The 46,805-nt window shown below is 44.4% G+C and carries 34 protein-coding genes, 1 tRNA gene and 2 pseudogenes; 18 read left to right on the top strand and 19 right to left on the bottom strand.

What is annotated here, in order from left to right:
* Positions 1-153: 153 nt before the first annotated feature.
* Together F6K38_RS01215 and F6K38_RS01210 are read left to right on the top strand one after the other, a co-directional pair.
* Positions 154-495, top strand: a pseudogene (locus F6K38_RS01215) (dynamin family protein); the annotation flags it as partial.
* 118 nt (positions 496-613) lie between these two features.
* Positions 614-1,618 (top strand): hypothetical protein, encoded by a 1,005-nt coding sequence (locus F6K38_RS01210; protein WP_052308409.1) that lies wholly within the window; start codon positions 614-616, stop codon positions 1,616-1,618.
* Positions 1,619-1,634: 16 nt separating this feature from the next.
* On the opposite strand, the gene F6K38_RS01205 is transcribed toward F6K38_RS01210, so the two are convergent.
* Together F6K38_RS01205 and F6K38_RS01200 are read right to left on the bottom strand one after the other, a co-directional pair.
* The gene (locus F6K38_RS01205; RefSeq protein WP_008180259.1) at positions 1,635-2,468 is read right to left on the bottom strand and encodes a class I SAM-dependent methyltransferase; all 834 of its coding nucleotides are present in this window, start codon (positions 2,466-2,468) and stop codon (positions 1,635-1,637) included.
* 187 nt (positions 2,469-2,655) lie between these two features.
* Positions 2,656-5,337: an ABC transporter substrate-binding protein gene (locus tag F6K38_RS01200; RefSeq protein WP_008180263.1), complete on the bottom strand. Its 2,682-nt coding sequence runs from the start codon at positions 5,335-5,337 to the stop codon at positions 2,656-2,658.
* A 461-nt stretch (positions 5,338-5,798) separates the two neighbouring features.
* Between F6K38_RS01200 and F6K38_RS01195 the strand changes: the two genes are divergently transcribed.
* Complete coding sequence (locus F6K38_RS01195; protein WP_202799158.1) at positions 5,799-7,316, top strand: TIGR04222 domain-containing membrane protein; 1,518 nt, start codon at positions 5,799-5,801, stop codon at positions 7,314-7,316.
* A 450-nt stretch (positions 7,317-7,766) separates the two neighbouring features.
* A complete protein-coding gene (locus F6K38_RS43175) occupies positions 7,767-8,003 on the top strand; it encodes an SAM-dependent methyltransferase (protein WP_202799160.1) in 237 nt (78 codons plus the stop codon).
* Between the two features lie 372 nt (positions 8,004-8,375).
* Here the strand turns inward: F6K38_RS43175 and F6K38_RS01190 are convergent, their stop codons facing one another.
* Positions 8,376-8,948, bottom strand: a complete 573-nt coding sequence (locus F6K38_RS01190) for a transposase (RefSeq protein ID WP_287294976.1) — start codon at positions 8,946-8,948, stop codon at positions 8,376-8,378.
* A gap of 240 nt (positions 8,949-9,188) precedes the next feature.
* Positions 9,189-9,752: pseudogene (locus F6K38_RS43970) on the bottom strand (hypothetical protein).
* Here F6K38_RS43970 and F6K38_RS01175 point away from each other — a divergent pair.
* From F6K38_RS01175 to F6K38_RS01160, 4 genes are all read left to right on the top strand, one after another.
* A complete protein-coding gene (locus tag F6K38_RS01175; RefSeq protein ID WP_081431899.1) occupies positions 9,734-10,045 on the top strand; it encodes a transposase in 312 nt (103 codons plus the stop codon). The pseudogene F6K38_RS43970 and the gene F6K38_RS01175 sit on opposite strands and share 19 nt — an antisense overlap.
* Before the next feature lie 352 nt (positions 10,046-10,397).
* Entirely contained in the window at positions 10,398-10,547 is a 150-nt protein-coding gene (locus F6K38_RS01170; RefSeq protein WP_008180278.1) for a hypothetical protein, read from the top strand.
* Positions 10,548-10,644: 97 nt separating this feature from the next.
* A complete protein-coding gene (locus F6K38_RS01165) occupies positions 10,645-11,502 on the top strand; it encodes a hypothetical protein (protein ID WP_008180280.1) in 858 nt (285 codons plus the stop codon).
* Positions 11,503-11,997: 495 nt separating this feature from the next.
* On the top strand, positions 11,998-12,162 hold the full coding sequence (locus F6K38_RS01160) for a hypothetical protein (protein ID WP_154659687.1): 165 nt from the start codon (positions 11,998-12,000) through the stop codon (positions 12,160-12,162).
* Here the strand turns inward: F6K38_RS01160 and F6K38_RS01155 are convergent.
* The gene (locus F6K38_RS01155; RefSeq protein WP_008180285.1) at positions 12,136-12,690 is read right to left on the bottom strand and encodes a metal-independent carbonic anhydrase family protein; all 555 of its coding nucleotides are present in this window, start codon (positions 12,688-12,690) and stop codon (positions 12,136-12,138) included. The two genes, F6K38_RS01160 and F6K38_RS01155, sit on opposite strands and share 27 nt — an antisense overlap.
* Before the next feature lie 146 nt (positions 12,691-12,836).
* A complete protein-coding gene (locus F6K38_RS01150; protein ID WP_287355914.1) occupies positions 12,837-13,124 on the bottom strand; it encodes a hypothetical protein in 288 nt (95 codons plus the stop codon).
* Positions 13,125-13,545: 421 nt separating this feature from the next.
* Here F6K38_RS01150 and F6K38_RS01145 point away from each other — a divergent pair, with 421 nt between their 5' ends.
* Positions 13,546-14,385 carry an SDR family oxidoreductase gene (locus F6K38_RS01145; protein WP_287355913.1) on the top strand — a complete coding sequence of 280 codons (840 nt, stop codon included), beginning with the start codon at positions 13,546-13,548 and terminating at the stop codon, positions 14,383-14,385.
* A gap of 346 nt (positions 14,386-14,731) precedes the next feature.
* On the opposite strand, the gene F6K38_RS01140 is transcribed toward F6K38_RS01145, so the two are convergent.
* The 7 genes from F6K38_RS01140 to F6K38_RS01110 all read right to left on the bottom strand — a co-directional run bounded on the left by F6K38_RS01140 (position 14,732) and on the right by F6K38_RS01110 (position 27,917).
* A complete protein-coding gene (locus F6K38_RS01140; protein ID WP_287355912.1) occupies positions 14,732-14,926 on the bottom strand; it encodes a hypothetical protein in 195 nt (64 codons plus the stop codon).
* A gap of 87 nt (positions 14,927-15,013) precedes the next feature.
* A complete protein-coding gene (locus F6K38_RS01135; protein WP_287355911.1) occupies positions 15,014-15,403 on the bottom strand; it encodes a DUF262 domain-containing protein in 390 nt (129 codons plus the stop codon).
* Between the two features lie 256 nt (positions 15,404-15,659).
* Positions 15,660-16,811 carry a DNA replication/repair protein RecF gene (gene recF, locus F6K38_RS01130; protein ID WP_008180294.1) on the bottom strand — a complete coding sequence of 384 codons (1,152 nt, stop codon included), beginning with the start codon at positions 16,809-16,811 and terminating at the stop codon, positions 15,660-15,662.
* Positions 16,812-17,339: 528 nt separating this feature from the next.
* The gene (locus tag F6K38_RS01125; protein WP_287355910.1) at positions 17,340-20,258 is read right to left on the bottom strand and encodes a cation-translocating P-type ATPase; all 2,919 of its coding nucleotides are present in this window, start codon (positions 20,256-20,258) and stop codon (positions 17,340-17,342) included.
* A 687-nt stretch (positions 20,259-20,945) separates the two neighbouring features.
* On the bottom strand, positions 20,946-22,718 hold the full coding sequence (locus F6K38_RS01120) for a ShlB/FhaC/HecB family hemolysin secretion/activation protein (protein ID WP_008180301.1): 1,773 nt from the start codon (positions 22,716-22,718) through the stop codon (positions 20,946-20,948).
* Positions 22,719-23,591: 873 nt separating this feature from the next.
* Complete coding sequence (locus F6K38_RS01115; protein WP_008180305.1) at positions 23,592-24,773, bottom strand: DUF4912 domain-containing protein; 1,182 nt, start codon at positions 24,771-24,773, stop codon at positions 23,592-23,594.
* Positions 24,774-25,529: 756 nt separating this feature from the next.
* Entirely contained in the window at positions 25,530-27,917 is a 2,388-nt protein-coding gene (locus F6K38_RS01110; RefSeq protein WP_287310636.1) for an IMS domain-containing protein, read from the bottom strand.
* 942 nt (positions 27,918-28,859) lie between these two features.
* Between F6K38_RS01110 and pdhA the strand changes: the two genes are divergently transcribed.
* A complete protein-coding gene (pdhA, locus tag F6K38_RS01105) occupies positions 28,860-29,888 on the top strand; it encodes a pyruvate dehydrogenase (acetyl-transferring) E1 component subunit alpha (protein WP_008180311.1) in 1,029 nt (342 codons plus the stop codon).
* A gap of 35 nt (positions 29,889-29,923) precedes the next feature.
* On the opposite strand, the gene F6K38_RS01100 is transcribed toward pdhA, so the two are convergent.
* The 4 genes from F6K38_RS01100 to groES all read right to left on the bottom strand — a co-directional run bounded on the left by F6K38_RS01100 (position 29,924) and on the right by groES (position 34,344).
* A complete protein-coding gene (locus tag F6K38_RS01100) occupies positions 29,924-31,168 on the bottom strand; it encodes an ATP phosphoribosyltransferase regulatory subunit (protein WP_008180314.1) in 1,245 nt (414 codons plus the stop codon).
* Positions 31,168-32,136 carry a J domain-containing protein gene (locus F6K38_RS01095; protein ID WP_044492359.1) on the bottom strand — a complete coding sequence of 323 codons (969 nt, stop codon included), beginning with the start codon at positions 32,134-32,136 and terminating at the stop codon, positions 31,168-31,170. The genes F6K38_RS01100 and F6K38_RS01095 overlap by 1 nt, the downstream gene beginning before the upstream one ends.
* A gap of 161 nt (positions 32,137-32,297) precedes the next feature.
* Positions 32,298-33,929 (bottom strand): chaperonin GroEL, encoded by a 1,632-nt coding sequence (gene groL, locus F6K38_RS01090; RefSeq protein WP_008180317.1) that lies wholly within the window; start codon positions 33,927-33,929, stop codon positions 32,298-32,300.
* 103 nt (positions 33,930-34,032) lie between these two features.
* The gene (gene groES / locus F6K38_RS01085; protein WP_008180318.1) at positions 34,033-34,344 is read right to left on the bottom strand and encodes a co-chaperone GroES; all 312 of its coding nucleotides are present in this window, start codon (positions 34,342-34,344) and stop codon (positions 34,033-34,035) included.
* Positions 34,345-34,976: 632 nt separating this feature from the next.
* Here groES and F6K38_RS01080 point away from each other — a divergent pair.
* The 3 genes from F6K38_RS01080 (at position 34,977) to F6K38_RS01070 (ending at position 37,784) form a co-directional block, all read left to right on the top strand.
* Entirely contained in the window at positions 34,977-35,519 is a 543-nt protein-coding gene (locus F6K38_RS01080) for a (2Fe-2S) ferredoxin domain-containing protein (RefSeq protein ID WP_287265674.1), read from the top strand.
* A gap of 263 nt (positions 35,520-35,782) precedes the next feature.
* Complete coding sequence (locus tag F6K38_RS01075) at positions 35,783-36,430, top strand: response regulator transcription factor (protein ID WP_008180320.1); 648 nt, start codon at positions 35,783-35,785, stop codon at positions 36,428-36,430.
* A 73-nt stretch (positions 36,431-36,503) separates the two neighbouring features.
* On the top strand, positions 36,504-37,784 hold the full coding sequence (locus F6K38_RS01070) for an aspartate aminotransferase family protein (RefSeq protein ID WP_287248905.1): 1,281 nt from the start codon (positions 36,504-36,506) through the stop codon (positions 37,782-37,784).
* A 17-nt stretch (positions 37,785-37,801) separates the two neighbouring features.
* Here F6K38_RS01070 and xseA read toward each other — a convergent pair whose 3' ends face one another.
* Complete coding sequence (gene xseA / locus F6K38_RS01065; protein ID WP_008180322.1) at positions 37,802-39,037, bottom strand: exodeoxyribonuclease VII large subunit; 1,236 nt, start codon at positions 39,035-39,037, stop codon at positions 37,802-37,804.
* A gap of 764 nt (positions 39,038-39,801) precedes the next feature.
* Here xseA and recA point away from each other — a divergent pair.
* Positions 39,802-40,887: a recombinase RecA gene (gene recA, locus F6K38_RS01060; protein WP_008180323.1), complete on the top strand. Its 1,086-nt coding sequence runs from the start codon at positions 39,802-39,804 to the stop codon at positions 40,885-40,887.
* A gap of 296 nt (positions 40,888-41,183) precedes the next feature.
* On the opposite strand, the gene F6K38_RS01055 is transcribed toward recA, so the two are convergent.
* Positions 41,184-41,483, bottom strand: coding sequence for a DUF3493 domain-containing protein (locus F6K38_RS01055; RefSeq protein WP_008180324.1), 300 nt, complete (start codon positions 41,481-41,483; stop codon positions 41,184-41,186).
* A gap of 66 nt (positions 41,484-41,549) precedes the next feature.
* On the opposite strand from F6K38_RS01055, the gene F6K38_RS01050 reads away from it, so the two are divergent.
* The 4 genes from F6K38_RS01050 to F6K38_RS01035 all read left to right on the top strand — a co-directional run.
* Positions 41,550-41,621: transfer RNA gene (locus tag F6K38_RS01050), tRNA-Thr, on the top strand.
* 394 nt (positions 41,622-42,015) lie between these two features.
* Positions 42,016-42,132, top strand: a complete 117-nt coding sequence (locus F6K38_RS01045; RefSeq protein ID WP_071986807.1) for a photosystem II reaction center protein I — start codon at positions 42,016-42,018, stop codon at positions 42,130-42,132.
* Between the two features lie 262 nt (positions 42,133-42,394).
* Complete coding sequence (locus tag F6K38_RS01040; protein ID WP_287265670.1) at positions 42,395-45,496, top strand: DUF3769 domain-containing protein; 3,102 nt, start codon at positions 42,395-42,397, stop codon at positions 45,494-45,496.
* Between the two features lie 417 nt (positions 45,497-45,913).
* Positions 45,914-46,805, top strand: an 892-nt coding sequence (locus F6K38_RS01035) for a serine/threonine protein kinase (protein WP_287355909.1), incomplete at its 3' end; no start/stop codon positions are given.

The raw sequence follows: 46,805 nt of genomic DNA, 5'->3' as shown, positions 1-46,805 counted from the left end.
CGTTCTCTAATATTTCCATTTTCTTCTATTTTTAAGGCTTTTTGAAGTATTGTTTTTTGCTCTTGTGTCAGATAATTTTTTGCTGGCATATTTCCTATTATTGGGTTATTTATTAATTTTTATTATACCAATTTAAATGCCGAACAGCTTAGCACAGAGGTCCTCAAGCGCTATGCTATCCTAGATGAGCAACGGTGTATGCGCTCTGATGTCGCTTCGATAGAGGTTTACTGTCCCCATCCCTTCCTAAAAACTGGTGTAGAATTTCTGGATTTGCCAGGAACAAATGACCGGGAAGCTCAGGATAATTTAGTGCGCGACCAACTGCTAACAGCAGATTTAGTCGTTCAAGTGCTGGATGGTCGCCAGCTGATGACCTTGGGTGAGCGGGAAAACCTGAGAGATTGGTTAATAGATAGAGGAATCAAGACTGTTGTTTTTGTGGTCAATTTCCTGAATTTATTGGAACCTGATCAGCAAAAAGAAGTCCAGACTAGGGCGTGTCTTCAAACTCGGAGATCCCCCTAAATCCCCCTTAAAAAAGGGGGACTTTGAGTATGGCTCCCCCCTTTTTTAAGGGGGGCTGGGGGGGATCATAATCTTGCGGAAAACTTTGAAAACACGCCCTAGGCTACGGTTTGTAGCGGAAAGTTTTCGGTCGGAATTACCGAATACCCTTAGTAACTTGTATCGAGTTGATGCCCTACCTGCTTTGAGAGCTAGACTAAAAGGATTATCTGATCAAGCACACACCACGGGATTGGCGATGTTTGAATCAGCACTGCAAAGCATGGTAGCTGCTCAACGGGAAAAGACAACGGTTCGGCTGGATCGTGTGGATGCGATCGCAACTCAGGTTAAAGCAGCACTACAGTCTAAAATCCAAGTCATCAACTCAGAATTAGAAAGTGCCAAAGAGAAGCATCAGGCTAAACTTGAGCTGCAACAAAAAGCTCAGAAATTGATTAAACAAGGATTCCAAGCCGCTGTTTCTGATTTCGAGAGTTGGCTGTATTTGCCCAAACTTTTAGAACGCTATCAATCGAAACTTGCGACAGCACTTCAGCAAGGGGAATTTAGCAGTTGGCAAGCACAATTCCAACAAGACATTGATGGATATCAACAGGCAATCCAAGAATGGGTTGATAAAGCGTGTGAGTTTTTTGAGCATCAGTCTCCTGGTAAGCTAATCATTTCCGTTCCCGATACTCCTCAAGTTATTATACCTGAGCCTCCCGAATTTTCTCAGGAGTCAAAGAAAGTTATCCCAATTGGTCTTTCTACTGGAATCCGTTTGGTTTTAAAAGGTAAAGTGGGCGCAGCTATGGCTGGAGGCGCTAGCTATATCCTCAGTAAAGGGGCAAAGAAAGATAAGTCAAATTCATCCGCTGACTCTTATGACCATCAAGTAGCCCAAGCCTTAAGTGATGCAGCTCAGGATTATCTGAGTTGTTTCAGTACTGACGCTTTCTCGATGGTGCGTAAGTATCAAGCCAAGGCAGAGAAAGTGATTAGTTTGCCAACAAATCAACAACCACAGGATACCAGCAGCCAGGTTTATCAGCTACAGTTATTAAATAGTGTTTTGGAAAGATTGAATGCAGAATTAATAATTTAGAATTTAGAATTAAGAATTAAGAATTTTCCATATTTTTACGTCCGCTTACAAAAAATGTAGTAATATCGTTCCAAATACCTTTGTCGGTGACTAAGGCATTAATTTCGGCAACGTAGTCAGCCTTGGCTTGTTCTAATTGTTTTGGCTCTAGTTGCTGCAGTGGCCAACACAGGGGATGTTTTAAGCTACCATCCCAGGTGCCTTCTACGTCACTTATCGTAATGTAGCTGCCCAATTGCTCCCGCTTAATTTTAATATCTTCAAATCCTGCTGCTGTGAGCAAGGAGTAGCATTTTTCTTCATCTCCGGTGACATCGCTAAATATCAATGAAATTCCGTATCTTTGGGCAACGTTCTGGAGAATAAAGCCAGTAGTAAAAGCGGTTTTAGCAAAAACACACAAGCCCATTAAGCCTCCTGGTACCAGAAAACGTTTCCATAAGCGTAGATCAGCAGGAACGTTTGTCATTAAAGGCAGGGCTGAACAACATAACACTCTGTCGAAACTGTTGTCAGGAAAGTTTAGGGTCTCAGCATCAGCTTCGATTAGCTCAATATTAGTCAACCCTGCTGCGGAGATCTTGCGTTGAGCTTGATTGAGTAAACCCGTAGAAATATCTACTCCCACCACTCGACCATCCTGACCAACCCGTTTTGCTGCTTCAATAGCAACTAAGCCAGTTCCCGTAGCAATGTCCAAGATTTTTTGTCCAGGTCTGATATCAACATGTTCGATTAGACAATTTGCAAGCCGAGGATGGAAATCCCCCTTATCGTAAGAATTGCTCCTGTTATCATAGATAGTAGCAATTTCTTGTTTAAACTCACTTAGCTCAAGATTATTGGTCATGGTATTTTGCCTCTTTATAGTTGATGTTAGCCTAAGCATTCAGCTGTCAGCTGTCAGCCGTCAGCCTTGGCCGTTGGCCACGCTACGCGAATGGCTGATAACTGATAACTGATAACTGATAGCTGATAACTGATAACTGATAGCTGATAGCTGATAGCTGATAGCTAATAGCTGAATGCTTTTGAGCTTAATGCTTTTGATCACAAGAAGAATACTCAAGGGGCACAAACTCTAACCCAGACTCCTGGTTGGGACAAGGCACCACATGGACTAAGATTTGTGAGGGATTCTTACGATTACCGTTAGCCGGTTCAAACTCAATTTTTCCCGTTACCCCATCAGCACTAAAATCAGGACTTTTCAAGGTTTTCTGCATACCAAGACGTGTGGGATTCTTCTGTTTTTCGATAGCTGTAATCAACACACGAGTTGCATCATAGGCTAAAGCAGACCAGGCAGTTAAGGAATTAAAAGATTTTCCCCATAAGGTTTGAGCATCTTGATTAACTTGTGGGTTAGCACTGTTTAGGTGATGCCAGGAAACAGACACCACAAGGTTCTCGAATAGATCGGGTTGTTTAAGTGCTAGTGTTTTTGACCTGGCGATTCCCGAGGAACCCACCATCACATTACGACCATTGTTTTCCTTGATCATATCGATAGCATTAGTGACAGCATTGGTGACTTGACCATCAGGATTTAAAACAATAGCTGTGTCCTGGGTTTTCCCAATTTCCTCTATTGCTTGCTTAGGGTTAAAGTTGGGCTTAGATATATCGTAGTGTTTGATATCGACAAGTTCTCCTCCTTGGTTAGTAAACTGCTGTTTAAATTCTTGCCAGAACGAGTGAGTGAATGGACTGCGAGGATTATAAAAAACTGCCGCTTTTTGGTGACCATTTTCAACCAAATAATCAACCAAATATTGGGCTGCAATTTTAGCGGTAGGTACCGTCCGGAAGAAAAAATTTCTAGGGTGCTCTGTCAGTTCTTCCGTTGTGGAGCCAGAGGAGATTAACACTAGCTTATTACTATTATAAATATCCACAGTTTCCATGGTCATATCACTAGCATAGTGACCAACTACCCCTAGGATATCCCGTTCCTTGACTAGTGCCTTTGCCCTTTGGATCGCTTCTGAGGTGATATTAGCATCATCAGCAATAAGAACTTTTAGACCCTTACCCTTGATAGATTTACCGTTTATAACATCCTTTCCTAGTAACTTTTCAGTAAAGTTGTTAGGGAGTTTGTCATTATCCTGAAAAAGCTCTAAGTTAACTTCTGTTTGAGCGTGACCGATTCCTCGAAGAATTTTTTGAGCTAGCTCCCGATGTTTGACAGAGCCATTTTTGTTTCTAACGATGGGCACCGCCACAGCAATGGTGTAGTAATCGGATTTAGTAGCCTCTAAAAGGGCATTATTCAGATAAATTAACGTTTCTGGGTCTTTGTCTTCCTCTTGCCAGGATTTTAAGAATAAATTACCAGCTTTTTTATAGTTAGATTTTGTCCACCAACACCTCTCCCATCGTTGCCAAGTTTTTTGACTAAAAATGGCTAAGTTATCTCTCCAGGGAGTCTGACATTTTGCCATAAATTTAACACCCCGGTGCTTGAAACGTCGAGCAGAGGTTGTATCCAGTATCTCTTCTCCAGAACTAATCTTGTCTCCTAGCTTGTTAGGCTCTGTGGCAATTTTGTAAATTCCGTAAATGCTAAGGAGCGCAACAGTCCCTAACGCTAATTTAATCAAAAGTGTAACTAATGATCCTGACACTGGCCAACGCCATGGTTGTGCTTTAGGATGGTGATAAATCACCGGTAACCAAGTAGCGTAGGGTAATTTTTTATCTAATCGATTCTCTAGATAATGGAGTCTTTTTCGTGCTACTTTAACTGCCTTATGGAGAGACTTTCCTTGAGAAAATTCTTCGAGAAAGAACCTGAGGAAGGTCTGGGCAACTTCATCGGGGACTGGCTCTTTCATAATAATCGCTTGTGGCATTTGTAATCTAGCTAGAGCATTGGCTAAGCCTAAGCCATCACAGCTATTAAATATCGCTAGCTTCAAGCCGTTTTTAATGGCTTCCTTTAGAGCAGGAATTAAATCATCAATGATGAGACTGTCTTCCTGATTGATATAAATTCGACCACTTTCATCATTACATTCGCTAGAACTATGACCAGCAAAAAACAGAATATCCCAGCCCTCTTTTTCCCAAAGTTTATGGTCTAATTCCTCTCGTGTCGGTTCTACTAGAAAGCAGGAGGATGAATCTAAGCTAGAGACTTGCTGCCAATTGTTGTGGTCGGTTTCGATATCAATTCCGTCACTGTTACCAAGAATGGCTAATAGTCTGACTCGATTTCTCAGTTTAGTTTCTGGAGTTGGCTGGTATTCCAAGGGAATTAAACTAAATTCAACGGAGTCATGATTATTTTCCCATACATCCCAGAGGTGCCATGGTAATCGTTGAAGCTGAGGATTATCGGTCTGAATCAATACCCGAATATCACGATGACGGCTTAACTCAGTTGTTAATTGATTTCTGATCTGGTCAAAGCCATCGGATCTAGAATTCAGCCATTGGTTAATATTGTTGCTTAACTCGTCAACCAATTGCTCACAGGATTTCATCGAAGAGATGTACAGTCCTTTGGGAGTTAAGCGGGGGTTTCGGTAAAAATACTCTAAATTACGATATCCTTTCTGCCAATCGGTGTATAGTTGATAAATTTCGGGGTTTGGTGCCAACCGACTCATAATTTTTCCTTCAGCTGACTTGTCTGTTGTTCCCCATGCCAAAGTGACTCGAATTCCCCTGTCTAGGTCACCATCTAGTGTTAGAATAACTACTCTATTCATTTCTATTTATTGCCGTATTTTTGTAGATTGCCAGATCCAATCACCGACAGGAGTCTCCTTGACTCTGATTGACTGACGAAAATTTGCATGTTGATGATTAGCGCTGTTACTCCCTCAGGATTTACTAGGAATTTTAATCCTAAGAATTGTGAGTCAAGCAGCGCTTTGAGTTATGGGGGTATGGGATTTAGGCAACTAGCATACTTGATAGTATATGGACTATACCATATTTTTGAAATTATCCAGAAATATTTAAACTATCTTCACACTAATTTGAAGCCAGACTGCCGCTCTAATGGTATGCGTAGTGCTATATCAGGCTGCTGAGAAAAGCGATTGGCCGTAGGCCACGCTACCCGAACGCAAAATCAAAACACCTTTTCATAAAACCTTGTTTTTGGGCTGAATATAAATATATGGGTAGATTCAGGTAACTAGCATTGTACAGGAAAACACAAACAATGATGAACCTTCAACAAACCCAACTCTATCAACGCCTTCAGGCATTTTCCTTAGATGATCCTGATGCCAAATTTCCCTTTAGCAAGCGACTGGCTCGGGAAAATCACTGGAGTCTTAAATACACTAAGCGAGTGATTGATGAATACAAGAAATTTGCGTTTCTAGCAGTAGTAGCTGACCATCCCGTTTCCCCTTCTGATCCAGTGGATCAAGTGTGGCATCTACACTTGACCTATACCCATTCTTACTGGAATGAATTTTGCCCAAACATTCTACAAATCCCCTTTCATCATCTGCCTAGTGGTGGTGGTGCCAGTGAAAAGTCTAAATTCGACGATTGGTACACTAAAACCCTAGCCAGCTATCACTATTTCTTTGGGGAAGCACCACCATTAGATATTTGGGCACCTGCTGATCTTCATGTTAGTCAGCATGTCAATTTTGTGCGGTTAAACCCTCAGCAGTACTGGATTTTACCTAAAGTTAATTTGCCTAAAGTTAGTTTGCGTAAGGTTAGTTTAGACTCACTACCCAACTTCGGCCTCAACCAATACAGGATGGTTTTCCTATTGTTCGTCTTGGCAGTAACCATCACAGGTTGTGAGTCATTAGTCTTAGTCAATAGCGCAAACCCAATTAATTTCACAGGACTATTATTTCTCGGGTTTTATCTAGTTCTAGTAAGTGCTGCGGTGGTCTTGGCCTACGGTTTACGTTGGTATCTACAACAACCAGCTTCCGATCCTGAGGGGAAATCCATCTCTCTCGATGCCTATGAGACAGGCTATTTAGTTGGAGGTAAAGAGCGAGCTGTCGATACAGCCATCGTTAACCTTGTGCAGGGTGGACATTTAAAACCTGTGCCTGAATACCGAGGGCTAGAATTAGTAAATCCTTTGGTTTACAAAAATGATCCCCTTGAGTTGAAAATTGACATTGGTGCTAGAACTGGTCAGACTATAACTCAAATTAGAGCATCCGCTGCATCCGCTACAGACCAAATACGCGATCGCTTAACCGATCTCAATCTCTTACTTACAGAAGACCAAACCAAATCAGCCCAGCAATATCCCGCACTCCCTCTGTTTGCTGTCTTGCTCCTAGGAATCAGCAAAATTATAGTAGGCATTTCGCGACATAAGCCAGTCGGTTTCCTGATGATACTGTGCCTCATCACAGCAATCATGGGTTTGTTCTTTCTGGTTGAACCAGTAAACCGTAGTGGTTACGGCGATACTGTATTAGACAACCTAAAAGTTAAGCATCAGATGCTGGAAAATGCTCAGAATAATTCTCAAGTAGCCCTGGCATTTGCTCTATTTGGTAGTACAGTTTTGAGCCAAAATGGTCTACAAAACTTGCGAAAGGTATTTAATCCTCCCAGCAATTCTGGTAATAGCAGTAGCAGTGGCTGCAGTAGCAGTAGCTGCGGTGGCAGTAGCTGCGGTGGCGGTAGCAGCTGCGGTGGCGGCTGCGGTGGCGGCTGCGGTGGCGGCTGCGGTGGCTGCGGCGACTAAAGAGTTATAGCGGTTCCCGCGACTGTGAGGTACATCTCGATCAGCCCTACTAGGGGAAAGAAATTTGGTATGTACCTCATCTAACTACAGAATCGCTATAGTTGATCGTTATCCTTCTGTTCCCTGATGGTGCCAAAGCATGGTTTAAGAGTAGCTTTGATGATTGCTTTTGGCTGACCTTTGTTAATCACAGGAGGTGGGATGGAGTAAAGTTATTATCTTACACCATTCTCCCCTCTTTTCTTTATGAGTTTATTCTGAATTTCAAGATTAGCCGAAATTGAGATTAAAAATTGACATTATTGAATTTTTTATTTAGTATAATCAAGGATTTAAAGGCAATCAATTTTGTTCATAGGGAGATTTAGTTTGTAACAAGATTACATTCATTGCTATTCAACCCAAGAGCAAAAACGCCTAATTGAACAAGCTCAATATTGGCGATAAAAACTGATACTGCGTGATTTAAACCTGTCTGGTGGTGAGCATGTCCTAGAACTCGGTTGCGGTGTCGGAGCTGTCTTCGGAATAATTTTGGAAACTTTTCCAGATTTAAGAGTAGCTGGAATTGACCTACAGTCTACCCAAATTGAGTACGCTCATCACTATTTAAATACTCTTGGTTTCGACAATATTGATCTGTGTGTAGGTGACCTGGGGGCGCTTGTCGCCCCCCCAGGTTTTTAGAGTATGTTTACTCTTGTCTAGAGCCAACTCTCAGGCAAATGACGGAAAAACTGGGAAAGGATTATCAACGATTAAAAGCCGGTCTAGAATTTTTTCGAGGTCTTTCAAAGCAGCCAGAAAGTGCAGCAACAATTACAGTATATCGGGCTTCAGGCACACGGTAGTCAAATCACAGACTAAGAGTATCTGATCCAGGACTTACGCAGACACAGTATGTATGTTATATGTTGATCGTTATCCTTCTGTTCTCCTTTCCCTGTTCCCTGCTCCCTATTTCCTATTCCCTGCACGCAGCGCTATAATTGGCTTAAGCTTCATCTTCATTTGCCGCAATAGAAGTGAGCAGTTTGATCCTAATGAAGCCTCCCCCACCTAGCTTTGCTTGAGGTGGGGGTGTCCTATGCTATCGTTTGAGGTTACCCATAGATCACATAAGACTGCCCGACTTCTAGGCAACCGAGTAGAACTTTTGCTACTACGGTTCTCACTGTCATTTCTGCGAGTGAGTTCTTGAATAGCTCTAGCTGCAATGTTGTAACTAGCGCTTAAATCAGCGTTGTATCGTTTACCGTTACTGAACGTAGCTAGAGCGTAATTTTTCCGATCACGCCAAACTGTTCCACTACCGTCATAAGCGTTGCTAGATGTTCCTCGGGCAACTACATCACAAATCTTCCCGCCAGATTCGATCCATTTCATTTCCGTTAATTCTCGAATTATAGACTTTAACCAACCGTGGAAACGCTGTTTAAGATTAGATTTATTCTTACCACCTTTGGGCTTCCAGTTTTTTAGATATTCAAAAGCGATAACCGAAACATTATACTCAATGCTGATCTCAACAATCCCCTTAGAGACTATCTGGGCTATTTGACGGTTAATGTGGCGACATTTCCGATAAGTATTCCGGCAAAAACCTTTGTGTAACCTTCCGCCTTTACCCATCGTTTTAGACGCTTTTTTTGAGACTGATTTCAGCTTTTTATCACGACGGTCTATGTCTCTGACTGGGTGAATAAATTCACGATAAATTACAGTGCCATCGGACTCAACGACTGAAATAACAGCAGTTTTATTAATTCCTCTATCTACTCCTACTACACGATTAACTTCTTTTTTATGATTAGGTTTGCAATCAAACGGAACGGATAACCACGCTTTACCATTTCGTTGAATCAGCGACGGTTACAGCTGTTTGTTAGCTGGGATAGTATGTCGATTCCTAGTTGAAACGATCCCAACCGTTGTCCATACCCAATTTTTCCCGTTTAATACTTTGATTTGAATTTGTTCGAGGGAATCTAACCGATAACATTGACCTTGACCAAGTGCTGGATAACAGTTAGCTCCAATCGTCATTAATGGTGGCTTAGCATCCCGTCTCTTCCGTGACTGTCCACATTGCCAGTCTCTATATCTCGTTACAAAGCTGCTAACTTGCCCCAAGGAAAAAGCGATAGCAGCACGACGATAATAAGACGGCAATTTCTAAAATACTCGATTAAATATTTTATACTTAGGGTTAGGGTTTTTATTGGTTTGGTGCATTAGCCGTTCTACGGCTGTAACGGCTTCTTTTGTATCTTTGGAACCGATTGTCTCCCAATGGGTAAATAGTATTGAAGTCAAAAACTTACAGGCACGTTGATAAACAGAGATTGTCTCAGCAAACATTAATTGCTGAGGGGCACTTGGGTTAAGACTCCACTTATCGGTGCGAAGAATTTTCTGTGACTTCTTTGCTATCATGGCTACATGATAGAACATGTGTTCTTGTGGTTTCAAGCCGTCTAAGGTCTTTTTCCCATAGCGTTGGCTCGATTGAGATACATATAGTGTTTGTCACGAAGTCTCGTTATCCGGTGAGATCTGGTGATGTAGAGTTAGACATAATCGATCTCATCCATGGAATATGTCAGAAACACCGCTGCCTACTTAAAGAAGCGAAAGGTGACTTAGTTAAAAATGACCAGATCCACTTACTGATAGATTTGGCACCTGATGTATTAATAAGCAGGAAAATTAGGGAGATAACCATTTAACCATTAATAATAAGTTGTTCCTTGACCCCCACTTGAACGAAGTGGGGGAATGCGTCACAAATTTTGTTCAAAATCTCAGGAGCATGGTTAATGGCGAATCACAATCAACCATGCTCTGTAATTCTTCGAAATATCATACATTAGGCAAACCCGATTGTAAACATTGCTTTGCCACCATGTCTATATAAGTTCTCAAATTACGACATCAGAAACTGGCCAAGGAAAGAAGGATTTTGATGTCGTAATTTTATGTCAGTCTTGTTTTAGACTATCAAAGCATCGGCCTGAATCCTTTGTAATCTATCGGTTCCCGCCACCGTCAGCTAAATCTGGAGCAGGCTCATAGGTGAGAGTGGCAACAGAAGAAGGAAGGGGAAGAAATTTGGGTGTAGTTCATCCCAATGTTAACCCCTATAATAACATTTTCGAAGGAAAAAAGCAAAAGATAAAAGGCATATATAAAACTAAAAAAAAGCCATTAAAACTAAAACAAAATAATTAATGTTTTTCCACTTTTTATTGTTATTTTTTGTGGATTTTGACTATTTGATATTGCTAACAATCTACATCGTCAACCCTATACTCAAGCTATTAATTCTATGTTTACCTCAACTCTCGCCAAAGTTGGAGCAGTTTTTGCCACTGCTTCTGCTGTCATGCTAGGTTACACTTCCAACGCACAGGCTGAAATGTTGTTTGACCGGGGACTACCTACAGAAAATCTCAATAATATTTCTGGAGCAAACCGCAGTAATGTCCGTTGGGCTACAGATGCCCAGAACCAGGGCTTCTTTGGTGATGATTTCACTATCGGCAATGTAGGAGACACTTTTGTTATCGATACCATCCGCACTTGGATGGTACCTGGTATGAATATTGGTGACCCAGACAACTTGGGGGATTGGTTTGAGAGCTTGACTCTGTTGACAGGTTTTGCCGCTGAGGAGGATATTTCTCCCTTCGCCACTGCAACCTTAGACCCTAACAGTAACGTGACCAGCAACCCAGATATTACCATTACCCAAGTCCCGTACCTAGATGCTGCTGGCTCGATATACGATAACTTTGGTGATTTCGTCAATATTTGGCAAGTGGATTTCAACAATCTCAACTGGACTATCGAAGGCGGTACAACCTATAAATTCGGGGTGCGGGGTGTTGGTCGTCAGATCCCTGATTTCGATCTTTTCTATCCCTCGTATAACCATGCTTCCAACGCAGCATTGAGTGGTTCGCCCCAGGATGGCGCTGACAATCGTTACTTGCAGTTTGATGCCTCAGGTAACTTCGTTGATATCGTCGATAGCAATGGTAACGGCTGGGATAAGTCTTCGGATATTAATGTGCAGATTTTTGGCGAAGCGACTCCTAAGACTTCTGTACCAGAACCAGGTTCTGTATTAGCTTTACTGGCGTTTATTACCTTTTTAACTGCAGGTTCACCAAAGAAGCAATAGAAATCAAAGTAAGCATTCAGCCTTATGGGATCAGTTAAAGTTAAAATAAATCCCCTACCGAGGTGAGAGGTAGGGGAGCAAGGTATTGTCTTGAACGCAGACTGAGAGCTAGTAACTTGTGTCTAGAGCTTGTGTGTCTAGAGCTTGTGTGTCTAGTAACTTGTGTTTGGACAAAAACAGACTAAGCAATACTTTAATTACAATACTGTTTGCTCTGTTTGTGTCGCCAAAATGGCTCCAATTTCAAAAAAGGGAGCTTCGGAGTAGGGAAGTCGGAAGTGGAAAAAAATCCTGTATACCTCATGACTATCAGAACCGCTATAACCAGTGGGGATAAAAACAGATGCGTTCCCGTAGGGTCGGCTTTGCCGAATCGCATCCCCAAATCCCAATCATGCCGAAGCAGTACCCGAAACGCCCAAGCCAGAAGCAACTCAGTCCCCTGTACAGCCGAGCGCATTATCTGAAGCATCACAGATAGAAGCAGCACCCGAAATGACCCAACCACCAGAAGAGATTCAACCGCCAAAAGAGTCGAGCCAGCAACAGCAATGGGTGGACAGTCTAGCGCCAGACCTAGCTCAACTTTTGTCAGACGTGCGTTCGCGTAGCGTGACCTACGGTCAATCGCCCTTATTTTGCTTGATACGGCAGAGATGAATGGTGCAGATTGATTTTCAGATCACCGTTTTCATCGCGAACATAACCAAAAGAGTATTCTACCTTGATCTCGCTACCGTCTGTTTTGGTGAAAAAATACTCACCCATCGACATGGCTGTATCGCAGTGGGTAATAATTCCTTCATTCTCAAAGCGCACATTGTTATAGGGCGCAAGAGCAAAACCTTTATCTTCGCTGATGCTGCCGCGGACAAAATAAGACAAAGCCTCTTTCTCCGTGCCTCTGAACGGATCATCGCTGGCCAGTGTTGGTTTGAACAAAACCGTACCAAGATCATAAGCATAAAGCCTGTCAAGAGTACTTTGTGCTTCTGCTTGTGGGTTTTCTGCCTTGCCAATGGCGACAATGGCTTGGCCCCAGCTTTCCTGTGCAGCTAGAACATCGTTTTTTGTGACAGGATTTTCGCATGGCGCAGCCTGTGCTCTTGGCGTACCTCCAAGGTTCGTGCAACCAGCTATTGTGGTTACTGTGGATAGCATTAAAAGTGCAGAGAAATATGGTTTCATGGTGATCTTTTTATTTTATAAGACTAGGCGTAAATCTCAGTAAAGGACAAAAGTTGCCAAAAGAGCAGCGTGGGCGTAGCGCAATCGGTGCTTTTGAATAAAATAAGCTGTTCGCGCAGCGTGAGCTTTAGCTCACGGCTGTTCCCTTAGCTTGGTCTACGGCCAACGGCTGACGGCACCTCAAGTAGCGTGAGCTTTAGCTCACGGCTTAATGCCGACCTTACAGATTTCGCGATCAAGCTGCTCAATCGAGATTCAGCTGTTGAACCGATTTCAACCCCGTAGCAATACCACAAATACTCTACCACCATTCCTCTCACATAATCCCAAATACCAGGTGCTATCCATTGGAATAAGCGGCTGATTTGAACTCTGCTCCACTTGAAACCCTGGGGATTGTGACTACTCCCTGAAGGTTTACGACCATATATCATAGCAACGTCTGTATTTTACATTACATTTATAAATATTTACATTTAGGCTAAAATTGATATAATAGAACAGATTTTGCACATCTTATCGAGATCAGGAGCAACATCTATCGGGAAATCAAAAGCTGTTCAGGATTGAGCCAAAACTGTCAAGTGGTCATAACCTCTGGGAATTCTATTAGTAAATCCTAGACAGATTGATCTGAGGTTTCTAAATCCGGAACCAACAGCTCAACTGTTGAAGTCAACCATAGACAAAACGCTTACCGTCCAAACCTAGACTCAGGGTTGCTCGGTATTGAGTAATTCTAACTACTCACTATTCACTATTAACTTCTTCTGATGCCTCCAACGGATCGGTTTCGGGAGAGGTTTAGACTCGCTTTATTGAAATTGTTACGGATATCCCTACGGATTATACCTTATGAATATTACCATTATTGGTTGCGGTTATATTGGCACAGCTCTAGCAAATTTCTGGCATCACCACCAGGGTCACCAGGTGACAGCTACCACTACTACCCAAGAACGGGTAGGAAAGCTGAAGGAAGTCGCCTCACAGGTAGTGGTGATGAAAGGGGATGATGCCCAAGGGATGCAGTCGGCGCTTATCGATCAGGACACTATTGTGCTGAGTATTGCTCCGATCAGTAATCGGCAAGTTGATGCCAACCTCTACGAAGCCACCTACATCCCCACCGCTAGCAATTTGGTCGCAGCTTTAGCAAATCATCCCACCGTGAAGCAGGTAATTTACCTAAGTAGTTGCGCCGTATACGGTAACCAAGAAGGGGCATGGGTAGATGAAAATTCTCCTATCGTTCCAGCTAACGACCATGGTCGGGTTTTGTCTTTGACCGAACATATTCTATTAGGAGCAAGCAGTGATGATCGTAATGTCTGTATCCTGCGCCTTGGGGGGATTTATGGTCCCGGTCGTGAGTTAAGCAAGCGGTTTGAGCGACTGGCTGGCACGACGCTTCCTGGCAGTGGCGATAACTTTATTAATTGGATTCACCGAGACGACATTGTTCAGGCCGTGGAGTTTGCCCGACGAAATCGTTCCCAAGGTATCTACAACCTAGTTAACGACATCAAACTCACGACGCGGGAGCTGACTGATCAAATATGCGATCGCTACCATCTTCCCAAAGTGTTATGGGATTCCTCACAACCTAGCTTCCGAACCAATAACGCCCGTGTCCATAATCGGAAGTTGAAAGTTGCTGGTTATGAGTTGATTCATGCTCAAACCCTGATTTAAGCAATGCCTAATAATGTGAACTATAATCTAGAAGGTGACTAGCTTTTTCTGAATAAACCTTACCGAAATTAACCCATAAATTACCAGAATACTGTATTTATAATTTTGGAAAAGTTTCGTTATTAATTCCCGCGCCCCATTAAACCTTGTTGGGTGGAATCAATTTTTTTAATACAATCAATCTCCGTTGATTGGAGTGCATCTCACTTTTGCAAAAATACGACCATTTAAGTAAAAAAGTTGCAAGCTTGATCTTCCTCCTTTACTGTAATCACAATCACCTTAAGATAGAGCAAAACTTGCTTTCTGATTTCTTTCAAAAGCCGTTCATAGTTTGAATTGTAATTTATTTTAAAATCTTTTCTTTAAATACTTCGGCTAAATTTTTTAGAGATAGGTTATAGTACAGCTGATTATAATTTTTGAAAAGGTTTTTTTCTGCTTCTGTCTTGGGTTGATCTTTTATAGCAGTCGAAGTAAAGCTTAAGACATCTTCTGCTCCCTGCTCCCTGCTCCCTGCTCCCTGCTCCCTTTCAACCAAAAGACTATGTCCTAAACTATACTTCCCTTGCTATACTTTGTTAATATCTTGAATGCAGGTTTGAAAAAACGGCTTAGTACTTTCATTTTAAAGTTTCAAATAAGGCTGACCATCACTATCTTTGCCAGCAATAAAATTGTGATATATTGCTTCAGATAAAGTTTCGTTTTCGATTTCCATAAAATGCTGGCAGAGTGCAGAGAGAAAAATCGTTAAAGTAGTGAGTCGTTGTTGACCATCAACAATCTTTAATTCTTGTGATTTGTCCTCCCCAACTAAAACAAGAGCACCTATAAAATGTTCTTCATGGTGAAACTCATGATTGTCTATAATCTCAATATTCGAGATTATATCTTCCCACAACTCATTAACTTCGTCTGTTGACCAAGAATATTCTCTCTGAAATCTAGGAACAATATACTTTTTGTTAGCGGCAAAAATATCATTAATTGTTCTAGTATATGCATGAAGTTCCATGAGTTATGATCTTGATTTTAACTAAAAAACAACATTAGTAGGGATATAGCAGTTTTTAATTGGGTGATTTACACAAACAAGTTCAGAATTTTAGGAAACAGGTAACAGGAAAAAAATCCTGTGTACCTCATAGGTATGATAACCGCTATCTCTCTGATTGTGATCAGAAGATACAACCTTAGTATTACCAAAAAATTTTGTTTTAACAACAAGGTGTAAAAAGCATTTTACCCGATCAACCATCAACCATCAACCATCAAGCTTCCAACCTTTTAATCTGTCCTGCTTGTACTGAAAGAATCTGAGACGAATTCAGCCATTGGGAATCAAAGGCTCCCAAGTGAGTAGTGGTAATTAAAGTCTGAAACCGATCCTGAATAGCATCCAACAGCAAATTTTGCCGATTCAAGTCTAATTCAGCTAATACATCATCGAGTAGCAACAGAGGTGCTTCTCCTACCACCTCTTCAATCAGCTTCAATTCTGCTAACTTGAGCGCTAATACCAACGTTCGCTGTTGACCCTGAGAACCATAGGACTTGGCTGGGGTCTGATTAATGGTAAACTGTACTTCATCCCGGTGAGGACCAACTAGGGTTCTCCCTTGATGAAATTCAGGAAGGGAGTACTGTTGGATTTTCTCCAAAAAAGCCTGCTTGACTAGATCTGGGTCATCTTTGGAAAGACTGACATTAGGGGCATAGGTAATATCCAATACCTCTGTCTTGCCACTAATACTAGCGTGCCATGCTTGGGCTAAAGGAGCTAATCGTTTTAGCATTCTCTCTCGACGGCGGGTGACTCGTGAGCCAGCGGTAGCCAGTTGGGCATCCCACAACCCTAGCTCGGCATTGTATTGCTTGGATACCGATGCATCAACTTCCCCTTCTTGTTGAAGTTTACGGATTTTTTTCAGCAAAGCATTGCGCTGTCGCAATACTTGGTTATATTGCTGCAAAATGTAAGCATAAATTGGTTCGAGCTGAGTCAGAATCGAATCGAGCCAGGCGCGACGCCGTTCTGGTGCTCCTCGCACTAGTTCCAAATCTAAGCTAGAAAACTGTACCGCATTCAGAATACCTAAAAAGTCCAACTGCCGACGTAAGGATTCTTGATTGAGAGCAACAGTACGTCGTCCTTGAGTGCGCAAGGTTAATCCTAGTTCTACTGAACCATAGGTTCGTTCTAGAGTAGCCCGAATCTCCGCAATGGGAGTAGTTTCTAAGACCAATTCGCGATCGCGTACTGACCGATGACTCTTGAGGGTAGAGAGCAACTCTACTGCCTCCAGTAGATTCGATTTCCCCTGAGCATTATTACCCAGCAAAATTGTCTTGGGAGCATCGAAGTTGACCAGGCAATCTCTGTAGTTACGAAACTGTCGCAGGTGTAGGCTCTTAAGGTACATCCATTTAAGGTTACAGGTTGGGGGTTAGCAGGTTAGTAGGTTAGCAGGTTGAAGGTTAACAGGTTGAAGGTTAACAGGTTGAAGGTTAACAGGTTGAAGGTTAACAGGTTGAAGGTTAACAGGTTGTTCCCCCAAGGCGTCCCTTATAGGGTAGGTTAGCTGGTTGAAAGTGAGCAGGTTCTAGGTTAGCAGGTTCTAGGTTAATAGGTTAACAGGCTTAAGATTAGAAGTTTGATCTGAACTTAAAAAAATATCTAACCGTCCAACCAGCTAACCTTCAACCTTCAACCAGCTAACCTTCAACCTTCAACCAGCTAACCTTCAACCTTCAACCTTCAACCAGCTAACCTTCAACCTTCAACCAGCTAACCTTCAACCAGCTAACCTTCAACCTTCAACCTTCAACCAGCTAACCTTCAACCAGCTAACCTTCAACCTTCAACCTTCAACCAGCTAACCTTCAACCAGCTAACCTTCAACCAGCTAACCTTCAACCTTCAACCAGCAACCTACCAACCTACCAACCGGCTAACCTTGAACTTTTCCCTTGCTAGACCAACGAATAAATAATTTCTCCAGCTCAACCCAAACAAATAGTGAGGTACTAAAGCCAAGACAGACAGCGAATTCCATGATAGTCAGAGGCTCAGTACCAAAGAAGTCTTGCAAAAAGGGTACATAGACCAGTAACAGCTGTAAGAGAGTAGTTACAGTAACTGCCAACAGCAAATAAGGGTTAGAGAATGGGTTTAATTCCAGAGTAATGCGTTTGTTGGAGCGGACTGCCAGGGCGTGACCCATTTGAGCAATACATAGGGTAGTAAATACCATTGTCTTCCAGTGAGGGAAGTATCCATAGGCGATTGCCATTAAGGTAATGTTGAAAATGGCAAAAACAATACCAATGCGCACCATATAAGAGCCCAACCCTCTGGCAAAAATACTTTCCCGAGGACTAAAAGGCGATCGCTTCATCACATCGGGTTCTGCTGGTTCCACAGCTAGGGCAAGAGCGGGTAAACCATCAGTGACTAGGTTCATCCAGAGAATTTGTAAGGGTGTGAGGGGAACATCTGGTAGTCCCATGATCGGGGCTGCAGCAATAGTCAATACCTCACCGATGTTACTGCCCAGGATGTATCTAATAAAGCGACGAATATTGTCATATACTGTCCGACCTTCTTCTGTGGCAGCAACAATGGTGGCAAAGTTGTCATCTAACAGCACCATATCGCTGGCTTCTTTACTGACATCGGTTCCCGTAATTCCCATCGCAATACCAATGTCAGCTTGCTTGAGAGCGGGTGCATCATTCACCCCATCTCCAGTCATGGCAACAAATTTACCCCGACCCTGGAGTGCCTGAACAATTCTGAGTTTGTGTTCAGGAGCAACACGAGCATAAATGCTGACTTGGTCTACCTGTTCCTCTAGATCGACCTGGGAGAGCTTTTGTAACTCCTGACCAGTCAGTACCTGATCACCATGATTAGCAATTCCCAAATCCTGGGCAATCGCTCTAGCGGTAAGTTTGTGGTCTCCAGTAATCATAATCGGACGAATTCCAGCATTCCGGCACCGCTGAACTGCTTCTAGTACCTCTGGGCGTGGAGCATCCAACATTCCCACTAACCCCAACCACACCAACCCTTGCTCTAAGATTTCATGGTCTGCTTCTGGAGCTGATAAGCGATCTAGGGACTTATAGGCAAAACCTAGCACTCGCAAACCAGCCCCTGCCATTTGGTTATTCTGTTCCAAAATCTGTTGCCGCTGCTCTTCTGTCAAGGGTTGACACCCTAGAGTTCCTGCTGCTCTGTCATCATGATGTACTGATGAAGTACAATGCTCTAACACCAATTCTGGAGACCCTTTGGTCAACATCATGTAACGGGTCAGTTGTGGGTTCTCGGTTGTTCGCGTAGCCTGGCCGAAAGGCCAAGGTTGTTCGCCTTTGGTGTTCGAGTAGGGCAGGTTAGCAGGTTGAAAGGGATCTGGAGAACTATCCCACTGACAAATCACACTCATACGCTTGCGCTCAGAGGAAAAGGGAATTTCATCCACACGGGAATACCTTTGACTCAGGGGTTCCTTATCCACACCCCCTTTACCAGCCAGAGCAATTAATGCTCCTTCTGTGGGGTCTCCTAAAATCTTCCACTCCCCCTGTTCATACTGCAAGATCGCATCATTACACAGAGCACAAGCTAGAAGTAGGGGTTCGAGTTCGGGATACTGTTCTGTAGCAATGGGCTGATTGTCTAGGAGAAATTCCCCTACAGGTTCATAACCATCCCCAGTCACCTGAATACTATAGTTGAGGGTATCCACCCGTTGCACAACCATTTTGTTTTGGGTCAGGGTACCAGTTTTATCAGAACAAATGGTAGTCACACTTCCTAAGGTTTCCACAGCTGGTAGTTTGCGAATTAGAGCATGACGGCGTACCATTCTCTGGGTTCCTAGGGCTAAGGTAACAGTCACCACAGCTGGCAAGCCTTCTGGAACTACAGCCACTGCCATACTTAAAGAAACTTCTACCAGTTGTTGGAACACACTCAAGTCCCAACCGCTTACGCCCAAGCCAATGATAATTACTAGTGCTACTAGCAACAGCGAACCGGTTACCAAGACTTTTCCCAGCTGAGACATGCGCTGTTGCAGAGGTGTCGGTTCACTTTCCACCCCTTGTAGCATCTGGGCAATTTTCCCCAGTTCCGTATTCATCCCAGTACCAGTAACTAGGACTTTACCTCTGCCTTGGACAACTTCAGTTCCCTGAAAAACTAAATTAATGCGATCGCCTATGGGAGTATCTTCTGATAGCTCCACCTCTACGGTTTTATTGACAGCATTAGCTTCCCCAGTCAGTGCGGATTCTCTGACCTGCAAATTCGATGCCTCGATTAGCCTACCATCTGCTCCAACTTGTACCCCAGCTTCCAGCAACATGATGTCCCCTGGAACAAGCTGTGGACTGTCTATCTCTAAGGTACGACCATCCCGCAACACTCGTACCTTAGGAGATGCCATACTTTTCAGGGCTGCTAGGGCTTTTTCAGCACGGCTTTCCTGGAGATACCCGAGGATGCCATTGAGAATCACGATTGAGAGGATAGCAATCGTATCTTTGAAGGGGAATTCACTCGCCTTTTCTGAGGCTTGTTGCAGATTGATCAGATCTAAAATCCCGGAAACTATCGCTACTGCAATCAGCATCAGCAGCATGATGTCCTTGAATTGATCAAGGAACATTGCCCAGGAACTGCGCTTTGCTTTTTCCTCTAACTGATTTAAGCCATAGTATTCCAACCGCTGTGATACCTGTTGAGAGGTCAAACCGACTTGAGGGTCACAGCCGGATTCTGCTAGAGAATTTTCGACAGATTGGTTGTACCACGCTTTTAACGGGTCAGGCAATAAATTAGAATGGGTCAATGGATTCACCGGGAATGTTTGCTTTTAGATGATATTCATTCGATCATAAAAATTTCCTAGGAAGTTTGTAAGCATTCAGCCGTGAGCTTTTAGCTCACGCTACTTGAGGTGCTGTCAGCCGTCAGCGGTGAGCTTAAAACAAGCTATCCGGCTGACGAGTTCAACGGACTGCCAAAGACTATCAATTCCTGGCCGAAAGGCCAGGGAACTGAAATTAAACGAATGCTTACCTCTTTCATTCAAAAGCACCTCAAGTAGCGTGCGCGTAACGCATTAGCTGATAGCACCTCAAGTAGCACCATCTGTAGCGCATTAGCTGTTCACGAACCGTGCGCGTAGCGCATTAGCTGATAGCTTACGGGAGTTTGGAAACCAAGACTATAATCGAATCTAGCGGAACAAAATAGCACCCGATGCAGCAATTGAAGATCTGTTGTTCAAAGTCTGTATTGTTAAGATAGCGAGTTGCCGCTAATTATAGTAATTTAGTCCGTATTTGATCAGGTTTTATATCAAATCCGGATAATTGCCCACAGTTACGATATCTAGAGAAAATCTTTTTCTCCCTGTACCCCTGCGCCCCTGCGCCCCCTGCTCTTTTCACCAGGAAGTATGGGTATTCAACTGGATTTGATATTATTCACTGTTAACGCTCAACGGTTGCCCATTAACCTTAATCGTCAGAGTTTAAATAGTTTAATATTGATAGCGAACATTGAAGTAGAAGCCCTCATCCTGGGCATTGTTACTGCGATCATCCAATTCAAGCAGAGGAATGCCATAGTCAAGTCGCAGATTAAGCCCTGTCACTGGTTGCACAATTAGCCCTAAGCCAATACCCGCTAAAAACCGCTGTGACGGTAACGTATTAGGATTATCAGGGTTATTCCATACATAACCCATGTCGAAAAACGGAATTAGTTGTAATGCGGGGTCATCGTCTACGTCTCGATGTAAAGTTATACGGTCTTCTATAGAAAACCGTACTCCATTGTCCCCTGCTCTGATATTTTGACGGTAGCCCCTCACCGATTGACCACCGCCAAGTAAAAATTGTTGGGGAGGCAATAGGCTATTGGGGGTAAGCTGAACCTCGGTTCCCATAATTAAGAAATTATCCTCTGAGAGAATCTGTAACCGCTGTACTTGACCTACCCAGCGAAAAAAGCGTCCATCAGGTATAGGATCGGGGTTGATAGTGGCATCAAACCACCCAGTTCCGAGACTCAAAAGCGATCGCAAAAACCAAGTTCCCTCCAAATCCCGACGTAGATACTCTTGTTCAAACTTAATCACGCTCAGGGTAGTCGAGCCATCTTGATCTGGACCAAAGCCAAACCCAAGAGGCTCATCACCCAAAAAAGTCTGACCATCTCTGTAGCTGAATCCTAGAGACAGAGCAAATTCTTCCCGAGGTGTGCGGTACAACGGTTGACGAAATCGAATTTCATATAGCTCAGATTCTCCCTCAATATCAAAAACATTGAATGGTGCTTGAGTCACCCGATTACGGTCGATCACTGTTCGCAGTTCTAAGGTACCATTTCGGGGATTGAGGGGAAAGCGATAGCCAAAATCAAAAATATTAGACCCGCCAGTGGTCGAACGGCGATAAGTGAAGGAAATTTCATCCCCATTGCCAGTTAGGTTGAGATGGCGAAGATTAAAGCTGATTCGTTCAGAACCAATACTAGGAGGTGAGTAATTATCAACCCCTACACTTCCTTTGAACGGATTAGCTTCCACAACACGAACAATCAGAATGCTCTGTCCTACTTTTGTTCCTTTGCGGAGGCTCGCTTCTATACTTTCCAACTTTGGGTCAAGCCGTAACAATCGTAATTGTTTTTCCAAATCAGTAGTATTGAATGGTGTTCCGGTACCCAACTGGACACGGCTGCGGATATAGTTGGGATTGAGGCGGCGTGTTCCTTCAACTTCGATCTTTTCTATACCCCCTTCTATAACACGGATTGTAACAATGCCCTTGGTAATGTCAATCGTTTGCTCAGCAAGAAGAATTGCTCTAGTGTTAATATAGCCCTGCTTGAGGTAAAGGGTAGTAATAGCATCCGCGACTTCTCTTAGTTGCTCAATAGTCAGGGAGCGTCCTTGATAGGGTTGTATAATCAGCTTAAACTGCTCTGGTGAAAAGATGGTGCTACCAATGACTTCAATTTTATCAACTTGAATGGTTTTAGAGTCCAAAGCAGTTAGTCTAGCAGGTGTAGTGGCTTGAGTTTCTAGTATAACTGGTCCAACTGAATCTGATAGTATGGGCGCTAATAGTTCAGCTATCTGATTTTGATAATTTCCATCAACCAATTTTACTGACTCCTGAGCGGTTTTATGCTCCTGCTGCTTAAGCAGAAGTTTACTTGCTCTTAGAGATCTATGATTGCTTGGCAAAGAAGTTAGGGTTACTGCTAGGGCATCATTACAACTGGTACAGGCAATTATTAAATACAACGGTGTAAATTTATTTGATATGAATTTATTTAAGAAATACTTTATAAGCACAATTTGAATTAACATCTGATGCCAAAGCAATCCGATCTTCGAGCGCATCGGGTTTTTTATTCTCCTTGGGTGGGGATATCTAGGGATTTTGGGTGACAACGAATGGTCCAAACGTAAACGCCACTAAAAAGCCTAACCCTGATTAGTTCAAAAATTCCAAAAAACTATCACCATCGTCTATCGCAGTTATAGCTTATATCAAATTCGTTTAATTACCCATAATCAAAATCTCTACCCTGTCTGACCGTGTGGTGGTTTTTCCGGTGTCAGTCTAACCTGTGGGTATTCAACAGGTCCGACCCGTGGCGAATTTAATAATTAGATGCGGAAAGCGCACCTAACGGACTTGAGATGAGTTGTTATTCTCTTCAAACCACTTGCGATCATAACCAATTAAGCACACTTGAGGTGCGACCCGTGGCGAATTTAATTCTTAATGGTAAGAGCGCACCTATTGACTTTTGGCAAAAAAATCCCCCGGCTAGTGTCGGGGGAACTCCTTAGAAGTATGAAGTGTGAATTCTGAGGTTATTATAGGCCAATGCTGCTTCTTGAACTATAGCAATCCTAAATAGGTTGTGCTAATTTTATCCAAACGTGATTCTTGCTATACCTGGGTTTCAAGCCCTTGACTTGCCACAACTGATTTAAGGTCGCTATATAGCGTTTATCACAGCTATGAGGTACAGATATTTTTTTCCTTATTACCTATTCCCTGTTTACTGTTCCCTTCACCATGTAAAAGCTGGTTTGGCTTACCCCACCCAACTTCTAAAGTATGGGTGAATAATGATGGGTGGGGAGTATACTCAACAATTGTGTTCAATTGCACACGAGATCAGTATGGCATGATTGCGTCTTGCAGATGAACTTCATATGGATTGAGCGAGTTTCCTTGCCATGCGCTGACACTACCATGATTGGGTAGTCAATTAGGACATCCTGGAAAGACATCTGCAAGCGGAAGGTCCCGTCTGGGTTAATCTTGACTGGACGTCCATCAATAGTAACGGAAGCATCAGGATCGATGCTTCCGTGAATAATTAGCTCTTCATTTGCCACTAAGGACAATTCGGGAGAACGAGCGGGGGGAGCAGAAGCATTGAAACCAGCTCCCGACATGTTTGGAGAAAGCCACTTACCAATACCCGAAGGGAAAGGATTGGAACTTATTGCTGACCTTGGTGCTTGCTCCATAGAACTATAAACAGAATCAGCTACTGCCTGAGCTTCCCCAGATTGAGTTATGCCAAAGATTTCCCCATAGATAGGTCGATCAGGAATTTCCGAGCTACTCCCATTAGCTGTCTGGCTAGGCGGCACAAGTTTTAGGACAGTCTTACCCTGTAGATTATCATCCCAGTTGACCGTGACGAATTGGTCTTCCATCCATTTAGAGGGATAGGCAGGGGGAACATGGATAGGTGCTGAACGGGCCAGAACTAGCCATTGACCATCTTCACAGCGATAACCAATCTCAACTAAATAATCGCGATCGCTAACTGGCATGGGTAGATACCATTCTCGCGCTAGCTCATCACAGGGATATTCTTGGATACTATGGGGACTTTGATAATCCAGTTTGATTGCGGTAACATCATAGAGCCTTAGAGCGAGTTGTTGACCTCCCTGAGAGCGCAGTTCTTTTTTATGTTCATTGGGAATATCCCAATAAGCATAAGACCAATGTGGATCACGAGGCATTAGCACAATCCGGCTTTCACCATAACCTTCTGGTAGCTCTGCTAATCCCTCATCAACAGAAACTAGACTATCACTAGTCGGCTCTTGTTGAGCTAATTCAAACTGGCTTGATTCCTCCTTTGCTTGTGCCTCAATTATCGGCGATGGAGTGGTAGACCTTTTGTGACGTTCTATTGCTTGAATTTCCGCCAATAAGCGTTCTTTACGCATTCTACTGTATCGATATATACCATATTCACTCGCAACTCTACGTAATTGCCGTAGAGTCATTTCTTCTAGGGGAGTTCCTTCTTTTGCCATGATTTCTGTTCTATACGTTGTTAGGTTGCCTGATAGATTACTGATGTCAATCTTGAGGTGCGACCCGTGGCGAATTTAATTCTTAATGCGGAAAGCGCACCTAATTAAAAAAAGTTTTGGTTGCTATGAAACTTACCTAAAGGTCAGACCTGACTAAAGTTTTTATCCTTCTTGATTCCCAGACTTTAATGGAAATTGCCCGTCTACCCTTGCGACATTTCAGTGATTTTTTATACCAACAATATGTTCAAGTCAGCCATCTATAATTTGGTGAAATACTAACAAACCAGCATTTTTATGGGATCCTCTGATCAACTATATATAACAAGGAATTTTTGGGTCAGGTCAAGGGGTAAATAAGCCGATTTTCGGTAAATTCACGCATTTACCAGAAAATCGGGACTCAAAATGTCATGAAATTATCACATCACTCCTCAGGTGCGACCCGTGGCGAATTTAATAATTAGATGCGGAAAGCGCACCTAAGGACTCAGTCATCAATATTATCAAGTTAGGCACCATCAGTGATCCGTATCCAAGAAGGATGAAGCCCTGATCTACTTATCCTTGACACTCTTCATTAATCATTTATCTCTTAGCCTTAATGAGGATAAGCAAGACTATTTGGCTGCTTTCCTCAAGGGTGAGCGAAGCGTGGCAAGGCAAAGCTAATCGCATCATCAATAATCAACAGGAATAATCATTACTTTTCCATTTTCTTTTCGACAGGAATTGACTGGTCAGATATGTTTCTAGTTATCTTACCATCCAACCCTTAATTAACCACTGACCCCCTTGGCGTACTAAGTCATACTTGACTCTTAAGTTGTCATTACTCGAAGCTGCCGGACTCAACATACCATCTTGATATACCTTTGCTTGCTCTTTCACCGCAGCATCTATCACAGCTTGATTAGGATTCGATGTGCTAGTCTCAACTGAGTTAATTTTGACCGTGTGCTTGTAGATCCGGTAATAGTTCTTGGTTTTAGCCGCTTTAGCACTTTTGAGCCAGACAGACAGAGCTGGCTCAGCTAAGATTTTACTAAGTTGCCCTACTTCATGTTTTGGTCCAAAAGCAAGTTTTTTAGTATTTAACCAGGTTTCGATGAGTTGCTGAGCCGTTTCTTGATTTAGAGGACCACTCGGAGCGATCAGCCCACTGCCTGTCGGAGGAATCGGGACTGGAGGTTGGTCAAGCTGAACAAAAGGTTGTTCTCCCTCTAACGGTGGTTTTGAAAAACTTTTGAGAGCTTTATTGAGCAACATCAGCAGGATACCCAGTCCTAGCAAACTTAAAAGACTCAGGAAAATCAGACGTCTTAGTTTAGCCCCTGGTTGGAATCGCTCTGGTGAAGGTTCCATACGATCAGGGGATGAATGATTCAGACTGCTCCGCTGACTTGAGGAGTCTTTGACCAAAGAACCGCCTCTAGACCACCCACCTGAGGCGGTTGAATTGTGACTATCCAGGGTTTTGCCTGACTTCCCACCACCCAGAAAGCTACCTAAGGACTGACGCCTACGACGCCGTCCATGACTCCGCAAGCCTGTGGTTTTTGACTCTAAGTCCTGAGAGGTTTGTGGTTCTGAGCCATTTGATGAGTGGGATATCCCTTGAGCTGTAGGCAAAGTTGATACCCCATTAGTGGTGAAGCGATCGCTATTGACTCGGCTTTGACTAACACCGTTTGCCAACGCCCCACTTGGCCACCTTGACCCCACCGTTACTGGTTCTGCCGTTGTCTGTGAGCCTTGGCCATTGCTTAGTCTATCTTGCCCCAGGATGCTTTTAGAAGAGCCTACCGTTGCATAGGTGGTTGTTTGGGAAGGTACAACCGTCCACTGATTGCTAGTTTCCTCAGATGAATCTGGTAAATTTTCTAGATAGGCTTGTACTTGCTGATCAGCAAAGTATTCCTTCAAAGACACCTTCTGATTGGCCAGATCCCGGAAGTGGGGAAATACAGATTCTTGTAGCCAACGCTCTCCGTAGAGGCATAATCCTGGCAATAAGTCTGGGGAATTTTGAGAATGTTCCCGAATGAAAGCTAGGGGTTCGTATTCCTGGCTCAGTTCCAAGGCACGACTGGCTTCTTCCGTTTGGCCGAGAAGCAGAGCACAAACCCCTTGTTCTAGGTGAACATCCTGCCGCTTACCCAAACGCATCAGCATTTTCTTGGCACGAGCAATCAAAGCCGGTTCTCTGTGGGCAAATCCCCTTGCTAGTAAGGCGTAAACAGCTAGGTATGTAGCAACAGCTGAAGGACGTCGTGCTTCAGCTTCAAATAAGGTTTGCTGTTGGTTGGAGGTAAGATAGCCTCGCAACTGTTGGATAAAGCGTAGAAAGTCATCAATCCCTAAACCAGATTGATCATTACCAGTGCCATCGATCCCTCGACGCTCCTGTAACATTTCTTGGAGCAACCGCAAGCCTTTGCGCCGCTCAATGGCTTTTTCTTCTGGCAGGGCTAATAATTCTAAAATCCGATAAGGGCGAAGTTTATAGAGGTCTGCTTGGATTTCCCCTCGAACACTCGGAAATAAGCCTTCTTGTAGGAGTAATTGTTGTCCAGTTTCTAGGGACATAGCTGCGTTTTCATACTCCCCTTGCTGCCATTCCTCTCGACCTAGCTCTAAGCAGGCAATAGCTAAGGTCAAAACCACGTCGGGTTGAACAAGTTGGGGATCCCCCAATTTCCCCTGACTTAATCCAACGCTGTCACCTTTTTCCAGTAACGGTTGCGCCAGTTTTAGAACCAGTTCGTATTCCCCAAGTTCTTGAAGAATCAGTAAGCTTCCGAGTAATTGGTCGTTATCAATCTCAATCGTAGGAGTGTGAGCTTCGACGGTTTCACCTGTTACTGTTTGATTAGTACCAGGAGCACCCGCCACTGATGGGTGTTGCTCTTGGAGTTGATAAGCTTTGGCAATCAAGCCAGCATCGTACTCCTCTCTTGTTTCAGGGTCACTCAAAACCCCGTAGGCTTTTTCAAGGAGTGTTTTACGAGAGGCTATTGCTGCTTCCGAATACTCTCGGCGCGGTAGTTGTAAGGTACGATCACGATAGGCTTGGCTGAGCTGTTGGGCTGTAGCCTGAATCGGCAATCCTAATATGCGGTAGTAATCGAGCGGAATGCGCACGGTTCACTTCCCCAGCTTTTCGAGCAACTGAATGAGTTGATGATAGCCCATATCGTACTCCCTAAACTGGCTATAGCTATTTATCTGTCACTTTAAAAGACACAGTATCGCAGCTAACCGGTTTTGTCGAGTCGCTAAATACTATTTATTTTAGCAACTGGATCATCTCCTGTGAAGTACCCCAACCTGCAACGCTCACGGTTGGGGCAAACCACTCTCAGGTCAATTCAGGGACGGTCTTATTCGTCTTTTGGGCTTCCCGCGCGCGTCCCCGACGCCTCAAAAAGCCGCGCTAATTTTGGTCTTACTCAGCGTCCACAGGCAGACATCCGCCTTCTATCGACGTATACTTTTACGACAGACAAGTCTTGGAATTACAGCACTGTGGCTAACCAGCCGGGGCTTGTCTCTTTCCTGAGCTCCGCGCTTTACTTTGTATACCTCCAGGTCTAAAAACTGATAGTATATTAGACCGTTTATAAGGTAGCCTTTTAGTCGGTCAGGCGGCTCAGCGACCATCTTCATTTTAGCACGAATCATCACAAGTTATCGTCTCGCTATCCATCCCGGATACGAAACCTGATTGTTGGGTCGCCTTATTACAAAAGCGCCGTTACCTTTTATGCATATCCTGCCGACGCTCAAGCCGCGACCCTACCTTACGGTAACTTCAAGCCCACCTTGGAAGAAGGTGGGTAATTCCGCGAGTTTTGTTAATTAACTTTTACTAAACTAAACAGTATTGATTGTCAAGCAGTAGTGTGATTCTCACTCAACTCAACTTGACCTAACTATTCGCTCTAGGCTTGACCTAAAAGAGAAATCCTAAAAGAGAAATCCTGTAGGCTTGAGTGAAACTTTATGATAGCTTTGCTTAAATTGGCTAAACAAGTAGTTTGGCGAAATGCCAGTATAGTGTTGCGACAAGTATAGGACAAATTAATGGCTCAGGAAAGAACTTTACCTAAAGTAGAGGATTACAGCCCCATTACCAGCGCAGAAGGATTACTCCTTTACGAGGATATGATGCTCGGGCGCTTGTTTGAGGACAAATGTGCTGAAATGTACTATCGGGGCAAAATGTTTGGTTTTGTCCACCTCTACAACGGTCAAGAGGCAGTGTCAACAGGAGTCATCAAGGCGTTGCGTATTGGTGAAGACTTTGTTAGTAGCACCTATCGTGACCACGTCCATGCCTTAAGTGCAGGAGTGCCAGCACGGGAAGTGATGGCAGAGTTATTTGGCAAAGCCACAGGCTGCAGCAAGGGGCGCGGTGGTTCAATGCATATGTTCTCACAAGAACATAATCTCCTGGGAGGTTATGCCTTTGTAGCTGAGGGGATTCCCGTGGCCACGGGTAGTGCTTTCCAAAGTAAATACCGTCGCGAAGCCTTGGGTGATGAGAGTTCTGATCAAGTCACCGTTTGCTTTTTTGGTGATGGAGCTTGCAATAATGGTCAGTTCTTTGAATGTTTGAATATGGCAGCCCTTTGGAAATTGCCCGTTATCTATGTTGTGGAAAACAACAAGTGGGCAATTGGGATGGCTCATGAACGGGCAACATCCCAGCCAGAAATTTACAAAAAAGCCAGTGTATTCGGTATGGCTGGAGTAGAAGTCGATGGCATGGATGTAATGGCTGTCAGAACTGTTGCCCAAGAAGCGATCGCTCGGGCTCGTGCAGGAGAAGGCCCAACCCTTATTGAAGCCCTGACCTACCGCTTCCGAGGTCACTCTCTGGCTGATCCCGATGAACTCCGCTCCAAAGAAGAGAAGGAATTCTGGTTAACTCGTGATCCCATTAAAAACATGGCAAGTTACCTGACAGAAAATCATCTAGCTACTCCCGAAGAACTCAAAGCCATTGAGAGCAAAATCCAGGAAGTCATTAATGATGCAGTTGAGTTTGCCCAAGCCAGTCCTGAACCTGACCCTAGCGAACTACATCGCTATGTTTTTGCTGAGGATTAGTTAACTGAACTAGGAAGTGTGAACTATGAAATACTTCACGCTTTCTTAGTCACGGTCTCAATCCTAGGAGTGCCATCGGTTTCTACCCAGGCAATGTAGGTGATACCGTGACCCAAGGCGTATGCTCTAATTTGTGCTGGTGAGCGTCCCCCTAAATCCATCTCTACCCTGACCAAATGCTCAGAATCTCTAAGTTTCTGGGCATAGGTAAAAGCTACCGCCTCAGCCTCGGGAAATTCTGGCACCACTAACCAATCACTAGCTGGTGTCCGACTGGGTAGTTGATTACTCGACAGTAAGACATAATGAAGGTCTTCTAGGTTGAGGCAAAAACCAATTCCAGGGTAGGTTTCTCCTTGAGGATGATATAGACTCAGCAATTGATCGTACCGCCCTCCCTGGCCTAAAACTCGGCTAGAGCCCTCGCTACTACTGACTACTTCAAAGACAATACCAGTGTAATAGTCAAAGGTTTGTACTAAGGTCAGGTCAAGAACAATCGGTAAGGGGCTAGCGGAACTACTATTTAAAAGTTCCACCAGGGATTTGAGATTGCTCACAATCTCGTGTTCTGATGAGTCTAAATCCAAGCTGGCAACCTTTTGCAAAACATCAGCAGGGTCTCCCCTCAGGTCAAAGAGAAACAATGCCCGCTCTCGTAATTCTGGGGATAGGGGTAACGTTTCTAGGCTAACACGGTCAAGATAGGCAATGGCTTGACGAACCTTGTCTTGCATAGGTTTGGGGAAGGGAGACAAAAGCGATCGCGTTAGCCGAGCTTCCCCCAAAATCAGGTGCCACTGCTGCAACCCTAAATTATTAAGACAATCGGCTAGCAACAGCAGAATTTCCCCATCTGCCAACAGCCCACCAACTCCCAATAATTCTACTCCCGACTGGTAAAACTCTAGTTGACGTCCGTGGTTACCTATAGTTGGTCTGCGAAATACATTGGCATTGTAATAGAGTCGCTGGGGTAAGGATAGGCAGGCTTCACTATTACTGCCAGCAATACGAGTGACCATTGCTCTGGCTATGGATGCCGTTAATTCTGGACGTAGCCCCAGCGTTCCTTCCTCAGCATCGTGCAACTGGATGACCGTGGAACGTTCGACAGCTCCTCCTGCCATCAAGGTATCCAACCATTCTAGAGTTGATGTGATAATCCGGTGATAACTCCAGCGGTGAAATACTTGCTGTAAGTGGTTAGCAATCCAGCGTTTTTGGGTAACTTCTAGGGGGAGTAAATCCCTTGCCCCTGGGGGTGGTTGATGAATCATTACTTTTTCTTTCCACCAAATAAACCACCAAATAAGCCACCACCAGATTTATTGGACGGTTTCCCTTTAGCTGCTTCAGGCGAAACCTTTGGCTGGCTACCGGCACTTTTCGGGGTTAATTCATTTAGAATCTGTTTCGCCTTCAATGCTTTTTCGTTCTGAGGGTTCAATTGCAACGCCTTATTAATGTGTACTTTAGCCATTGTCCCCTTATTTTGCTTCAAATAAGCAATTCCCAATAAACTATGGCAGTCGCTATTGTTTTGGTCCAACTTCAGAGCTTCTCGCAACTCCAAAACTGCCGCAGCAAAATTGTTTTTCACCAAATATCCTTCAGCACGGCGGATATAGCTATCCACTCGTGATACTCCCTTAGTCCCAACCGACCCTCCCTGTGATGTGGCACCGGTAGTAGTCTGACTATTTGGCTGGGTCACACCAGTTGCTTGAGTTTTCACAGGGGTTGAGACAGAAGTTTTTACCGTTTCGCCCTTACCACTTTTACACATCAAATAAACTAGGTTAAGTTCACTGATTTCGGCAATTTTTGCCAAGGCTTGGTCAAGGGCTTGGTATTGCTCTGATGCTAGGTGGTCAACTGAGGTTTTGTAAAGATTATCTAAATTTGCCCCTGCTTGTAATAATTGCTTAGCCGTTGCGCTAGCCAGGGAAATTTTATCTCCTTGAGCCCCTAACCGCTTACTCAAGTGACTTAGACTAGCAGCATAGTCACGATGACCTCTAGAGAGCTGTTCATAAGCAGGATTAACCAGCCGTGTTAACAGCAGATTTGCTTGATTTTTTTCCACTTCGGTACTGGCTTTGCAACTGTCGGGATGCAAACGTCTAGCAATTTGAAGGTACCGTTGACGGACTGCCTTAACATCCGCATCAACTGGAATTCCTAAAACTGCGTGGTAGTCAGTGAAATCAAGCTTGAAGAGTCCGTATTCAATTTTCAAAGACATAGGCAACTGTCCCATCTCAACTGCTGCAAGGCTCGTTTCTAGTATCTCTTAGATTAGATAATCTGGGTTTGTTTCGGCAATAAAAAGCAGCTGCTTCGTTGAAGAAGCAGCTGTATCTATCTTTTATGCCAATTAGAGTGCTTTAATTCATTCGGTAGGCTTTAGTAATCAAAATCGCCACCCATACCAGCACCAGCAGCAGTATTTTCCTTAGGCTCAGGCTTGTCTACCACAATACACTCGGTGGTCAACACCATACCTGCGATGGAAGCGGCATTTTGGAGAGCAGAACGAGTTACCTTAGCTGGGTCAACGATTCCAGCTTCAAACATATCTACAAACTCACCATTGGAAGCATTGTAGCCGACGTTAAATTCTTTTTCTTTAACTCGCTCAGCGATCACCGCACCATTTTGACCAGCGTTCTGGGCAATTCGCTTCAGAGGTGAAGACAGGGCACGAGCAACAATCAATGCACCGGTAAGTTCTTCAGCCTTCAGGTTCTCGTTTGCCCAAGTTTCTAGGTCAGGAGTCAGGTGAGCTAGAGTTGTACCACCACCAGGGACAATACCTTCTTCCACAGCTGCCTTGGTAGCGTTGATGGCATCTTCCAGACGCAGCTTGCGGTCTTTCATTTCCGTTTCTGTAGCAGCACCGACTTTAATCACAGCGACACCACCAGCCAGTTTAGCTAACCGCTCTTGCAGTTTTTCTTTGTCGTAGGAAGAATCCGTTTCGTCCATCTGACGGCGGATTTGCTCACAACGACCCTTCACTGCATTTTCGTTACCTTCAGCAACGATAGTGGTGTTGTCCTTAGTTATGGTCACACGACGGGCTTTACCCAGCATTTCCAGCTTAGCGTTTTCAAGCTTTAGACCTGCATCTTCGGTAATTACTTGTGCACCAGTTAGGGTAGCAATGTCTTCCAGCATAGCCTTACGGCGATCGCCAAAGCCAGGAGCCTTGACAGCTGCCACATTCAAAACACCCCGTAGGCGGTTGACCACCAAGGTGGCCAGGGCTTCTTTCTCAATGTCTTCAGCAATAATCAGCAACGGCTTGCCAGAACGAGCCACTTGCTCAAGTACTGGCACCAGGTCTTGTACCAGGGTGATTTTCTTGTCAGTGAGTAGGAGGTGAGGTTCTTCTAGAACTGCTTCCATCCGCTCAGTGTCAGTAGCAAAGTAGGGAGAGATATAGCCTTTGTCAAAGCGCATCCCTTCGGTAATTTCTAGTTCAGTGGTCATAGACTTCCCTTCTTCAAGGGAAATCACGCCCTCTTTGCCCACTTTGTCCATTGCGTCAGCAATCATCTGACCAACGGTCTCATCGTTACCCGCAGAGATAGAACCAACTTGGGCAACGGCTTTAGAGTCTTCTACTGGGCGGGCATGTTCAGCAATCTTGTCCACCAGAAACGCAGTAGCTTTATCAATACCCCGCTTCAGGGCGATCGGGTTTGCACCGGCAGCAACATTGCGCAAGCCTTCTTTGACCACAGCATGAGCTAGTACCGTAGCGGTTGTAGTCCCATCACCAGCAGCATCATTGGTTTTTGAAGCTGCTTGCCGAATCAGAGAAACACCAGTGTTTTCAATGTGGTCTTCCAGTTCAATCTCTTTAGCAATGGTGACACCATCATTAACAATTTGAGGAGCACCAAACTTCTTCTCTAACACTACGTTGCGACCTTTTGGTCCAAGGGTGACAGCTACAGCTTCAGTCAGAGTGTCCATTCCCTTTTCTAGGGCGCGACGAGCATTTTCGTTGTAAATAATGCGCTTAGCCATAGGTTTTGAGTTCAGTTCCTAACGGTGATTAAGGTTGAAGATAAAAGCCTTGAAGGTAAAAGGGTTGAGGGTTTAAGGGCTCAACTTGTTTGCCTTCAAGGTGTTAGCTGACGACTGCCAAGATGTCTTTTTCTGACAACAAAACGTACTCTTCGTTCCCTAACTTAATATCGGTACCAGCGTACTTGGAGTAAAGTACCTTGTCCCCTACTTTGACTTCGAGAGCAGCGTGAGAACCATCATCGTTGCGCTTCCCAGGTCCGGTGGCTACAATTTCCCCAACTTGAGGCTTTTCCTTAGCGTTATCGGGTAGTAGAATACCGCCAGCAGTTTTTTCTTCAGCGGCGCTTACCTTAACAAAAACTCGATCCCCTAAGGGCTTAACGGTGGAAACACTCAGAGTTACAGCTGCCATATCAGTTTTTCCTCTCTACTTCATCTGATTCATCTGAGCCGATTTAGCACTCTCAGCTCCTGAGTGCTAATTTACTCAAAATCAGCAGTACATGGCAATAAATACCTCTGTACGGGTTCCCGAACTCATAGCAGGTTAACAGATAGCAAATGCACGGATCAGATAGCTTTGGGTTATTATCTGTGTATCAGTATCGGTATGGTGTAGCTTGTCCCTATTTCATCAGGTGCGACCCGTGGCGAATTTAATTCGCCGACGGCAAGGGCACCTAGAAGGTTTTACATTAGTCCCAGAAATTGGTTAAAAAACCAGCACTGCAACCAATGGACTGCTGACCACTGACAACTAGGACAAGCAAATAGATATAACAGATAGGTTGTTACTCTCCCCCTTTAAGCATTCAGCTAATGCGCTACAGATGGTGCTACTTGAGGTGCTATCAGCCGTCACTTAATCAACGGTCGGTAGTAAACAAGCACCGGGAGTGCTGGTACGGCTGGTTGAAAATCCCTGCTCGTTTTACTGATCCAACGCCGTGCAGTTAAAGCCCCTGCTAGCTGATAGCTGATAACTGACCGCTGATAGCTGACCTCGCACTTTCAACTCATCCTCACACAAAAGCCCTAAAACTCATGCCAGCAGACAAAACTGAGCCTGAAGCTACCCAAGCATCTAATTCTGATAATTCTGATAATTCTGATAATTCTGACACTTCCACTATCGAAGCATCAGAGCAAATTACCCTAGCTGCTAACATAAAAAGCTTAGGGCTTAATCAAATTCAGCGCCACATTTTCCTGTGTGCTGATCAAACTAAACCGAAATGCTGCTCAAAAGAAATTAGCCTTCAATCCTGGGAATATCTCAAAAAACGCCTTAAAGAGCTAAAACTAGACCAGCCCAAGGATGTTCAACCAAGTGGCATTTTTCGCACCAAGGCTAATTGTCTGCGAGTCTGTACCTATGGTCCTGTCATGGTAGTTTACCCAGACGGTGTTTGGTATCACAGTGCTACTCCTGAGGTGATTGAACGCATTATTCAAGAGCATATTATTGGCAACCAAGTTTTAGAAGACTATGCTTTTTTAGTTCATCCTTTGCCAGAAACTCTTCAACCATCTGCTTTAGACTACCAGGCAATGGAAGCAGCTCCTCCCCAACCCCAAGCAGGTTAACATCCTAGTTGTAATGAAGCCCACCTTGGCGACGCAACGGGTTCTAAAATCTACTGACTTGGCCAGCCTAGGGTTCCCGGTGCAACGTTCAAGTTAAGTCTTTTCCTTACCAACCCTAATTCTTACCAACCCTAATTATGGTGAGGTAGGATTATTGGTTGGAGAGTTAAAGCAGCTTGGTAACTTCCAGGCATTAGAAAAGGCAAGAGGTACTACCACTATTAACAAAATTAAGCAAGCAAAGTATAAAAAACGTTACAGTTATGAAGGACAATGCTGTAAGAGAGCAACAAAAACTGCTGCTGATTGATGATGACCCCAACCTCATATTGCTAGTCAAGGACTACCTAGAGTTTCGGGGATACGAGGTGATGACCGCTGAACATGGGAAAGAAGCTCTGGACATTTTAGAGCAGGATATTCCTGATATGATTATCTGTGACGTGATGATGCCAGAAATGGACGGCTATACCCTGGTAGAAAAGGTCAGAGATGATTCTCGCACCAGCTGCATTCCGGTACTATTTCTCTCAGCCAAGGGTCAAAGCCAAGATCGAATAAAAGGACTCAATAAGGGTGCGGATATTTATATGGTTAAGCCCTTTGAGCCAGAAGAACTGGTAGCACAGGTGGAATCTTGCCTCAAGCAAACTGCTCGTATGATGCAGCTCACAGTTTCTAATCCAGACAGCGCACCCAGAATTAACGTTCCTTACGATGTTGATTTGACTCCTACTGAGCGGAAGGTTGTCCAGTTTGTGGCAAGAGGTATGGCAAATCGGGAGATTGCTCAGCAGCTGAATGTTTCTCAGCGTACCATAGAAAGTCATGTGTCTAACATGCTAGGGAAAACTGGTCTCCATAACCGTACTGAATTAGCCCGTTGGGCAATTGAAAATAGTATGGCATAACGCTCCATACGCTCATTGGTAAAGCCTAGCAAGCCAACCTTGACCGTTCACTAATCACACAAGGACTAAGCTCGTGAGCCCAGAAACTATTGTTAACAATCCCACCCGACCGGCAGAGTCAGCTCCGGCTGGGGGTGCACCTTATGACCTAACTGAATTTGATGCTAGGGTCATGAAAACCTATGGACGCTTTCCTATTGCCTTAGAGCGGGGTGCCGGTTGCCATGTCTGGGATACTTCCGGGCGAGACTATCTTGACTTTGTGGCAGGGATTGCTACCTGTACCTTAGGTCATGCTCACCCAATTGTGGTAGAAACGGTAATTAAGCAAATCCAAAAGCTAAACCATGTTTCCAATCTCTACTACATTCCAGAGCAAGGGGCATTAGCGAAGTGGCTCATTGACCATTCTTGTGCAGAACGAGTATTTTTCTGTAACTCGGGAGCGGAGGCTAATGAAGCTGCTATCAAACTGGCACGGAAATATGGCCACACTGTGCTCGATATTGAACAGCCAGTGATTTTGACCGCTCAGGCCAGTTTCCATGGGCGAACCTTGGCAACAATCACAGCTACTGGCCAGCCTAAGTACCAGAAAAACTTTGACCCCTTGGTACCTGGGTTCGAGTACGTACCCTACAACGATATTCAGGCATTGGAAAATGCGATCGCAGATATTGATGAGGGAAATCGCCGGGTAGCAGCAGTGATGCTGGAACCATTACAGGGAGAAGGAGGTGTTCGGCCAGGAGACCTAGACTACTTCCAGCAAGTTAGAGAGATCTGTGATGAAACTGGCATCCTGCTGATTCTGGATGAAGTCCAGGTGGGTATGGGTCGCACTGGTAAATACTGGGGCTATCAGAATCTGGGAATAGAGCCAGATATCTTCACCAGTGCCAAGGGATTGGCTGGTGGCATTCCCATTGGAGCAATGATGTCTAAGAAATTCTGTGATATCTTCCAACCCGGAGAGCACGCTAGCACCTTTGGTGGTAATCCATTTGTCTGTGCAGTCGCCCTATCTGTAGGAAAAACCTTGGAACAGGAGAATATTTTGCAAAATGTTCAGGTGCGGGGTGAGCAGCTGCGCACCAGACTAACAGCGATCGCTCAGAAATATCCCGAAGTTATTGACGAAGTGCGAGGCTGGGGTCTAATTAATGGGCTTGTACTAAAATCAGATATCGATCTGACTTCCGTGGATGTAGTTAAAGCCGTTATGGAACGAAGTTTGTTGTTGGTACCAGCAGGACCAAAGGTAGTTCGCTTTGTTCCACCCCTAATTGTGTCAGCTCAGGAAGTTGACCAAGCGGCTCTTATTGTAGAGCAAGCCTTACAAGCTTTAGCTTAACCGTCAACGGTCAACCGTCAACTATCAACAATCTCGATAATCTTGACTTTAACTTGACCCTCACCTAACTGAATTTGTAGTTCTTCTCCAGGAGCCAAATGCCCTGTAGACGAAGCAATGGTTCCATCTGAGGTGCGCACTAGTGCATAGCCTCGTTGTAGGACTTTTTGAGGGTCAAGGGTATTGAGTTTTTCCTTGAGAAGTTGACAGTGCTGGATCCCTTGGCTCAGACGCTTTGATGTCACTTGCAACAATCGCTGATGCTGAAATGCCATCGCATTTTGTTCCTGGTGTAGTTGTTGGTCTAGAGCTAGGTGTCGCAATCGTGTTCGTAGATGGTGCAGTTGATGGCGAGATGCCTGTGTGATTTGAGTCACCGCTTGATAAAGGCTAGTCTGCCGCTGTTGATGTTCAGCATAAAGGGTGATCAGTTCTGGTACAGCTTGTTCCGCTGCTGCTGTCGGGGTGTGAGCACTGTAGTCAGCTACTAAGTCAGCTAAGGATTCATCCCGTTGATGACCAATACCGGTGATCACCGGTATTGAGCATTGAGCAATTGCTCGCACCACCCGTTCATCATTGAAACAAGCTAAATCCTCTGATGCTCCACCCCCCCGAGCTAATATCAGTAGTTTGGCTCTGCCATCCCGCTCGACTCGATCAATAGCGTTAACTATTGATGCGATCGCAAGTTCCCCTTGAACCTGAGCCGGTGAAAACAAGACTCGTAAACCAGGATACCGTTGCTGTAGTGTACGTTTAATATCTCCCCAAGCAGCCGCTTGGGGAGAGGTAACCACAGCAATAGTTTCAGGATGAATCGGCAGGGGGCGCTTTCGTTGTGGGTCAAATAATCCTTCGGCTTCAAATCGTTGGCGTAATTGGCGTGAGCGCAAGGCTTGCAACCCCTCACCCGCCGGTAAGGCTTGCCAGACATTCAGCTGATACTGTCCCCGCTGAGGATAAACTCGGAGGCTGCCCAAAATAATCAACTGTTCTCCTATTACTGGTAGTTGCACCAGCTTGCTTAACTGGCTCCTCCAGGCTACACACCGTATAGTAGCCTTGGCATCTCCGTCTTGGAGGGTAAAAAACATCCCTTTTGGATGGTGGTTACTACTAGAGACTTCTCCAATCACCCAAACTCTATGGAGTTGGTCATCTTCCTCTAACAACTCTTGGATATAGTCGGTTAACCCAGCAACCGACACAATTGCTTCTGAGAATAGGGAATTGATTGTAGATGAGGCCATTGTATCGGTAATCGTTAATAAATTAATAATTTTTCACATCATGCTCTTGAATGTTTCCTAGTGACTGATCGCGTAGCGTGGCCAAAGGCCTTTCAAGGCTTTTGCTGATTATATATAATCAATTTTAGTTAAATCCTGAACAAAAGTATTTCCTAGTGGGTAGCCCATGCCAAGATTGATACCCATAGCAACAGGTGCGCGCCCGTTCGCGCCCCGCGTATCCTAAGGAAAAGGTAAAGCGGACCTATGAGAAAATCCCACTAGTTCCTTTAAGATCATTTCTTTACAAGCAAGTACTTTTGTACTATACTTTACTCAAGTAACTGATCCTCCTCAGCATTCCTACCCAGCTTAACCAAGCAGTGTTGCAGAGAGCTCAAGGAGCTTAAACAGTTAAAATGGATCAGTAACTATAGTCTGGCCTGATCCTTGCATTTAAGAGCCAGAAGGATTGAACAACACCAATCTTAACAAGGGATGGGATTTACCAAACCGTTGGCCTAATATAGAGTATCAGTCAGATCGGTGAAAACCCCTAATTTCAATAAAATTAAAATTTACAGCACAGCTGTTGTTGAGGTATTTTCCCTCCTCCTGTGGCAATAACTACCACAAAGCGTGTTAGTCCAATCCTACTTTTAAGGTTGCGTGTAGGCGGTCTTTAACTCCTTGAGCAACATCCCCTCTCAATTCCCCATGTTTCTTTAGGGGGAGAATTCAAACTACCTAATTAGTCCCGATACAGTAAACTTTTTGAGGCATCCATGGCTACCCCAATCACAAACAGTCCCGAAAAAGAAAAAGCTCTGAACCTGGTACTAAAACAAATTGAGCGTAATTTTGGTAAAGGTGCCATCATGCGCTTGGGTGATGCCACCCGCATGAAAGTGGAAACCATTCGGAGTGGGGCAATTACCCTAGATTTAGCCTTGGGGGGTGGTCTGCCAAAAGGTCGCATTATTGAAATTTATGGCCCAGAAAGCTCTGGTAAGACAACCCTAGCCTTGCATGCCGTTTCAGAAGTGCAAAAATCTGGGGGAGTTGCAGCGTTTGTTGATGCAGAACATGCTCTTGATCCCACCTACTCGGCAGCTTTGGGGGTTGATATCGCCAACCTTTTAGTATCTCAACCTGACACAGGGGAATCAGCCCTAGAAATTGTGGATCAACTGGTTCGTTCTGCCGCAGTGGATATTGTTGTTATTGACTCTGTAGCTGCTTTGGTACCCCGTGCAGAAATTGAGGGGGAAATGGGTGATAACCAAGTGGGTTTACAGGCGCGGTTGATGAGTAAAGCGCTCCGCAAGATTGCTGGTAACATTGGTAAGTCTGGGTGTACTGTTATTTTCCTCAATCAGCTACGACAAAAAATCGGCATCACCTATGGTAGCCCAGAGGTGACTACGGGTGGTAATGCACTTAAGTTCTATGCTTCAGTTCGCCTGGATATTCGTCGAATTCAAACCCTGAAAAAATCTAACGAGGGGGAATATGGGATTCGTGCCAAAGTCAAAGTTGCCAAAAATAAAGTTGCCCCTCCTTTCCGCATTGCAGAGTTTGACATTATTTTTGGCCAAGGGATTTCCCGCTTAGGGTGTCTGGTGGATTTAGCAGAACAAACCAAAGTCATTCTGCGCAAGGGAGCCTGGTATAGCCACAATGGGGACAATATTGCTCAAGGTCGGGATAATACAGTTAAGTATTTGGTTGAACATCCCGAGTTTGCTGAGAATATTGAGCAGCAAGTACGTCAACAACTGGACATGGGAGCAGTAGTTTCAGCTAACTCAGTGGCTCCTGTGGATAGCAAGGAAGCAGATAGCATTGAAGCAGGAGAAGAAGAGGCTTAATCTATCAGCATTCAGCTATCAGCATTCAGCTATCAGCATTCAGCTAATGCCCTACGCGCACGCTACGGGAACAGCTTTTGAATCAAACAGGTAAGGATTGGTTTAATCTGAGTGAAGTCACAGGCTGGAAGCCTGTGCCACAAAGCTGAGTGCTGACCCCTGACCCCTGACCCCTGACCCCTGACCCCTGACCCCTGATAGCTGAATGCTTACAATTTACTTTTCTTGAGTGTACTTTCTAATCAAAAAGCGGTCTGTTTCTGGTGGCTCTACAGACGAGTATCATGGTTTTCCTGCTATAACTTGCGTTCTGCCTTATTTTCCAAGCGAAATAGCCAAACCATCAACATAACTACACCAATTTGCAGAGCCAAGTTAGGCATGGCAGTAGCTACAGCTTTACCAGCAGCTAACTGGGCTAGAAAAACCATTGCACCGATAAAACCAGAGGCACCGAAGGCAATATAGATAAACTTTCTTAAGCCTCGGTAGGGATGTTGGGCTTCTGCTTTTAGCCTGGCATACTTCTCGGGATTGATTTTTTGCCCAGAGACTTTGGGATTGGGGTAAGGTTTTTTTGAGTTCGAGTTGGTCATGAATGTTTTACCCTAACTTACCTGACTGATTTGCTGTAGTAATATTTGCTATATTAATAAACTGGTGCCGATGTAGCTCAGTGGTAGAGCATTCGATTCGTAATCGAACGGTCGGCGGTTCAAATCCGCTCATCGGCTTTGGGTAAGCAATCAGCAATCAGCAATCAGCAATCAGTTATCATTTATAAACTATCAGTTATCAGCTATTAGTTATCAGCTATTAGTTATCAGCTTATGGGTTAGGTTCGAGCGATTAAAGTCACAGGGTCGAAGCCTGTGCCACAAAGCTGACGGCTGACGGCTGACCACTGACCGCTGAATGCTTACCCAGCTTTTATGCCAGTTTTAAGGATATTAAAGGTTAAATGGGAGCCACCTTTAGGTATGATCTTAAAAAAGTATGAAGTTAGTCGTGTCGCAAAATCAGATGGTTTTTGATCTAGATTCCCAATTCTAGAAGTTTCACCATCAGACCAATGTCTCATGTACTACTTCATCTTCCGTATTTCATATCTTCTTGGGAGAACTCAACATGGCAACACTCAAAATCATTGTTTATATAGTGGTTAGCTTCTTTATTGCCTTATTTGTGTTTGGCTTCTTGTCAAACGATCCATCTCGTAACCCTAAGCGGAAAGATTTCGAGTAAATAGCGTTCGCGAAGCGGTTCCAAAGGAACATCGCATTATCATGTCAGGTCTATCAAAGACCTCAACTAGAGATAGCCACGGCTCGTGAAGACGGGATTATCTAGACAAAACCACGCTCTTAGATGAGGGTGGTTTTGTATTTATGCTTAATTAGTTGTAATATGGGCTGTCTTTGTCGATAACCGATTTGGAACTACAATCTTGGGGATTGAGTCAAGGATTGTTGGTCTGAATAGTAAAACACCAGCCAATTAGTGAAAAATGCCCCAGCCAGTTCAGCCGCCGGTCGTACCCGCAATTATTCAAACCGTTAAACCTTCCCAGACCACTAGCCACCTCGATGAATTATCTCAAAGAATAACCGTTTCGGCACCGTACCAAACACAGCAAAACCAGGTACTGCTCAAACCCTACCCAACAGGAGAGCTCAAGATTGAGGCTTTCCCAATATTAGCCACAGACAAAAGCGCTGCTAGCTTAGGTCTACCAATTTCCCGAGCAGTTGGCCAGACCTTGCCAAGCATAACAAACAGCCAAGACAATTGGCAACTAGGGCAAGGAAAACAGTGGCAACAAACTTTTCTAAAACCAGGAATCAAGCAACCACTCCATCCTGATTTAACCTCCTTACTCAATAGTCCAACTCCAGAAGCACCATCAACTCTGGAACCGGAATTTTCGACTAGGGTTTCTCCTAGGTTTTCCTCGTCGGTTACTTCTGAGACAGGGGTTGCTGATTCTGGGTATAATGCGGCCCCCCTAGCCCCCCAAGTTTGGGGGGAACAAAACCTTCAAAGTACTCCAAAATTAGGCGTTGCTGATTCTGGGTATGATGCGGCCCCCCTAGCCCCCCAAGTTTGGGGGGAACAAAACCTTCAAAGTACTCCAAAATTAGGCGTTGCTGATTCTGGGTATGATGCGGCCCCCCTAGCCCCCCAAGTTTGGGGGGAACAAAACCTTCAAAGTACTCCAAAATTAGGCGTTGCTGATTCTGGGTATGATGCGGCCCCCCTAGCCCCCCAAGTTTGGGGGGAACAAAATCTTCAAAGTCCCCCAAACTTGGGGGATTTAGGGGGCTTTCCCAAAACCAGACGATCCCACATTAATACTTCAATTCACCAAAGCCAACCTAATAGCCAACCTGAAATTAAACCTGAAATTAAACCTGAGCTAAGACCTGAGCCTGGGAATCAAGAAAGATTCTTCGCTGTTAACTCTTACCCCAAACGATGTTCTACTCTCGAAACCTTACCCAGGCCAGATGACCCCTTGAGCATCAATCCAAATTGCCCTTTGCCAATTCCTAGGAGCAAGCGTATTATAGCTCAAGAGCGGGGGGGAGAGACTAGAGAATTTGAGTTAATCATCCCTGAGCAATCTAACCCACCTTCCCTAGAAGAGACTGCACCACAATCAGACCAAGACTTGTCTCAACGCCAATCTGGTTCCGAGTTAGATTCGGAGGTTACTGCTCCCACAAGTACCTTCGATACTAATGAGCCAGACATACTTGAATTGACTTCAGACCGTCAGGAGTATGACGATACTAGACAAGTGATTACAGCAGTGGGTAATGTTACCTTGCGGTTTCAAGATGCCTTACTAGAAGCTGACCGTTTGCAAGTAAACTTGCCTAATAAGATTGTGGTCGCGGATGGGAGTGTGGCTCTCACCCGTGGTAACCAGGTGCTAGAGGGAGAGCGCTTTGAGTATTATTTTGTTCAAGATACTGGAGTGGTGTTGAAGGCTAGGGGAGAATTTGTCAGAGCAAGTTCAGATTCTGGGCAAACCACCCCAACTCAACCGGTCAGCCGCAGAATTATTAATAGCCAGCCCTTAGCTGGAATTAGTAATCCCGGAGCCTTTGCCATTGAGTTTGGTGCTCGGGTTATTCCCAATACTGAAACTGGGGCAACCACAACCGCTATCGAATCTCCCGACATCGAAGGGACTATCAATCGATTCCGCTATGAAGCAGACCGGGTGGAGTTTGATGGGTTAGAAGGAGTTGCTACTAATGTCAGAATTACCAACGACCCCTTTTCCCCACCAGAATTGGAGTGGCGCACCAGAAATGCTCGATTTCGGCGGATTTCCCCAGAAGTAGATGAAGTAATTGCCAAGAATCCTCGACTGGTGTTTGATCAAGGGTTTTCCTTGCCTACATTTCGTGAACGGTTTGTGATTGACCGCCGTGAGCGGCAACCGAGTTTATTGGATTTTGGGTATGATGATGACGACCGGGGTGGTGTGTTTATTCAGCGTGGCTTCAAGGTAGTTGAAACACCCTCGGTCAGGTTTAGTCTAACACCACAGTTCTTTCTTCAAAAAGCCATTCTTGGAGATAATGATGAAGATGAGAACAATGATCCAGAAGGTGGTGGCGTAATCGATCCGGCTAACTTTGGTTTGCTTGCTGACCTGGATGCTTCCTTAGGGCCACGCACGACACTAGTAGGTTCCGCAGAACTCACTAGTCTGGATCCTGATGATCTAGAAAACGAATCTCGGGGAAGTTTGCGGCTCCGACAAACTATTGGTAACACATATCCTCATCGCCTGACCTTGGAATCCAGCTATCGCGATCGCCTTTTCAATGGGTCTTTGGGTTTCCAAACCGTTCAGAGTAGTATTGGGGGTATATTTGAATCACCAACAATTCCCATCGGGCAAACTGGTTTGACCATTCGATATCAAGCTGGTGTTCAGCATATCAATGCTAAGACCGATCGAGCAGATTTGCTACCTCTGCCACCTCGGGATAACAATCGGATTAGTTTGACCCGTTATCAAGGGAGTGCAACTTTAAACTGGACACAACCCCTTTGGCAAGGTAAAACATTGCCAGCAACTGCGGAAGAAGGTATGCGCTATACACCAGCACCAATCTTACCCAATGTTCAACTAAATTCATCCATTACCGGTGTGGCTAGTGCCTATAGTAACGGTGATTCTCAAGAATTTCTCCGTGGGAGCATTGGCTTAACTGGGCAATTCGGTCATTTTTCTAAACCGTTTCTTGACTATACCGGTTTTAATATTGGCTATAGTCAAGTCGCCTTAGGAAATACATCACCATTTTTATTTGACCGAGTTGCAGATACTCGAGTCCTTAATGCTGGTATTACCCAACAACTCTATGGTCCATTTCGAGTGGGTTTCCAGACTTACCTAAATTTAGATACAAATGAGGAAATTAGTACTGATTTCTTTTTAGAGTATTCTCGTCGAAGTTACAATGTTTTATTGCGCTATAATCCAGTACAACAACGGGGTTTAGTTGGTTTACGAATTAATGATTTTAACTGGACAGGTGCCACAGAACCCTTTGATACGTTTAGTAACAGCTGGGAGGATGATTAGGGAGGTCAGCCGTCAGCCATCAGCGGTCAGCGGTCAGCCGTGAGCTAAAAGCTCACGCTGTGCGAACGACGCTGTGACTTTCGTGACTATTAAACCAATCCTTACCTGTTTTATTAAAAAGTTCCGTAGCGTGCGCGTAGCCCATAAGCTGATAACTGAAAGCTGATAGCTGTTCGGTGTAGCGTGCGCGTAGCGCTTAAGCTGACATAGGGAGTAGGAGTATGAAGTAGGGTGAAGCAAATCGAATGGCTCTGATAATTATCAGAAACGTTAGAATTATTTGTGTGGAAAAAGAAACCGTAAACATTCAGGTAAGCTATCAGCTAATGCCCATAAGCTGATAGCTGATAGCTGACGGCTGAATGCTTACGATAAACCCTACCCAAATTAATATCCTGGATAGGTTGGGCATCTCAGATGAAGACTAATAAGCATCGGTCAGTCTGTGGGAAATTCAAGCAGCGGTTAAATAATGCGGTTAAACGCTGGTTTAATTCCCCTAAAAATCGTCATAGCAGCACCACACAACCGATACCTCTTTCTGTGGGAGAGCCTTATGCTCCCTACAAACCTCCCTTAACTACTCAGCGACCTAACCACAGCTACGGCGTAACTAATCATACCTGGCCCCCTGGTTATCGGCTCCAAAAGGGTAAGTACACCATCGAAACAAAACTAGGAGAAGGTGGACTGGGTATTACCTATTTAGCCCGAACTAAAAAAGGCGATCGCATTGTTATCAAAACTATCGTTAATCATGTACTCCGCCAAGATAATTTATTAGAGTATTGGAAAATTTTCGCCAATGAAGCGGTAAAATTAGCCCAATGTAGCCGTGGGAATCCTCATCTAGTCCGTTTATCTGAAGAAATCATCCGAGAAGGTGAACTGCCCTGCCTAATTATGGAATACATCGAGGGGGAAACCTTGTCGGATATAGTTAACCGGCAGGGTGTGCTCTCAGAAGAGAAAGCCTTGCTTTATATCCAGCAAATTGGTAGCGCCCTCTGGGACATTCATCAGCAAGGGTTGCTCCATCGGGATGTTAAACCCAATAACATCATGGTGGGTCACGATGGTTCTGGTGCGGTGTTGATTGATTTGGGTATTGCTACTAGGTTTGTCCCTGGGGTTACCCAAACTCATCTCTGTGCCGTGACTCCAGGCTATGCTCCTCTGGAACAATATCAGTTCCGTTCGCAACAGGGTTCCTACACCGATGTTTATGCTTTAGCCGCTACCTTGTATTTTCTTTTAACTGGAAATGAACCAGTACCAGCTGACGAGCGGGTTGAGGGAGCTGTATTAC

It is taken from the genome of Moorena sp. SIO3B2, from assembly GCF_010692525.1.
GTDB classification, from domain to species: Bacteria; Cyanobacteriota; Cyanobacteriia; order Cyanobacteriales; family Coleofasciculaceae; genus Moorena; species Moorena producens.
The sequence above is the reverse complement of the archived record's forward strand: the minus strand, read 5'-3'. Positions and strand labels throughout refer to the sequence as shown.

What these genes read in the sequence shown, in the direction of transcription:
- groL (WP_008180317.1), bottom strand. Translation starts at nt 33,929, where the DNA reads ATGGCTAAGCGCATTATTTACAACGAAAATGCTCGTCGCGCCCTAGAA.
- xseA (WP_008180322.1), bottom strand. Translation starts at nt 39,037, where the DNA reads ATGGCCTCATCTACAATCAATTCCCTATTCTCAGAAGCAATTGTGTCG.
- F6K38_RS01055 (WP_008180324.1), bottom strand. Translation starts at nt 41,483, where the DNA reads ATGACCAACTCGAACTCAAAAAAACCTTACCCCAATCCCAAAGTCTCT.
- F6K38_RS01145 (WP_287355913.1), top strand. Translation starts at nt 13,546, where the DNA reads ATGAATATTACCATTATTGGTTGCGGTTATATTGGCACAGCTCTAGCA.
- F6K38_RS01160 (WP_154659687.1), top strand. Translation starts at nt 11,998, where the DNA reads ATGACCCAACCACCAGAAGAGATTCAACCGCCAAAAGAGTCGAGCCAG.
- F6K38_RS01075 (WP_008180320.1), top strand. Translation starts at nt 35,783, where the DNA reads ATGAAGGACAATGCTGTAAGAGAGCAACAAAAACTGCTGCTGATTGAT.
- F6K38_RS01080 (WP_287265674.1), top strand. Translation starts at nt 34,977, where the DNA reads ATGCCAGCAGACAAAACTGAGCCTGAAGCTACCCAAGCATCTAATTCT.
- F6K38_RS01190 (WP_287294976.1), bottom strand. Translation starts at nt 8,948, where the DNA reads ATGGGTAAAGGCGGAAGGTTACACAAAGGTTTTTGCCGGAATACTTAT.
- F6K38_RS01195 (WP_202799158.1), top strand. Translation starts at nt 5,799, where the DNA reads ATGATGAACCTTCAACAAACCCAACTCTATCAACGCCTTCAGGCATTT.
- F6K38_RS01095 (WP_044492359.1), bottom strand. Translation starts at nt 32,136, where the DNA reads ATGTCTTTGAAAATTGAATACGGACTCTTCAAGCTTGATTTCACTGAC.
- F6K38_RS01165 (WP_008180280.1), top strand. Translation starts at nt 10,645, where the DNA reads ATGTTTACCTCAACTCTCGCCAAAGTTGGAGCAGTTTTTGCCACTGCT.
- F6K38_RS01100 (WP_008180314.1), bottom strand. Translation starts at nt 31,168, where the DNA reads ATGATTCATCAACCACCCCCAGGGGCAAGGGATTTACTCCCCCTAGAA.
- F6K38_RS01150 (WP_287355914.1), bottom strand. Translation starts at nt 13,124, where the DNA reads ATGATATATGGTCGTAAACCTTCAGGGAGTAGTCACAATCCCCAGGGT.
- F6K38_RS01200 (WP_008180263.1), bottom strand. Translation starts at nt 5,337, where the DNA reads ATGAATAGAGTAGTTATTCTAACACTAGATGGTGACCTAGACAGGGGA.
- F6K38_RS01040 (WP_287265670.1), top strand. Translation starts at nt 42,395, where the DNA reads ATGCCCCAGCCAGTTCAGCCGCCGGTCGTACCCGCAATTATTCAAACC.
- pdhA (WP_008180311.1), top strand. Translation starts at nt 28,860, where the DNA reads ATGGCTCAGGAAAGAACTTTACCTAAAGTAGAGGATTACAGCCCCATT.
- F6K38_RS01135 (WP_287355911.1), bottom strand. Translation starts at nt 15,403, where the DNA reads ATGGAACTTCATGCATATACTAGAACAATTAATGATATTTTTGCCGCT.
- recA (WP_008180323.1), top strand. Translation starts at nt 39,802, where the DNA reads ATGGCTACCCCAATCACAAACAGTCCCGAAAAAGAAAAAGCTCTGAAC.
- F6K38_RS01205 (WP_008180259.1), bottom strand. Translation starts at nt 2,468, where the DNA reads ATGACCAATAATCTTGAGCTAAGTGAGTTTAAACAAGAAATTGCTACT.
- recF (WP_008180294.1), bottom strand. Translation starts at nt 16,811, where the DNA reads ATGTACCTTAAGAGCCTACACCTGCGACAGTTTCGTAACTACAGAGAT.
- groES (WP_008180318.1), bottom strand. Translation starts at nt 34,344, where the DNA reads ATGGCAGCTGTAACTCTGAGTGTTTCCACCGTTAAGCCCTTAGGGGAT.
- F6K38_RS01155 (WP_008180285.1), bottom strand. Translation starts at nt 12,690, where the DNA reads ATGAAACCATATTTCTCTGCACTTTTAATGCTATCCACAGTAACCACA.
- F6K38_RS01115 (WP_008180305.1), bottom strand. Translation starts at nt 24,773, where the DNA reads ATGGCAAAAGAAGGAACTCCCCTAGAAGAAATGACTCTACGGCAATTA.
- F6K38_RS01045 (WP_071986807.1), top strand. Translation starts at nt 42,016, where the DNA reads ATGGCAACACTCAAAATCATTGTTTATATAGTGGTTAGCTTCTTTATT.